Source organism: Enterococcus sp. C102(2024), assembly GCF_040888205.1.
GTDB lineage: Bacteria > Bacillota > Bacilli > Lactobacillales > Enterococcaceae > Enterococcus > Enterococcus faecalis.
In genome coordinates, this window is record NZ_JBFOHH010000002.1 from 346,028 (window position 1) to 403,698 (window position 57,671).

Annotated in this window: 52 protein-coding genes (2 of these 52 running past the window's edge); 16 read left to right on the forward strand and 36 right to left on the reverse strand. The window is 38.2% G+C overall.

What is annotated here, in order from left to right; translation table 11 throughout:
• Window positions 1-311 carry the beginning of an NAD-dependent DNA ligase LigA gene (gene ligA / locus AB3I34_RS06255; RefSeq protein WP_002375948.1) on the reverse strand. 1,720 nt of this gene lie to the left of the window's left edge, so 311 of the gene's 2,031 nt are visible here — the first part of the coding sequence; the start codon lies at window positions 309-311; its stop codon lies beyond the left edge, outside the window.
• A gap of 125 nt (window positions 312-436) precedes the next feature.
• Window positions 437-2,695: a DNA helicase PcrA gene (pcrA, locus tag AB3I34_RS06260; protein ID WP_368027838.1), complete on the reverse strand. Its 2,259-nt coding sequence runs from the start codon at window positions 2,693-2,695 to the stop codon at window positions 437-439.
• Between the two features lie 164 nt (window positions 2,696-2,859).
• Between pcrA and AB3I34_RS06265 the strand changes: the two genes are divergently transcribed.
• From AB3I34_RS06265 to AB3I34_RS06280, 4 genes are all read left to right on the forward strand, one after another.
• On the forward strand, window positions 2,860-4,419 hold the full coding sequence (locus AB3I34_RS06265; RefSeq protein WP_002368023.1) for a ClC family H(+)/Cl(-) exchange transporter: 1,560 nt from the start codon (window positions 2,860-2,862) through the stop codon (window positions 4,417-4,419).
• 138 nt (window positions 4,420-4,557) lie between these two features.
• The gene (locus AB3I34_RS06270; protein WP_002381250.1) at window positions 4,558-5,310 is read left to right on the forward strand and encodes a DeoR/GlpR family DNA-binding transcription regulator; all 753 of its coding nucleotides are present in this window, start codon (window positions 4,558-4,560) and stop codon (window positions 5,308-5,310) included.
• On the forward strand, window positions 5,307-6,224 hold the full coding sequence (gene pfkB / locus AB3I34_RS06275; protein WP_002363177.1) for a 1-phosphofructokinase: 918 nt from the start codon (window positions 5,307-5,309) through the stop codon (window positions 6,222-6,224). The genes AB3I34_RS06270 and pfkB (AB3I34_RS06275) overlap by 4 nt, the downstream gene beginning before the upstream one ends.
• Before the next feature lie 23 nt (window positions 6,225-6,247).
• On the forward strand, window positions 6,248-8,170 hold the full coding sequence (locus AB3I34_RS06280) for a fructose-specific PTS transporter subunit EIIC (RefSeq protein WP_002382993.1): 1,923 nt from the start codon (window positions 6,248-6,250) through the stop codon (window positions 8,168-8,170).
• 51 nt (window positions 8,171-8,221) lie between these two features.
• Here AB3I34_RS06280 and AB3I34_RS06285 read toward each other — a convergent pair whose 3' ends face one another.
• Window positions 8,222-8,884 carry a hypothetical protein gene (locus AB3I34_RS06285; protein ID WP_002355557.1) on the reverse strand — a complete coding sequence of 221 codons (663 nt, stop codon included), beginning with the start codon at window positions 8,882-8,884 and terminating at the stop codon, window positions 8,222-8,224.
• A 111-nt stretch (window positions 8,885-8,995) separates the two neighbouring features.
• Complete coding sequence (gene tig, locus AB3I34_RS06290) at window positions 8,996-10,279, reverse strand: trigger factor (protein ID WP_002355556.1); 1,284 nt, start codon at window positions 10,277-10,279, stop codon at window positions 8,996-8,998.
• A gap of 263 nt (window positions 10,280-10,542) precedes the next feature.
• Here tig and AB3I34_RS06295 point away from each other — a divergent pair, with 263 nt between their 5' ends.
• Genes AB3I34_RS06295 through AB3I34_RS06305 form a run of 3 tightly spaced genes read left to right on the forward strand, consistent with a single transcriptional unit; the run spans window position 10,543 to window position 14,825 of the window.
• Window positions 10,543-12,918, forward strand: a complete 2,376-nt coding sequence (locus tag AB3I34_RS06295) for a hypothetical protein (RefSeq protein ID WP_025189306.1) — start codon at window positions 10,543-10,545, stop codon at window positions 12,916-12,918.
• Window positions 12,919-12,972: 54 nt separating this feature from the next.
• Window positions 12,973-13,710, forward strand: a complete 738-nt coding sequence (locus AB3I34_RS06300; protein ID WP_002358689.1) for a WxL domain-containing protein — start codon at window positions 12,973-12,975, stop codon at window positions 13,708-13,710.
• Window positions 13,711-13,745: 35 nt separating this feature from the next.
• Complete coding sequence (locus tag AB3I34_RS06305) at window positions 13,746-14,825, forward strand: DUF916 and DUF3324 domain-containing protein (protein WP_025189305.1); 1,080 nt, start codon at window positions 13,746-13,748, stop codon at window positions 14,823-14,825.
• Window positions 14,826-14,869: 44 nt separating this feature from the next.
• Here the strand turns inward: AB3I34_RS06305 and ptsP are convergent, their stop codons facing one another.
• The 3 genes from ptsP to AB3I34_RS06320 all read right to left on the reverse strand — a co-directional run bounded on the left by ptsP (window position 14,870) and on the right by AB3I34_RS06320 (window position 17,225).
• A complete protein-coding gene (gene ptsP, locus AB3I34_RS06310; RefSeq protein ID WP_010712008.1) occupies window positions 14,870-16,597 on the reverse strand; it encodes a phosphoenolpyruvate--protein phosphotransferase in 1,728 nt (575 codons plus the stop codon).
• On the reverse strand, window positions 16,597-16,863 hold the full coding sequence (locus AB3I34_RS06315; protein ID WP_002355551.1) for a phosphocarrier protein HPr: 267 nt from the start codon (window positions 16,861-16,863) through the stop codon (window positions 16,597-16,599). The genes ptsP and AB3I34_RS06315 overlap by 1 nt, the downstream gene beginning before the upstream one ends.
• Window positions 16,864-17,033: 170 nt before the next feature.
• Window positions 17,034-17,225: a hypothetical protein gene (locus AB3I34_RS06320; protein WP_002366170.1), complete on the reverse strand. Its 192-nt coding sequence runs from the start codon at window positions 17,223-17,225 to the stop codon at window positions 17,034-17,036.
• A gap of 301 nt (window positions 17,226-17,526) precedes the next feature.
• Here AB3I34_RS06320 and AB3I34_RS06325 point away from each other — a divergent pair, with 301 nt between their 5' ends.
• Together AB3I34_RS06325 and AB3I34_RS06330 are read left to right on the forward strand one after the other, a co-directional pair.
• The gene (locus AB3I34_RS06325; RefSeq protein ID WP_002386935.1) at window positions 17,527-19,767 is read left to right on the forward strand and encodes an ATP-dependent Clp protease ATP-binding subunit; all 2,241 of its coding nucleotides are present in this window, start codon (window positions 17,527-17,529) and stop codon (window positions 19,765-19,767) included.
• Window positions 19,768-19,961: 194 nt separating this feature from the next.
• Window positions 19,962-20,276, forward strand: a complete 315-nt coding sequence (locus tag AB3I34_RS06330; protein WP_002355547.1) for a DUF1827 family protein — start codon at window positions 19,962-19,964, stop codon at window positions 20,274-20,276.
• A gap of 40 nt (window positions 20,277-20,316) precedes the next feature.
• Here the strand turns inward: AB3I34_RS06330 and AB3I34_RS06335 are convergent, their stop codons facing one another.
• From AB3I34_RS06335 to AB3I34_RS06360, 6 genes are all read right to left on the reverse strand, one after another.
• Window positions 20,317-21,387 carry a hypothetical protein gene (locus AB3I34_RS06335; RefSeq protein WP_010712007.1) on the reverse strand — a complete coding sequence of 357 codons (1,071 nt, stop codon included), beginning with the start codon at window positions 21,385-21,387 and terminating at the stop codon, window positions 20,317-20,319.
• Window positions 21,388-21,453: 66 nt separating this feature from the next.
• Window positions 21,454-22,101, reverse strand: a complete 648-nt coding sequence (locus AB3I34_RS06340) for a DUF421 domain-containing protein (RefSeq protein WP_002368017.1) — start codon at window positions 22,099-22,101, stop codon at window positions 21,454-21,456.
• Between the two features lie 15 nt (window positions 22,102-22,116).
• Window positions 22,117-22,560, reverse strand: a complete 444-nt coding sequence (locus AB3I34_RS06345; protein ID WP_002355544.1) for a DUF3290 domain-containing protein — start codon at window positions 22,558-22,560, stop codon at window positions 22,117-22,119.
• Window positions 22,561-22,735: 175 nt separating this feature from the next.
• The gene (locus tag AB3I34_RS06350) at window positions 22,736-24,310 is read right to left on the reverse strand and encodes a peptide chain release factor 3 (RefSeq protein ID WP_002355543.1); all 1,575 of its coding nucleotides are present in this window, start codon (window positions 24,308-24,310) and stop codon (window positions 22,736-22,738) included.
• 173 nt (window positions 24,311-24,483) lie between these two features.
• Window positions 24,484-25,863 carry a hemolysin family protein gene (locus AB3I34_RS06355; protein WP_002363168.1) on the reverse strand — a complete coding sequence of 460 codons (1,380 nt, stop codon included), beginning with the start codon at window positions 25,861-25,863 and terminating at the stop codon, window positions 24,484-24,486.
• A gap of 174 nt (window positions 25,864-26,037) precedes the next feature.
• Complete coding sequence (locus AB3I34_RS06360; RefSeq protein WP_002384914.1) at window positions 26,038-27,252, reverse strand: AI-2E family transporter; 1,215 nt, start codon at window positions 27,250-27,252, stop codon at window positions 26,038-26,040.
• Between the two features lie 75 nt (window positions 27,253-27,327).
• On the opposite strand from AB3I34_RS06360, the gene AB3I34_RS06365 reads away from it, so the two are divergent.
• Complete coding sequence (locus AB3I34_RS06365) at window positions 27,328-27,759, forward strand: GNAT family N-acetyltransferase (protein ID WP_085444150.1); 432 nt, start codon at window positions 27,328-27,330, stop codon at window positions 27,757-27,759.
• 87 nt (window positions 27,760-27,846) lie between these two features.
• Here the strand turns inward: AB3I34_RS06365 and bph are convergent, their stop codons facing one another.
• The 5 genes from bph to pfkB (AB3I34_RS06390) all read right to left on the reverse strand — a co-directional run bounded on the left by bph (window position 27,847) and on the right by pfkB (AB3I34_RS06390) (window position 32,380).
• Complete coding sequence (bph, locus tag AB3I34_RS06370) at window positions 27,847-28,380, reverse strand: biofilm phosphatase Bph (protein ID WP_002355538.1); 534 nt, start codon at window positions 28,378-28,380, stop codon at window positions 27,847-27,849.
• A 188-nt stretch (window positions 28,381-28,568) separates the two neighbouring features.
• Window positions 28,569-29,546, reverse strand: coding sequence for a tagatose-bisphosphate aldolase (gene lacD / locus AB3I34_RS06375; RefSeq protein ID WP_002378025.1), 978 nt, complete (start codon window positions 29,544-29,546; stop codon window positions 28,569-28,571).
• On the reverse strand, window positions 29,543-30,004 hold the full coding sequence (locus AB3I34_RS06380) for a fructose PTS transporter subunit IIA (RefSeq protein WP_002358680.1): 462 nt from the start codon (window positions 30,002-30,004) through the stop codon (window positions 29,543-29,545). Before AB3I34_RS06380 ends, lacD begins: the two co-directional genes overlap by 4 nt.
• A gap of 26 nt (window positions 30,005-30,030) precedes the next feature.
• Window positions 30,031-31,449, reverse strand: coding sequence for a PTS fructose transporter subunit IIC (locus AB3I34_RS06385; RefSeq protein ID WP_002355535.1), 1,419 nt, complete (start codon window positions 31,447-31,449; stop codon window positions 30,031-30,033).
• Window positions 31,450-31,453: 4 nt separating this feature from the next.
• Window positions 31,454-32,380, reverse strand: coding sequence for a 1-phosphofructokinase (pfkB, locus tag AB3I34_RS06390; RefSeq protein ID WP_368027839.1), 927 nt, complete (start codon window positions 32,378-32,380; stop codon window positions 31,454-31,456).
• A 178-nt stretch (window positions 32,381-32,558) separates the two neighbouring features.
• On the opposite strand from pfkB (AB3I34_RS06390), the gene AB3I34_RS06395 reads away from it, so the two are divergent.
• Window positions 32,559-33,305 (forward strand): MurR/RpiR family transcriptional regulator, encoded by a 747-nt coding sequence (locus AB3I34_RS06395; protein ID WP_002363162.1) that lies wholly within the window; start codon window positions 32,559-32,561, stop codon window positions 33,303-33,305.
• A gap of 59 nt (window positions 33,306-33,364) precedes the next feature.
• On the opposite strand, the gene trmB is transcribed toward AB3I34_RS06395, so the two are convergent.
• The 4 genes from trmB to AB3I34_RS06415 all read right to left on the reverse strand — a co-directional run bounded on the left by trmB (window position 33,365) and on the right by AB3I34_RS06415 (window position 36,940).
• The gene (gene trmB / locus AB3I34_RS06400) at window positions 33,365-34,009 is read right to left on the reverse strand and encodes a tRNA (guanosine(46)-N7)-methyltransferase TrmB (RefSeq protein WP_002355532.1); all 645 of its coding nucleotides are present in this window, start codon (window positions 34,007-34,009) and stop codon (window positions 33,365-33,367) included.
• Window positions 34,010-34,081: 72 nt separating this feature from the next.
• On the reverse strand, window positions 34,082-34,861 hold the full coding sequence (locus AB3I34_RS06405) for a phosphotransferase family protein (protein WP_002355531.1): 780 nt from the start codon (window positions 34,859-34,861) through the stop codon (window positions 34,082-34,084).
• Window positions 34,862-34,989: 128 nt separating this feature from the next.
• Complete coding sequence (locus tag AB3I34_RS06410; protein ID WP_002375927.1) at window positions 34,990-36,201, reverse strand: ABC transporter permease; 1,212 nt, start codon at window positions 36,199-36,201, stop codon at window positions 34,990-34,992.
• A 1-nt stretch (window position 36,202) separates the two neighbouring features.
• Window positions 36,203-36,940, reverse strand: coding sequence for an ABC transporter ATP-binding protein (locus AB3I34_RS06415; protein WP_002363160.1), 738 nt, complete (start codon window positions 36,938-36,940; stop codon window positions 36,203-36,205).
• Between the two features lie 215 nt (window positions 36,941-37,155).
• Between AB3I34_RS06415 and AB3I34_RS06420 the strand changes: the two genes are divergently transcribed.
• The 3 genes from AB3I34_RS06420 to AB3I34_RS06430 all read left to right on the forward strand — a co-directional run bounded on the left by AB3I34_RS06420 (window position 37,156) and on the right by AB3I34_RS06430 (window position 39,118).
• A complete protein-coding gene (locus AB3I34_RS06420) occupies window positions 37,156-37,581 on the forward strand; it encodes an HIT family protein (protein ID WP_010712005.1) in 426 nt (141 codons plus the stop codon).
• A complete protein-coding gene (locus AB3I34_RS06425; protein ID WP_002355526.1) occupies window positions 37,582-37,926 on the forward strand; it encodes a YtxH domain-containing protein in 345 nt (114 codons plus the stop codon).
• A 163-nt stretch (window positions 37,927-38,089) separates the two neighbouring features.
• Window positions 38,090-39,118 (forward strand): peptidylprolyl isomerase, encoded by a 1,029-nt coding sequence (locus AB3I34_RS06430; protein WP_010712004.1) that lies wholly within the window; start codon window positions 38,090-38,092, stop codon window positions 39,116-39,118.
• A gap of 40 nt (window positions 39,119-39,158) precedes the next feature.
• Here the strand turns inward: AB3I34_RS06430 and AB3I34_RS06435 are convergent, their stop codons facing one another.
• From AB3I34_RS06435 to AB3I34_RS06455, 5 genes are all read right to left on the reverse strand, one after another.
• The gene (locus AB3I34_RS06435; protein WP_002355522.1) at window positions 39,159-40,103 is read right to left on the reverse strand and encodes a 3'-5' exoribonuclease YhaM family protein; all 945 of its coding nucleotides are present in this window, start codon (window positions 40,101-40,103) and stop codon (window positions 39,159-39,161) included.
• Window positions 40,100-42,811: an ATP-binding protein gene (locus AB3I34_RS06440; RefSeq protein ID WP_085444152.1), complete on the reverse strand. Its 2,712-nt coding sequence runs from the start codon at window positions 42,809-42,811 to the stop codon at window positions 40,100-40,102. The genes AB3I34_RS06435 and AB3I34_RS06440 overlap by 4 nt, the downstream gene beginning before the upstream one ends.
• Window positions 42,808-44,043, reverse strand: coding sequence for a DNA repair exonuclease (locus AB3I34_RS06445; protein WP_002355519.1), 1,236 nt, complete (start codon window positions 44,041-44,043; stop codon window positions 42,808-42,810). Before AB3I34_RS06445 ends, AB3I34_RS06440 begins: the two co-directional genes overlap by 4 nt.
• A gap of 155 nt (window positions 44,044-44,198) precedes the next feature.
• Window positions 44,199-44,540 carry a YlbF family regulator gene (locus AB3I34_RS06450; protein WP_002355518.1) on the reverse strand — a complete coding sequence of 114 codons (342 nt, stop codon included), beginning with the start codon at window positions 44,538-44,540 and terminating at the stop codon, window positions 44,199-44,201.
• A 62-nt stretch (window positions 44,541-44,602) separates the two neighbouring features.
• Entirely contained in the window at window positions 44,603-46,789 is a 2,187-nt protein-coding gene (locus tag AB3I34_RS06455) for a PBP1A family penicillin-binding protein (RefSeq protein WP_002366159.1), read from the reverse strand.
• A 342-nt stretch (window positions 46,790-47,131) separates the two neighbouring features.
• Between AB3I34_RS06455 and AB3I34_RS06460 the strand changes: the two genes are divergently transcribed.
• Window positions 47,132-47,995 carry an RluA family pseudouridine synthase gene (locus AB3I34_RS06460; RefSeq protein WP_002361241.1) on the forward strand — a complete coding sequence of 288 codons (864 nt, stop codon included), beginning with the start codon at window positions 47,132-47,134 and terminating at the stop codon, window positions 47,993-47,995.
• A gap of 123 nt (window positions 47,996-48,118) precedes the next feature.
• On the opposite strand, the gene AB3I34_RS06465 is transcribed toward AB3I34_RS06460, so the two are convergent.
• From AB3I34_RS06465 to AB3I34_RS06485, 5 genes are all read right to left on the reverse strand, one after another.
• Complete coding sequence (locus tag AB3I34_RS06465) at window positions 48,119-48,673, reverse strand: GNAT family N-acetyltransferase (RefSeq protein ID WP_002361240.1); 555 nt, start codon at window positions 48,671-48,673, stop codon at window positions 48,119-48,121.
• 10 nt (window positions 48,674-48,683) lie between these two features.
• The gene (locus AB3I34_RS06470; RefSeq protein WP_010820658.1) at window positions 48,684-50,204 is read right to left on the reverse strand and encodes a phosphoglucomutase/phosphomannomutase; all 1,521 of its coding nucleotides are present in this window, start codon (window positions 50,202-50,204) and stop codon (window positions 48,684-48,686) included.
• A gap of 33 nt (window positions 50,205-50,237) precedes the next feature.
• Window positions 50,238-50,693: an arginine repressor gene (gene argR / locus AB3I34_RS06475; RefSeq protein WP_002355509.1), complete on the reverse strand. Its 456-nt coding sequence runs from the start codon at window positions 50,691-50,693 to the stop codon at window positions 50,238-50,240.
• Window positions 50,694-50,834: 141 nt separating this feature from the next.
• On the reverse strand, window positions 50,835-52,352 hold the full coding sequence (locus tag AB3I34_RS06480; protein ID WP_002363151.1) for an ABC transporter permease/substrate-binding protein: 1,518 nt from the start codon (window positions 52,350-52,352) through the stop codon (window positions 50,835-50,837).
• On the reverse strand, window positions 52,353-53,306 hold the full coding sequence (locus AB3I34_RS06485) for an ABC transporter ATP-binding protein (protein ID WP_002363150.1): 954 nt from the start codon (window positions 53,304-53,306) through the stop codon (window positions 52,353-52,355).
• A gap of 236 nt (window positions 53,307-53,542) precedes the next feature.
• Here AB3I34_RS06485 and AB3I34_RS06490 point away from each other — a divergent pair, with 236 nt between their 5' ends.
• Window positions 53,543-54,562: an acyltransferase family protein gene (locus AB3I34_RS06490; protein ID WP_002355505.1), complete on the forward strand. Its 1,020-nt coding sequence runs from the start codon at window positions 53,543-53,545 to the stop codon at window positions 54,560-54,562.
• A gap of 182 nt (window positions 54,563-54,744) precedes the next feature.
• On the opposite strand, the gene AB3I34_RS06495 is transcribed toward AB3I34_RS06490, so the two are convergent.
• The 4 genes from AB3I34_RS06495 to AB3I34_RS06510 all read right to left on the reverse strand — a co-directional run.
• Entirely contained in the window at window positions 54,745-54,978 is a 234-nt protein-coding gene (locus tag AB3I34_RS06495) for a hypothetical protein (RefSeq protein WP_002355504.1), read from the reverse strand.
• Between the two features lie 143 nt (window positions 54,979-55,121).
• The gene (pepV, locus tag AB3I34_RS06500; protein ID WP_002358655.1) at window positions 55,122-56,537 is read right to left on the reverse strand and encodes a dipeptidase PepV; all 1,416 of its coding nucleotides are present in this window, start codon (window positions 56,535-56,537) and stop codon (window positions 55,122-55,124) included.
• Between the two features lie 133 nt (window positions 56,538-56,670).
• Window positions 56,671-57,405 carry a pseudouridine synthase gene (locus AB3I34_RS06505; protein ID WP_002355501.1) on the reverse strand — a complete coding sequence of 245 codons (735 nt, stop codon included), beginning with the start codon at window positions 57,403-57,405 and terminating at the stop codon, window positions 56,671-56,673.
• A 108-nt stretch (window positions 57,406-57,513) separates the two neighbouring features.
• Window positions 57,514-57,671, reverse strand: partial view of a polysaccharide biosynthesis protein gene (locus AB3I34_RS06510; protein ID WP_085444153.1) — the end only. Its footprint extends 1,492 nt past the window's final position; only the last 158 of its 1,650 coding nucleotides appear in the window; its start codon lies off the right edge, out of view — the gene reads right to left on this strand; it ends in the stop codon at window positions 57,514-57,516.

A 57,671-nucleotide genomic window follows, 5' to 3' on the forward strand; every position in this document is an offset into this window, starting at 1 on the left:
CGTTCATCAAAAGCAAAAATATCTTCCTTGCTAAACCCATCATTTAAACTATACATTGGAATGTCATGCGGAGCTTTTTCAAAACCAGATAAAACTTTGCCACCTACACGTTGTGTCGGCGAATCTGGCGTGATTAAATCAGGAAACTCCGTTTCAATATCGACTAACTCTTTATACAAACGATCGTAAACATAATCTTCTACGGATGGTTGATCTTTGACATAATATTCATGGGAATATTGATTGAGTTGTTTTCTTAATTCTTGCGCACGAGTTGTCGCCGCCGTTAATGTTAATGGTTGTTGTTCCATCGTAGAACTCCTCCTCATAAGTGTAATGCTCTTATCGTCTTTTTAACACATTTACACTAAGATAGAAAATAAAAAGAATTTATCTAATGATGATTTCTCATTAAATCGCTGACCTATTTTGCATGTTAAATTTTTTCAATTGGTGCAAATGCCGCTAACAACCGTTTTATGCCTTTTTCTGGGAAAGCAATGTCCAACTCTAAGTCTTTGGCCGAACCGCCTACACGAACGACTGTACCAACGCCCCATGCTTTATGTTGGACCTTATCACCTGCTTGCCAAGAAACTTTTTCGCCACCACTTGCCACTTTGTTGCTAACTGATTTTGTAGCTGGCTGTGTATAAGCTGGTTTACTTGCGCTGGGCTTAAATACTTTAGGATCAAAGGTGCGCGCTGGAGCTTTCTGTAAATTGGCCGCCGCCCCTTGTTTCATTAAACGCTCCGCCTCAATTTCTTCTAAAAAGCGACTTGGTCGATTATATTGCGTGCGACCATATAATGTTCTCGAATAAGCATTCGTTAAGAACAGGGCTTCTTCCGCTCGTGTGATACCAACATAAGCCAAGCGCCGTTCTTCTTCCAGTTCACTTTCTTCTAGCATGGCACGTGATAATGGGAAAACCCCTTCTTCTAAGCCCATTAAAAAGACCACTGGAAATTCCAGCCCTTTGGCCGCATGCAACGTCATTAAGGTTACTTGTGAAGAGCTCTCTTCTAAATTATCTAAATCAGAAACCAAGGCTAAATCTGTTAAGAAATCCGCCAATTTTGTTTCTTCGCCATTTGGATCGTCGTTATTTTGCGCTTCAAAACGTTTATCAAATTCTTGTGTCACAGATAAAAATTCGTCCAAGTTTTCTAAGCGAGCTTGAGACTCTAAATTATTTTGCGCCATCAAAGCTTCCCGATAACCACTACATTGTAAAGTTTCTTTCACCAATTCTGTAATCGTTAAATATGGCACTGTTTTCGTTAAGTCTTGAATCATCATGCCAAAATTACCAAGCTCTTTACCCGCTTTTCCTGAAATATTTGCCAAATCAACATTTTGGGCAGCTTCCAGCAAAGCCCAACCATGCGTATCCGCAAATAATCGTAATTTTTCAATTGAACTTTTACCGATTCCTCGTTTTGGTTCATTGACAATTCGTTCAAAGCTGATTGAATCATCTGGATTGGCAATCAAACTTAAATAAGCCAAAATATCTTTAATTTCTTTACGGTCGTAGAATTTATGTCCGCCCACCATGGTATACGGAATATTAGATTTCAAGAGCATTTCTTCCACTACACGGGATTGAGCATTGGTCCGATATAATACCGCAAAATCACCATAAATTCGGTCATTTTCCCGCATTTCTTTTTGGATTTGGCTCACAATAAATTGTGTTTCATCCCGTTCTGTGTCCCCACGATAATAGACAATTTTTTCACCGTCTATATTTTCTGTCCACAGTTCTTTCTCGCGGCGGTTACGGTTATTTTTGATGACATCATTCGCAGCCGCCAAAATGTTTTTGGTGGATCGATAATTTTGTTCTAGCAAAATTACACTGGCATCTGGATAATCTTTTTCAAAATCCAAGATATTTTGCATATCCGCCCCGCGCCAACCATAGATACTTTGGTCGGCATCACCTACGACACACAGATTTTTGAAACGTGCAGCCAATAAATTAACTAAGGTGTATTGTGCATGATTGGTATCTTGGTATTCATCCACATGAATATAGTGAAATTTATTTTGGTAGAAAGCCAACGTATCTGGTTGTTCATTGAATAAACGAATCGTATTCATAATCAAATCATCAAAATCCATACATTGGTTTTTGCGTAATTCTTTTTGATAGGCTTCATAGCATTTTGCGACAATTTCTTCATATAAGGAACCTTGCATTTCAGCAACTTTTTCAGGCGTTTGTAATTCATTTTTGGCATTGCTAATCGTACCTAAAATTGAGCGAGGATCATATTTTTTTGAATCAATATTTAAGTCGTTTAAGATGCGTTTCATTAATGTTTTTTGTTCCGATGGGTCAATAATTGTAAAATTACGGTTGTAACCAATCTGATCCACATCACGACGTAAAATTCTTACACACATGGAGTGAAAAGTGGAGACCCATACATCTTCGCCACCCGTTTCCAGTAATTTATTTACACGCTCTTTCATTTCTTTAGCAGCTTTATTGGTAAACGTAATCGCCAAAATATTCCATGGATTTACTTCTTTTTCCTCAATTAGATAGGCAATTCGGTGTGTTAAAACCCGCGTTTTTCCACTACCAGCACCAGCCATGACTAACAGTGGTCCTTCTGTATGCAAAACGGCTTCTTCTTGTCGAGGATTCATTCCCTGAACCAAGGCATGTTTTTGTGTCATATTAAACGTCCTCTCTCTTTTTTCAATCTTATACAGTATACCAAAAATCCCTTTGAAGTTCTTTAGAAAAGAACAAAAAATCTTTTTCTTTTTATATGAAATTTTCTTGTAAATCAAGTCAAACCGCAGTACATTAGTAAGTAGTGATGGAGGCTAAAAATGAAATGAATAATGATGTACATGAAATTAAACAATTAGATGGTACCCGAATCGGCTTTATCCTTAAAGGCATCGTCGTCGGAATCCTGGTCGGCTTTGTTGTCAGCTTATTTCGCTTAGGCATTGAAAAAATTGGCGAACAAGTCGTTCATCTGTATCAAACGTTTCACGAAAAACCCTTTTGGATGATTCCTTGGTTCTTATTTTCTCTCGTACTTGCTTATTTATTAGGACGACTGATTAAGAGCGAACCAGCAATTAAAGGCAGTGGCATCCCCCAAGTGGAAGGACAACTTCAAGGTCAATTAGAAATTCATTGGTTTCCAGTGCTTTGGAAAAAATTTATCGGTGGGATCTTAGCGATTAGTCCTGGGCTATTTTTGGGACGTGAAGGCCCTTCAATTCAACTAGGTGCAGTGGTTGGACAAGGCTATAGTCAATGGCGACAAAGCACCAAGTCTGAAGAAAAAATTTTAATCAGTAGTGGTGCCAGTGCTGGTTTAGCCGCCGCTTTTAATGCACCAATCGCAGGACTTTTATTTGTTCTAGAAGAGGTTCACCATTCCTTTTCACCTTTAGTTTGGTTAACCTCTTTTTCTGCGGCCATTTCCGCTAACTTTGTTTCTTTGCATTTCTTCGGATTGCAGCCAGTTCTTTATATTGGTCCCGTTAAATCTTTGCCTTTAGAGTACTATTGGACATTAGTACTGCTGGGCGTTTTACTAGGATTATTAGGTTGGATATATCAAAAAACATTGTTGTCCTTACCAAAAGTATATGGAAAAATCAAAGGCCTTTCTTCTAATTATTATGGTTTTATTCCTTTTATTTTGATTTTACCGATTGGTTATTTCTTTCCACATTTACTTGGCGGTGGGAATCAAATTGTTTTAGCTTTAGGCAATCAACCGGCCACGATTTGGGCTTTAGTCGGCTTACTGGTTTTACGTTTTGTTTTTTCAATGGTTTCTTACGGTTCGAATCTCCCTGGTGGTATTTTCTTGCCTATTCTAACTTTAGGTGCCATTATCGGAACATTGTATGGTAGTCTACTTGTCCAATACGTAGGGATGGATCCAATTTTTGTGAAAAACTTTTTAATTTTTGCCATGGCTGGTTATTTTACTGCGATTGGTAAAGCACCGTTAACAGCGATTATTTTAGTAACAGAAATGGTCGGCAATTTTTCTCATTTAATGTCTTTAGGGGTTGTTGCTTTAGTTAGTTATATTACCATCGATAGTCTTGGCGGCAAGCCAATTTATGAAAGCTTATTAGAACGTTTGGTTCCTTCTAAAGTAAGTAATATTCGTGGCCACAAAACGATTATTGAATTACCTATCACTGCAGAAAGTTCCTTAGATGATACGATGGTACGTGATTTTGTCTGGCCTAAACAAATGTTGCTCACTTCCATTCGCCGTGGCGAATCGGAAATTTTAACACATGGTGATACTGTTATGCATGTTGGCGATGTGCTCATTATTTTGACCGATGAAAAACTCGCTTACCAAGTCAAAAAAGAGATTTATCAAAAAACTTTACCGAATGATTTAGTGAATTAAAGAAAGCTGCTGAACTCAGGTTCAGCAGCTTTCTTTTTTTCTTATGACTGTTTTTTAATTTTTTTGAATGTTTTTGACCGTTTTAGATTGATTAGCGTTTTCATTTGTGCTATTATATCCATGAAATGAGGGATGAAAATGCTTACGGAAGAACGACATCAAAAAATTTTACAATTGTTAGATCAAAAATCAGTCGTCAAATCACAAGAACTTGCTAGCTTATTCAATGCTTCAGAATCCACAATCCGCCGCGATTTACAAGAATTAGAAGACGCCAATTTGTTAGAACGCATTCACGGCGGAGCTAAGCGTATTCTTAATTTAGGCTTTGAACAAAACATGACGGAAAAATCAATCAAAAACACGCACGAAAAGCAAAAGATTGCTTCTTTAGCCGCTAGTTGTGTACAAGATGGCGATATGATCTATTTAGATGCTGGTTCAACCACGTTAGAAATGATCCCTTTTTTAGTTGGGAAACAAATCCATGTAGTGACGAATTCCGTGCATCACGCTGCAAAACTTAGCGATATGGAAATTCCCACTATTATGCTTGGTGGTACTTTGAAGCTCTCCACTAAAGCAATCATTGGTGCCACTAGTATGGAACAGCTACAACATTTTCGTTTTAACAAAGCTTTTTTAGGAACTAACGGCGCACATTTAGAGTTTGGTTTAACGACGCCTGATCCCGAAGAAGCAGCGCTAAAAGCCCTGGCTATTCATCAAGCAGAAACAGCCTATGTTTTACTGGATCATACAAAATTTAATGAAGTAACGTTTACCAAAGTGGAAGAATTAGAGTCAGTTACTTTACTAACTGACTACTGCCCTGCTGAATCACTTCAAGGATTCCAGCAAAAAACTATTTTAATGGAGGCAAACAAATGATTTACACAGTGACTTTAAACCCTTCTATCGACTTTATCGTTCATGTCGATCATCTACAAATTGGTGATTTAAATCGGATGACGAATGATTTTAAATTACCTGGCGGCAAAGGAATCAACGTTTCACGTATTTTAAAACGTATGGAGACAGAATCCACTGCCTTAGGTTTTTTAGGTGGTTTTACAGGCTCATTCATTGCTGATTGGTTGAAAAAAGAAGAGATCCAAACGAATTTCACTCCCGTGTCTGCTGATACACGAATCAACATTAAATTGAAATCAGATACTGAAACAGAAATTAACGGCTTAGGACCTGCTCTAACAAACGAAGAAATTCAAGAACTAAAACAAGCAGTTAGTCGTGTTCAGGCTGGTGATATTGTTGTTCTTTCAGGAAGTACACCTGCTTCTCTACGCAAAGGATTTTACGAAGAATTAATCCAAATTGTGAAGGAAAAAGGCGCAGAATTTGTTATTGATACGACAGGTGAAGATTTAATGAACGCTTTGTCACAAAAGCCTTTATTGGTCAAGCCAAATAATCATGAGTTGGCAGAATTATATCATACAACCTTTACAAGTGTTGAAGACATTTTACCTTATGGACATCGGTTACTAGAAGAAGGAGCGCAACACGTAATTATCTCAATGGCTGGTGATGGTGCATTACTTTTCACAACAGAAGGTGTTTATCGTTCCAACGTTTTAAAACGTCCACTGAAAAATTCTGTCGGCGCTGGCGACTCAATGATTGCTGGTTTTATTGGCAACTTTTCAAAAACACAAGATCCTTTAGAGGCTTTCAAATGGGGTGTCGCTTGCGGTAGCGCGACCGCATTTTCTGATGATTTAGCCTCAGAAGATTTTATCCAAGAACTTATTCACGAAGTAACAATTGAAAAAATTTCAGAATAAATCCACTAAGGGAGGAAAATAGAGTGAACATTAATGATTTATTAATAAAAGATGTCATGATTATGGATTTACAAGCTACTGATAAAAAAGGCGCGATTGATGAAATGGTCCAAAAATTATACGATGGTGGCCGCATCTCTGACATTGACACTTACAAAGAAGGAATTTTAAAACGCGAAGCACAAACATCGACTGGTTTAGGCGACGGCATCGCTATGCCTCACGCAAAAAATAGTGCCGTAAAAGAACCGACAGTTCTTTTCGCTAAAAGTAAAAAAGGTGTTGATTATGAAGCACTAGATGGACAACCTACTTATCTATTCTTCATGATTGCTGCTCCAGAAGGCGCTAATGATACACATCTCCAAGCGCTTGCGGCCCTTTCTCGATTACTTATCGATCCAGACTTTGTTGGCAAATTGAAAGAAGCGGAAACTCCAGAAGCAGTACAAGCTCTTTTCCAAGCAGCAGAAGATCAAAAAGAAGCGGAAGAAAAAGCAGAACAAGAACAAACAACGCCAGCACCAGAAAGCAATCGTAAATATATTATTGCTGTGACTGCTTGTCCTACAGGAATTGCTCACACTTACATGGCTGAAGATGCACTGAAGAAAAAAGCAAAAGAAATGGGCGTAGACATTAAAGTAGAAACAAACGGTTCAGAAGGAATTAAAAATCGTTTAACTGCTGAAGATATTGCTCGTGCTGATGGCGTGATTGTCGCAGCCGATAAAAAAGTAGAAATGAATCGTTTTGATGGTAAAAAATTAGTCAATCGTCCCGTCAGTGATGGAATTCGTAAAACCGAAGAACTAATTAACTTAGCCATTAGTGGTGAAGCTCCTACTTTCCATGGCAGTGACTCGGCTGCAAGCGATCAAGAGGATTCAGCGGAAGGTTCAATCGGTTCTCGTATCTATAAAGATTTAATGAATGGTGTTTCTCATATGTTACCTTTCGTTATTGGTGGCGGAATTGCCATTGCTCTTTCCTTTATGATTGATCAATTTATCGGAGTTCCTCAAGATCAATTAGCCAACTTAGGTAATTACAATGACGTAGCTAGCTGGTTTAACCAAATTGGTGGCGCAGCATTTGGCTTTATGTTACCTGTCTTAGCTGGTTTTATTGCTTCTAGTATTGGGGATCGGCCAGGCTTAGTTGCTGGTTTCGCGGCTGGTGCATTAGCAAACGCTGGCGGAGCTGGATTCCTTGGGGCCCTAATCGGTGGTTTCTTAGCTGGTTATGTAGTGGTTCTTTTACGTAAAGTCTTCAAAGGCTTGCCAAAATCATTAGATGGAATTAAAACCATTTTATTCTATCCAGTTTTTGGTTTGATTATTACGGGCTTATTAATGTTAGTCATTAACATCCCGATGAAAGCAATTAATGATGCGTTAAATCATTTCCTACTTGGCTTAGATGGCACAAATGCAGCTTTACTTGGTGCCTTATTAGCTGGTATGATGGCCATCGACTTAGGTGGACCAGTTAACAAAGCTGCTTATGTTTTCGGTACAGCTACGCTAGCAAGTACTGTTGCAGAAGGTGGCAGCGTGGTCATGGCTTCTGTAATGGCTGGCGGAATGGTTCCTCCATTAGCAATTTTCGTAGCAACACGTTTATTTAAAAATAAATTTACAAAAGATCAACAAGACGCTGGCTTAACCAATATTGTAATGGGCCTTTCTTTTGTCACTGAAGGGGCAATTCCTTTTGCAGCAGCTGACCCATTACGTGTGATTCCAAGTTTCGTGGTAGGTTCTGCCTTTACTGGTGCGTTGGTTGGTGCGTTTGGTATCAAATTATTGGCACCACATGGAGGAATCTTCGTTGTCTTCCTATTAAGTAATCCATTACTATATCTATTGTTCATCTTAATTGGTGCGATTATTTCAGGAATTGTCTACGGACTTTTGAAAAAACCTGTCGAAGTACCTGCTTAAAAAAAAACAGCAAAAAAGCGATTCAACCATGGTTGAATCGCTTTTTTATTATTATTTTCTCTTTATCGCATAATTTTCTAAATACTCAGGGTTTCCTTTGCTTCTGATATACGTGTACACGCCCATCACAAAGGCCCCAAGGGTATTGGTAAATAAATCCCCCATCGTATCCATCAAAGCAGCACGCCCAATAAATGGTTGGCCGTTGGACATATTATAGCGTTGTAAGTTCATGTTTCCTAATGAATCGCAGATAAATTCCCAGAATTCCCAGAAGACGCCACAAAGCCCTGCAAATGCAAACCCAAATAATAAAAATAACCACGGGGAAACATCGGCGTACTTCGTTTTCTTCAATAGGAAAGCAGCAATACCATAACCCACAGCAGTTAACAGCATCGGACTAACAAAGTGTAAAATTTTATCCCAGAACGAAATGATTGAGATCATATGCAACGAGGTTCCTAGGAATACTGAAATAAATAAGAAAAACCAGTAAAAATAAACGATGGTCGGTGGCATAATAATTTTTAAAAATTTATTGACAAGATCCGGTAAAAAGATCAGCCCAATTCCAAGTAAACATTCGATAACAAACGTCACACCTTGTTTTGTTGAATACTTAGCCGTAAAAAATTCCCAGAGATTGTACGTCAAGCATAAGATGCCAAACACCACTAATCCATATTTAATTTTCGAATAATTTTTATCCATTTTGACACACCCTTTCAAAAGTTATTTTATATGAAAAAAACTGTAGATGAAAGACACCTTCCATCTACAGTTTTAGAAAACTCTATCGAATGAAGAGCTTATTAAAAATGTTTATTTTTCAACAGCTGTTTCAGTAATTGTTTCAACAGCACGTTTCATACGAATATCGTGTTCTAACATGTCGTTGTTTAATACTTTACGTACTTGCGCTTCAGGCATGTTGTATTGTTCTGCTAAATCTTTCACTTCAGCATCGATGTCTTCTTGTGTTACTTCGATGTTTTCAGCTTTGGCAACTGCTTCAATCACTAAGTTTGTTTTTGTGCGTGTTTCTGCTTCGCCTTCAAATTGTTTGTGTAAATCTTCTTCTGTAGAACCAGTTAATTGGTAGTACATTTCAGGAGAAATTCCTTGGCGTTGCATGTTGTTTAAGAATTCATCCATTGAACGGTGAACTTCGTCGTGAACCATTACGTGTGGTAATTCAACGATTTCAGCATTTTCAACAGCTAAACGAATCGCTTCTTCGTCTTTTGCTTCTTCAGCTGCTGCTTCTTTTGCTTCTGTCAATTCTTTACGGAATTTTTCTTTTAATTCGTCTAATGATTCTACTGAATCGTCAACGTCTTTTGCAAATTCATCATCCAATTCTGGTAATTCTTTTGCTTTTACTTCATGAACAGTTACTTTGAAGACTGCTTCTTTACCAGCTAAATCTTCTGCTTGGTAATCTTCAGGGAAAGTAACGTTTACTTCTACTTCTTCGCCAGCTTTTTTGCCAACTAATTGGTCTTCAAAGCCTGGAATAAATGAATTAGAACCTAGTTCTAATGAGTAATTTTCGCCTTTGCCGCCTTCAAATGCTTCGTCGCCTAAGAAGCCTTCAAAGTCGATAACTACAGTGTCGCCATTTTCAGCAGCGGCATCTTCTTTGATTACTAATTCAGCTTGAGATTCTTGTTCGCGTTTCAAACGTGCTTCCACGTCTTCATCTGTTACTTCACGGTCTTGTTTAGACACTGTTAAGTTTTTGTATTCACCTAATTTTACTTCAGGTTTTACAGTTACTTCAGCAGTGATAACCCAGTCTTCCCCTTTATTCATGCTTTCAACATCAATTTTTGGTTGTGCTACTGGTTCAATTCCTGCTTCTAATACAGCCGCTTCATATGCTTCTGGTAAAACAGCGTTTAACGCATCTTCGTATAACGCTTCTTCCCCATACATACGGTTAAAAACAGTACGTGATACTTTTCCTTTACGGAAACCAGGTACGTTTAAGTTTTTTTTCACTTTATTGAACGCTTGCGTTAATCCTTTTTCGATTACTGCTTGTTCGATTGAAAAAGTTAATACACCATCATTAGTGCCTTTTTTTTCCCATTTCGCAGACATTTGTTTCCCTCCGAATAACATTTAATTTTATACATCAAACTTTATTTATGCATACCTTTAAATAGTACACTATCCCTAGGAAAATGTAAATATTTTAAGTGCTAAGAAGTGAAAGAAAGACTCGATTTTTAGCAAACTATCAGTTTTTTAATTTTTTCGGATTAAAAAAGCATAGAATTTCGAGAAATTTCCTTCTTAAAACACTAAAAGATTGTGAACAAAATATCTTGTTCACCATCGGATGTAATCGCTTTACTTTATGAATGGCCCATTATAGAATGTATGTACTCAATATTTACGCATTATATATTTTCGTCATTATACATATAATATCAAAAAAGGAGAGGATGGTTTTGAATAAGTTCGTCTGGGGAATCTTTTCTTGCATCATATCATGGCTTTTTTTATCGCTGAATCACCCTTTGTTAGCTCATTCTGAAACACTGAACCCTACAACTCACGCCTCTACTTTTAGTGAAACATTTACCTCAGTTTCAACAGAACAACAAACAACTCAAGCAACCGATATCGTGGAACAAGAAACCGAGCAAACCCATGCTTCCTCTGAAAACGATGAACCTATGGCACCTACGCCAGCTAGTGTTTCTGTTGGTAATAGCACCTTAAAAAGTACCTTAAGCACGGGAACGTATAACCAAGATATTATCACACTTTCGTATGAATACAGTGTGACACTTATCGGCTTAGCAATTAATGATCGACCGATTATTGCTATTCAACTTCCTACAGAAATTTCAAGCCAGTTAGATAACGACACTCTAAAGCAACAAGATTTTCTGACTCTTTTAACAGGGACTGTCAGTTATCCAGGAACAACCACTCAAGATATTCACAGTTCAACTAACGGCGTCAGCCTCTCTTATAGTAGCACTTATCATTCTGTATATCTGACTTTTCCAAGTAGCACCTTGGTGTTACTTCCCGGAACCAAATGGTCTGCCGCCATTTCGTTTGATGTGGGCGCACTTTATAAACGAGGAATTTCAATCCCTCCTGCTCTTAACGGCAAAGACTATCCGATTCGAGGAACCTTTACAGATGTCGGCACTGGATTAGGCGCAATTAATATTATTATTGGGAATAATACAAAAACAGGCGTAATTAGCAAAGCTCAACTTAGTTTAGGGAATTATCCCGTTCCTCAAGTCACACCAGCCAAACTAACTCAATCAAATCATCTGGACACTACTGTAACAGGGACCATTCAACAAGTACAAGACCCAAACTATAACTACTCTGTTCAATTAACCTTGAACCGCCATGATGGCACCACTACCCCCATTGTGGTGAAAGGGATTTCTGTCGATGCAGCCGGAAATTTCTCGACATCGTTAGCTTCACCATTAGAATATGGCGACACGCTCTCTACAATTGTCTTTGCTCGTTCAAAAACGTCAACCGACTATATTCAAAGCAGCCCCTCAGCTGACCAAAGTGTCAATTGGTCAATCCAACCAGTCACAAACGTAGTCGCTAATGCCGGCTCAACTCAACTTTCAGGTAAAGCTTCTCAAGCATCTAACGGAACCTATCAAGTTAAAGTACAAATAAATGGTGGTTCTATTTACACAACGTCCTTAGATTCCAATGGCCATTTTCAATTTGCTAATTTACCCACTTTCCAAGGAGGAGAAACGGTCAGCTTGTGGGTCCAAGGGGTCAGCAATCGCACTGGCCTGCCTTTGTTAACCAGTTCTACTGTTTCTCAAACAGTTGCTTATCCTGTGCCTCAACTAACAGTCACGCAAATCATTGAGCGGAAAAATGCACAAGGACTCTGGGAAGCTGCAAACTCTGTCGTAAGTGGTCAAATCATTCGTTTTACGTTAACCACACGTTTAACCAATCAACCAGCAACGTGGATGAATCAGCAATTACGAGCAACGGTGCCTAAAGGACTGTCCCAACTTTCAGCTGCTACATTAACAAAACAATCAGCAGCAGGTTTAAGTACGCCAATAGCTGGGCTTCAACTTTTAACTGATAGTTCCACTGGTTTGCCGTATTGGAGTTATCATAATTCGCTGCCAGCAGATAATTTTACGGAAGCCAATACACAATTCACCTTACAATATACAGCAACGGTTACAGAAGAATGGATAAACCAATTTCTTTTATTTTCTAGCACGGTTACTGGCAATGATGGTGGCGGAACGCCAATTACGCCAATCACTAAAGAACAGTCTTTACCCATCAAAAACGGTACCCTCCGTTTTGTGCAGATGCCAACTACAGTTTCCTTTAAAAATTTACCTTTCCCCAGCAAACGAACCATATACTCACCATCGACCATCAGCGCTCCTTTCCTCATTGCCGATGGTCGAGTTGCAAAAACACCCTGGCATTTGTTGGTAAGAGAGAGTCAGCCCATGCATTCAACTTCTACAAATAAAACGATCCAGCAAGCTTTCATTTATCGAAAAAATGGCAGTGATTTTCCTCTCTCCTCTTTAGCAACCGAAGTTTATCAATACACCGCAACGGACGATAACAATGTAGAAATTCCTTGGAACCAACAAAATGGACTTTTTTTAAGCGTCGCTCCTGACCTTAATTTAACGGTCAAAGAATCTTACACTGCCGAATTACAATGGATTCTTTCTGATACACCCCTCTAATTAGGATTTAGCTTTTTTAAAAGTTAAAAATAAACAAGAAAGAAGGAATAAAAAATGAAAAAGATCGTGCGCATTTCAAGCATTTTGTTCGTTGCTACGCCTCTTATGCTTTTAAATAGTCCAAAAGTTGAAGCAGCTCAAGTCGCTTCTATTCAATCCAACGCTGATATTACGTTTGCTCTTGATAATACTGTCACGCCACCTGTCAACCCGACGAACCCTTCTCAGCCTGTGACACCTAATCCTGCTGATCCTCATCAACCTGGTACAGCCGGACCCCTTAGTATTGACTATGTTTCAAATATCCATTTTGGATCAAAACAAATTCAAGCCGGTACAGCAATCTATTCGGCACAACTAGACCAAGTGCAAAATAGTACTGGCGATTTAATTAGCGTGCCAAACTATGTTCAAGTAACTGACAAACGTGGTCTAAATCTTGGCTGGAAATTATCAGTTAAACAGAGTGCGCAATTTGCTACAAGTGATTCAACACCCGCTGTTTTGGATAATGCATCCTTGACCTTTTTAGCAGCAACACCCAATTCAACACAGTTACTTTCTTTGGCGCCATTAACGGTCCCAGTAACCTTGGATCCAACTGGTGCCGCCACTTCTCCTGTGGCGACTGCCGCTCTTTCAACAGGAATGGGCACTTGGACATTAGCTTTTGGTAGCGGAGCGACCGCTGCTCAAGGCATTCAATTAACTGTTCCTGCGACAACGAAAAAAGTTGCAGCTAAACAATATAAAACAACGCTTACTTGGATTTTGGATGATACACCACTTTAAAAGAAAACAAACAAGGTATTGCATGAAACAACTTCATGCAATACCTTGTTATAAAAAATTGTCAAAAAGGAGTGCACACTATGAATCAGCAGCTTTTTAAATGGCTCCATGCTATTAGCGTCATCATTTTTTTATTTTTTATTGGCTCTTATTCTGTAGAAGCAAGCGAAATGACTTTTTCTGTAAAAGCTATTTTACCCGACAATCAACGAACCAAAGAGACAAGTTATTTTGATTTACGTGTCGCTCCAAACCAAACACAAAAGCTACAAATCGAACTAACGAATCAAACAGCCAACGACATTACCGTGCTAGCTTCAGCCAATGCAGCGATTACTAATGATAATGGCTTGGCAGATTATTCTCATGCTGAAACAAAAAAAGATCCGTCTGCACCTTTTACTTTTAATGAGATTGCGCAATTACCAAAAGAAATCCACCTACCTAAACACTCAACCAAGACTGTTGAATGTCAACTTACTTTACCGGAAAAACCATTTAATGGGTATGTTTTAGGAGGACTTTACTTTGAACAAAAGTCAGATGAACAACCTGCTCACTCAGAAAACGGCGTGGCCATCAATAATCGTTTTTCTTATGTAGTCGGCGTCTTACTTAGTGAAACAGATGAACCTGTTCAGTCAGAATTATCTTTAAATGAAGTAAAAACCGATCAAGCTAACGGTCGTAACCGCGTATTAATGAATCTCCAAAACAAACAAGCGGCTATGATTAAAAAATTACAAGTCGATGCCTCTTTATATTATGAAAAAGAAGCTAAACCTCGCTACGAAAATCACCAAGAGTCGTTAACAATGGCCCCTAATACAAATTTTAATTATCGGATTGACTTAAAGGAACAACCTTTTGTTCCTGGAAATTATACTGTAAAAATCAAAGCAAACGATGGCTATCAAGACTATTCGTGGGAAAAACACTTAGTCATCCAAGAAAAAGAAGCTAAAAAATACAATGCTACCGCCGTCAACCTCCCACCTGAAAAACACACCAATTTCCCTTGGAAACTGGTGAGTAGCATCACGCTAGTTTTTCTATTCATTTTGGGAAGCACGATTTATTATTTCAAGAAAAAAATACGTGAAGCGCAACAATAAAAAAGCACATCGACAATTGTCGATGTGCTTTCATAATCACTTAATTATTTTGTATATTCTTCAACTAATGCAACGACTTCTTCCATCGTGTCGCATTCTTTTAATGCGCGGTCAGCAAGTTCAGCCATTTTAGTTGTGTCTAGACGTTTCATCAAGCTACGTGTTTTAAGGATAGATGTAGCACTCATTGAGAACTCATCTAAGCCCATACCCAATAGTAATGGAACAGCTGTTTGATCGCCCGCCATTTCACCACACATACCAGCCCATTTACCTTCAGCGTGAGCTGCATCAATTACATTTTTAATTAAACGTAAGATTGATGGGTTGTATGGTTGGTATAAGTAAGAAACGCGTTCGTTCATACGGTCTGCCGCCATTGTGTATTGGATTAAGTCGTTGGTTCCAACACTAAAGAAGTCTACTTCTTTGGCAAATTTATCAGCTAATACGGCAGCTGCTGGAATTTCAATCATAATACCTACTTGGATATCTTTTGAAACTTCAACACCTTCATTGACTAATTTTTGTTTTTCGTCTTCAAAGATTGCTTTCGCTGCTCTAAATTCTTTCAAAGTAGCAACCATTGGGAACATGATACGTAAGTTACCATGAACAGACGCACGTAATAATGCACGCATTTGTGTACGGAACATGCCGTCACCTAGTTCTGATAAGCTAATACGTAATGCACGGTAACCTAAGAATGGGTTCATTTCGTGTGGTAATGTCAGGTAAGGAAGCTCTTTGTCCCCACCAATATCCATTGTACGAACCACAACTGGTTTTCCTTCCATTCCTTCAAGAACTGCTTTATACGCTTGGTATTGGTCCTCTTCAGTTGGAAAGTCAGATGAATCCATGTATAAGAATTCTGTACGATATAAACCAACAGCTTCGCCGCCGTTTTTGTGTACGCCTTCTAAATCTTTTGGTGTACCAATGTTTGCAGCTAACTCAACATGTTTGCCGTCAGCTGTCACTGTTTCTGCATTTTTTAGTTTATCCCATTCTGCTTTTTGATCTGCATAAGCTTTTGCTTCTGCTTCAAATTCAGATTTTTCAGCATCTGTTGGGTCAATAATAACATCCCCAATGATTCCGTTCACTGCTAAAATATCGCCTGCTTTTACTTTGTCAGTAATTTCTTTTGTACCAACGATTGCAGGGATTTCTAACGAACGAGCCATGATTGCTGAGTGAGAAGTACGTCCGCCGATGTCTGTCACAAAGGCTTTAACATACGTACGGTCTAATTGTGCAGTATCACTAGGTGTTAAGTCATGGGCAACCACGATTACTTCTTCGTTAATCATTGAAGGATTTGGAAGAGTCACACCTAATAAATGTGCTAAGATACGTTTGGCAACGTCACGAATATCTGCTGCACGCTCTTGCATGTAAGCATTGTCGTCCATTGCTTCAAACATACCAATATACATATCCGTAACTTCTTTCAAGGCAGCTTCTGCATTGACTTTGTTGTCTTGGATATTTTGTTTGATTTGACCAACCATTTCTGGGTCAGATAAAACCATTAAATGAGCATCGAAAACTTGCGCTTCTGCTTCACCAAGGCTTTGAGCTGCTTTGTCGCGAATTGCTTGCAACTCTTCAGTAGATTTTGCTAAAGCATCGTCTAAGCGAGTTGCTTCTGCATCAGTATCTTCTACGGAAGTTTTGTTGAAAGACAAGTCAGGTTGAACTAGCAGGTAAGCTTTAGCAACAGCAACGCCATCACTTGCGGCAATCCCTTTTAGCATCTCAGACATTATTCAGCCAATCCTTCTTTTTGTAATGTTTCAACGATTGCTGCCATTCCTTCAGCTTCGTCAGCACCATCAACAGTGATTGTTACGTCAGAACCTTGACCAACGCCTAAAGACATAACGCCCATGATTGATTTTAAGTTAACAGATTTACCTTTGTATTCTAAGTTAATATCTGAGTTAAATTTGCTTGCAGTTTGTACTAATAAAGTAGCTGGACGTGCGTGAATTCCTGTTTCTGCTACAATGTGAAATTCTTTCTTTTCCATATAAATCGGTCTCCTTCGTAAATAAAAAATTTTTATGTTAGGGTTTTCCTTTCTTGATACGCTAAAATCAAACGTCTACTCGAAAAAAGACCCTTTCAGTTTCTAAGATTACCATTTTTTTCTATCTTACACAACACTTTTTGCTTAAATTTCGTGATGTTTTGCACTGACTATTCTTCCTCTTTTTGGTAACGATAAATGATTCGTCCATTTAACCCCGCTTCTCCAACAATTTCCGCGCGGTCAGGTAAAGAAATCCAAGCATCACGGAATTGGAAAAATTCATTTTGCTCCACGATTAATTCAGAGATTTCTCCAGCTTTTAATGAAGCAATTTTTTCTACAAAAGGATTTTCAGCCATTGATTTCACCACTCTTTCTCTTAAATATCAACTCTTATAGTTTACTTGAAAATGGCGCAATTGTCTGTAAAAAAATCGAATCTTTGCCTTTTTTTAAACAAGGTCTTTTACTTGATTCTCTTACAAAAAATGCTATAATAACCTCAAAGGTCAAAAATGGTCAAGTGGTTTTATAGACAGAATTTATTCCTGCTATCTAGCACTTGGCTGGTTTGAGGAAAAATGGTCTGTTTACTAGAAATAATAGAGCAAACAACTATTTTTCTGGCCTCAGTTATTTTGAAAGGATGTGTTTCATTCAATGATTTGTCAAAATTGTCAACAAAATGAAGCAACAATTCATTTATATGCAAATGTGAATGGTCAAAGAAAACAACTGGACTATTGCCAAAGCTGCTATCAAAAATTAAAAAATCAAGCAAATAATTCCCCTCAAAATATGGGACAAGACCCTTTTGGCTTTGGGAGTTTAGACGATTTATATCGCTCTCTTTCTCGCCAAATGCAACAAGGGAATCCTTATGAACAACAAACACCACCCACTCAATTTGGTGATGGTGGTAATGGAGGTCAACCCCCTCGCGGAGGCGCTGGCGCTGGTCAAGGTTTGCTAGGCGAGTATGGGATTAACATCACCGAAGCGGCACGCCAAGGAGATATCGATCCTGTGGTAGGACGTGACCAAGAAATTAAGCGTGTCATTGAAATCTTAAATCGCCGTACAAAAAACAACCCCGTTTTAATCGGTGAACCAGGTGTTGGTAAAACAGCCGTTGTCGAAGGTTTAGCCCAAAAAATTGTCGATGGCGATGTGCCACAAAAATTATTGGACAAAGAAGTCATTCGTTTAGATGTGGTTTCACTTGTTCAAGGAACTGGTATTCGCGGACAATTTGAAGAACGGATGCAAAAATTGATTGAAGAAATCACTGAAGCTGAAAATGTCATTTTATTTATTGATGAAGTCCATGAAATTGTGGGTGCTGGTGCTGCTGGTGATGGCAATATGGATGCTGGCAATATTTTAAAACCAGCCTTAGCACGTGGTGAATTACAATTAGTCGGTGCCACAACTTTAAATGAGTACCGTATTATTGAAAAAGATGCTGCCTTAGAACGTCGGATGCAACCAGTCCAAGTAGATGAGCCAACCGTTGCCGAAACCATAACGATTTTACATGGTCTGCAAAAACGTTATGAAGATTATCATCATGTTAAATATACAGATGAAGCGATTAACGCAGCAGCAAACTTATCCAACCGTTACATTCAAGATCGCTTTTTACCAGATAAAGCGATTGACTTGTTAGATGAATCCGGTTCAAAAATGAATCTAACTATTCAACTCGTCGATCCAAAAACAATTGATAAAAAATTAGCAGAAGCGGAACAACAAAAACAACAAGCTTCCGCAGAAGAAGATTTTGAAAAAGCGGCTTACTATCGTGATCAAATCAATAAATTACAAGCAATGAAAGAAAAACAAATCAGCGATGAAGAAACACCCGTCATCACTGAAAAAGATATTGAAGCCATTGTGGAACAAAAAACTGGCATTCCTGTCGGTGACTTAAAAGAAAAAGAACAAACCCAATTGAAAAATTTAGCTGTTGACTTAAAAGCTCACGTTGTCGGACAAGATGATGCTGTCGATAAAGTAGCTAAAGCGATTCGTCGCAATCGTGTAGGCCTAGGCAAACAAAACCGCCCAATTGGTTCCTTCTTATTTGTTGGGCCAACAGGCGTTGGTAAAACAGAATTAGCAAAACAATTAGCCTTTGAGCTATTCGGTTCAGAAGATTCGATGGTTCGTTTTGATATGAGTGAGTACATGGAAAAACACAGTGTCTCTAAACTGATTGGTTCTCCTCCAGGCTATGTTGGGTATGACGAAGCTGGACAACTCACAGAAAAAGTCCGTCGTAATCCTTATAGTTTAATTTTATTGGATGAAATTGAAAAAGCGCATCCTGATGTTTTACACATGTTTTTACAAATTCTCGACGATGGCCGTTTAACAGATGCACAAGGTCGTACAGTCAGCTTTAAAGACACCATCATTATCATGACAAGTAATGCTGGAACAGGAGCTGTGGAAGCCAACGTTGGCTTTGGCGCTGCCCGTGAAGGTGTGACTAAATCTGTTTTAGGTCAATTGAACAACTTCTTCACCCCCGAATTCCTTAACCGTTTCGATGGTATTATCGAATTCAAAGCATTAAGCAAAGAAAACCTGATGAACATTGTCAGCTTGATGTTAGAAGAAGTAAATGGCTTATTAGCTAAACAAAAATTACACATTGAGGTTCCAACAGAAGTCAAAGAGAAACTCGTTGATTTAGGTTATGATCCTGCAATGGGCGCTCGTCCTTTACGTCGAACAATTCAAGAACAAATTGAAGACGGCATTGCTGAATACTATCTAGATCACCCTGAAAATCATCAATTAGTCGCAGCGTTAGATAACGAAGGTAAAATTATCGTAACTGGCGCACAAGAAGTGACTAAAACAGAAACTTCAACATCTGACCAAGCAGAATAATCAAAAATCCACACGCATTAATAACAATGCGTGCGGATTTTTTTATGCTTTTCACTTTTTATTTTCATCAAAAAAAACTATAATAGAAGAAAGATATTCGTATACTTGTTCCTCATAGAAAAAATTCAATCTGGAACTCCTGTACATAATTGGAAACGCTCTTTTGCAGCACACAACTATAATGAGGTGATAAAATGAAATTAGTGAATGTGACCAATAGCTACAAACAATTAGTAAATAAACAATTGGAAAACACGGATGCTTACTTTGTAAAAGTCTACTCAGCAGGAAACACGACCGCTGTCTATTCAGAAGCAGCTCACCATGTGGAAGTTCTGATTATGAATAAAAATCGTCGCATTCGTCCGACAGAAGTAAAAGAAATTTTAGCAAAACTGTTAAAACGATTACCTAAAGAGGCTTATGACCCAGATGAAATTTCTATCATTGAGTTAAACCATGTGACCGAAGTGTCTGTTCCATTAAAAGTTTCCCTCATGGAAAACTAGAAAAACTGCCGAAGTTTCCCCACTTCGGCAGTTTTTTAATTTATTGTGACGTTATTTTTTTTACAAGCCTTTGATAATTTTCCGACCAGGCTTCCTCATTTGTCGGACTGACTAATTTGTTTTCCTCGATTGCTTTTTTTCTTAAGTCATCCACTTCTTTTTTGAAATTTTCTCCCGATTTTTGAGCATAATCTTTAGAAAAATATTTTGACTGGCGAGAATAAGCCTTCAGTTTTGCGTCTTTAATCTCTTCTTCTGTATCTGCAAAATATTCATCATAACGAAGATCGGTTATTTTCCCTGAATCTTTTAACGTAATAACAGTTAATCGTCCAGAAAGCCCCTCCCCAAAATCTTCTGTTAGACTTGTATAATGTTCTTTTGAGGGTTCTTTGATTTCCTTGGCTAAAGCCCTAGCAGCAGGAAGATAGCCATTATTAGCGCTATTGGATTGACCTTTGGCTGTCTGGAAGGCGCCATCTAGACGATTTTCAGCAACCATTTGATTTTCTAAAAAAGTCATCGTATTAACAACGGTCACTAACGATTGATCGGTTCGGGCGTTGTTCGCTTGAAAATTTGCATAGCCGGATAAACGTTTTGTCACTCCTGCCCATTCTTCAGAATAATAGTTTTTAGGTCCACGTTCATCAAATTCCACTAACTGAATTTGTTGATCCTTAACAACGACATCAATTAAAGCCGTATAGCCGCCATCAAACACGACTTCATGATGATAATAATCCCCTTGAACTTCCCCGATTTCTGGACGACCTGACCAATACATCTTCTGGGCTTTTTCTTCTGGACTAATTCCTGATTGTCCATTATTAGATTCTACTGTAGCGCCAGAAACAGCATCAACTTCAAAGGTATGTCCATTACGCTCATAACTCACTTTGGCAGCACTCTCTTTTGGTTGATTATTCGTGTTTGCCTGCTCCTCCTGCTTTACAGAAGTGGCATTAGTGGCTTCCGAGACACCACTCGTTACTTGGCCTGCTTCTGCTTCAGTACTTTCTTTCATTTTTTCAGTTCGTTGATCTGGTTGGCACCCCATTAAAACAATCATTGAACAAAATAACCCGACAACTATCTTTTTAGTTTTCATTTTTCCTCCTTTTAAAACTCATTGAATTACCATTCAATTCTAATATAAGTAGGATAAAAAGTATAGCTAAGCAATCGTTTTTTCTTCATATGGCGATAAACTTAACTGCCCAGATAAATACTCACCTAGATAAATTTCCTGTAATCTTTGGAAGCCTTGTTCTTGGATTTGCGTTAATAGCCAGTGCTCATCCTTTTTGATTAACTCTAGGACATCCATATTGGCTTGACCGTCCACAATAATCGGGTAACGAATACTTTCATCGCCATATTCGACGATTGTTAATTGACCATTTTGTTCTAAAACCGCCCGTTTAACAAGCTGGACTTCATAAATACCATTTGCTCGTAATTTAAACATTAGATCATTTGCAGAAATACCATTTTTCAAACATTCCTTCACCACAACCTGTCCATCCTTGATTAAAGTAATGGGTTTACCATCCACAATTTGCTTCACATAGCGATTGTGTTCTTTTGCAAATTTTAAAATTAAGACTAATAATGTCCACAAAATTAACACTAATACAAATTGAAGCACCGTAATTGAATCATTATAAATAACACCACCAATAATGCCCCCCAATACATAGTTTTGCACTTGGTCCATGGCCGATGTGGGCGCCAAATTGCCTTTTCCCATCAAATTAATTTGGACAATTAAACAAATAATACCTAAAGCAAATTTAATAATAATTGGACTATAAAACTGCATTAATTTTCCCTCACTTTACTTTATGATTTCAATCGTTGGTGTTAATAAATACGTTTCTTGTAACGTATAAGACTGCTGATCCGTACTTAAGCTCATTTTGTAAAAGACTTCGTCAATTTTAACTATGGTTCCGTCAGCCAGTTGTGTACCATTGACATAAACTTTTTCTGGAGAAACCTTTTTTTCCTGTGCCACTTGTTCGACAAAATGTACCATTTGTGAAGATTGTGAATGCTGATTTTGGTTCAGTTGATAATTGGAATATTGAACTCCTAAAACAAATAATAATGATAAAAAAATAATAATACTTAATTCACGATATTTCGTTTGAATTTGATGTCGCACATAAAAACTAAACACAATGACTAGCCCGATTAACAAAGCAAAAATAAAAAAATACTTTAAGTAATCATTTAAATTAGATTGGCTTTTTAAATACTCGATGCCATAAAAATTCATGTTCTTGTCCACTCCTTGATAGGTTCGTTATAGTAAGTATTCTATCTCAAAAAAAACAATCACGCCTGCTTTAGTGCCTTATAAGAAGAAAAAGCTCAGCGCAATCATCTTGAGAATGATTGCGCCGAGCTTCAATCTTCTAAAGATTCAGCTACTGATTGATTACAAATTAATTTTACATCAAACTTTTCAGTTCAACATCTGGATATTTATCCGCAAACCAGCGTTCCGCAAATTGGTTTTCAAATAAGAACAATGGTTGGTCGAAACGGTCCCGTGCCAAAATGTTTCGGCTAGAGCTCATGCGTTCATCTAAATCTTCTGGATTAATCCAGCGGGCAATTTTAGAACCCATTGGCGTCATTACCACTTCAGCATTGTATTCATTAGACATTCGGTATTGGAAAACTTCAAACTGCAATTGACCTACTGCGCCAATGATATATTCTTCTGTTAAATATGTTTTGTATAATTGAATGGCTCCTTCTTGAACCAGTTGGTAAATTCCTTTATGGAAAGATTTTTGTTTCATCACGTTTTTGGCAGTCACTTTCATGAATAATTCAGGGGTAAATGACGGCAACTCTTCATATTGAACATTCATTTTCCCTTCATATAAAGTATCGCCAATTTGGTAATTTCCTGTGTCGTACACACCGATAATATCGCCTGCAACAGCTTCTGTGACGTTTTCGCGGGCATCCGCCATAAATTGCGTCACGTTACTTAATTTGACTTTTTTGCCTGTTCTACCTAAGGTCACGTCCATGCCTCTTTCAAAAACACCTGAACAAATTCGAACAAAGGCAATTCGATCACGATGGGCTGGGTTCATATTCGCTTGAATTTTAAAGACAAAGCCTGAAAATTCTTTTTCATAAGGACTTACTTCGCCACCCTCTTCTGTTTTATGCGCATGTGGCGCAGGCGCAAATTGTAAGAAGGTTTCTAAAAATGTTTGAACCCCAAAGTTTGTCAAAGCAGAACCGAAGAAGACTGGCGTTTGATCACCACGAGCGATTTTTTCCTCGCTAAATTCATCGCCTGCTTCTACCAATAACTCAACATCTTCCAACACTTGTTGATAAACGCTGTTATTGTGCAATGGTAAATCGCTTGGGATATCGCCATCTTTTAAGGGAATAAAACGCTCCCCACCATTATTTTCTGGACGATATAATTCCACACGTTCATTATAAATATCGTATAGACCTTCTAGGCCTTTCCCCATACCAATTGGCCAGTTCATTGGATAAGATTCAATATCCAAAAGTTCTTCCAATTCTTCTAAAAGTTCCAATGGTTCCCGTCCGTCACGATCCAATTTGTTAATAAAGGTAAAAATTGGAATACCACGTTTTTTAACAACTTGGAAAAGTTTTTTCGTTTGTGCTTCAATCCCTTTGGCACTGTCAATAACCATCACAGCACTATCTACGGCCATCAATGTCCGATACGTATCCTCTGAGAAATCCTCATGCCCTGGGGTATCCAAGATATTAATCCGTTTGTCTTGATAGTCAAACTGCATCACAGAACTCGTTACCGAAATTCCCCGTTGTTTTTCAATTTCCATCCAGTCAGATTTGGCAAAGTTCCCTGTTTTTTTCCCTTTGACTGTTCCAGCTTGGCGGATGGCGCCCCCAAATAATAGTAATTGTTCAGTAATCGTTGTTTTCCCAGCATCCGGATGGGAAATAATCGCAAACGTACGGCGACTATCGACTGCTTCTTTTTGATTGATCGTCATAAAAATCTCCTTATCACTTGTGATGTTTATTTATTTATTTTCTTCAGCATAATTTTTGATTAACCTTTGCTAGTATATCATGTCAAGCCTTGAGAATAAAGAGCTGCTGTTAGCTGTTTTTTAAAAGGAAAACCTGCGACATTAGTCAAAACGACTGATGTCACAGGTTATTTTTAACGTCTTGGTTCGTCATCTTCCATTTCTTTACGGAAAAAACGACGATTTTCTTCTGGTTCTTCATCGACAGTTTCTTCATCGTAGAAATGAACGCGTAAGACTAGCAAACGTGTGCCTTCCATTTCTTCAGCAGTTAACTTAATATTGCCCACTTCAAAAGAAGGTTTTTCCCCTTCATCAGGAATGGTTCCTAATGCTGTAATTAAGTAACCTGCCATTGTATCAACATCGCTCATGTGTAAATCTGTTTCAAATACTTCATTAAATTCGTCAATTAACATGCGTCCTTGAACCAAATATTCATTGTCAGCCACTTGTGTATATAAATTTTCTACTTCATCTGTTTCATCGTCAATTTCACCAACGATTTCTTCTAGTAAATCTTCCAGTGTTGCTAAACCGACAACACCGCCATATTCATCTAGTAAAATCGCCATTTGGTTTTGTGTTCGTTTTAACTCATAAAGTAAATCATCAATAAAAATGGTTTCTGGGACAAATAATGGTTCTTGGATAATCGCGCCTAATTCAATGTTTTCAAAGCCTAAATTACGTGCAGCTTTTAGTAACGTTTTGGTATGTAAAATACCAACAATTTTATCTTTGTCTTCACTATAAACAGGAATCCGAGAATAATTTTCTCCTAAAATTAAATTGATGTTTTCTTGGACATCATCTTGGATGTCAACCATGAATGCGTCTGTCCGAGGAACCATTACTTCTCGTGCCACTTTTGTATCTAATGAAAAGACACCTTGTAGCATTTCTAGTTCTTCGTTTTCCAAAACACCTTCTGTTTCAAGCATATAGCGCATTTCATCTCGTGTCATCTTCGAATCAGCATCATCGAAAGTCATTGGTGTGATTTTGGATAATAAATCGGTCGAAGCCGATAGCAACCAAACGAAGGGACGCGCGATAACTCCTAAAAAGCGGACTGCACCAGAAGTCAATTGAGCGACTTCTTCTGATTTATTCATGGCAATTCGTTTAGGATATAATTCACCAAATACAATAGAAACGTACGTTAACAACGCTAAGATAATGATACTGGCAAGACTCTTAGCTGCGGCGCCGCCACCTAATACAGGGGCCAAACGACTAGATAAAGTCTCTGCTAATGAAGCACCAGATAGGATATTAACCAAAGTAATCCCTACTTGGATTGTGGATAAAAAGTTATTGGGGTCTTGCAATACCTTAAGCAATTTTTGAGCTTTTGCGTCGCCGTCTTCCGCTTTTTGTTCCACACGATTCTTGTTAACAGATACGACTGCAATTTCCGCCGCTGCCAAAAAGGCATTGATAAACGTCAACACGACTAATAATAGAAGTTGCGCAATTAGCGACTGACTCTCAGGGTCAGCATTATTCATAATGTTCTCTCTCTCCTTAATTGTTGATAATTCCGAGGCTGTACTTTCGTACTCTTTTAACGTTCTTCCTCTTTTTATGGTTAGGCTTAGAAACAGACACAATCAGTATTATGACAGGTTATTTTCTATCCTAATCCATAAAATCATAGCACGAAAGATTAGCGGATTCAATCATTAACCGTTATTTTCTTTCGTATTTGTTTCATTCCCTAAAAGAACGGCATTGGTAACTTTTTCACTACGACCCGCTTTGACCATATCAATAACATAGTAGATAATGGTCCGGCAGATTGCGTAAAATGGGACGCCGAGGAAAATACCTAGCAAACCTGCTAAATTTCCTGCTACCAATAAAATTAAAATAATCGTTAATGGATGGATTTTTAGAGATTTTCCGATAACGTTTGGATAAATAATATTTCCGTCCAATTGTTGAACCACTAGCACCACTAAACAACATAAGGCTGCTTTGACGGGTTCATTAAAGATAGTCACTAAGACAGCGGGCGCTAATCCTAGATAAGGTCCTAGATAGGGAATCAAATTCGTAAAGCCGGCAATGACACCAAATAAAAAGGCATAACGAACGCCAAGCAATGAATACCCAATAATCGTAAATGTACCGACAAATAAACATTCAATCGCTTGTCCACTAATATAACTGGATAAGGTTTGGTTCAATTGTCCTAAAAGATCCACAATATCATCTTTTCTTTTCTCAGGTAAAAAGCGTTGAATCGCTGGTACTAGCTTATCTCCATCTTTTAACATATAAAATAAAATAAATGGCGCAGTGACCAAAACAATGGTGGTTGACGCCACCGTTGATACGATTGAACCTAAGCTACTTGATAAACTACTTAAAAATTGTTGGATAATATTGGCATAAGAAATATCCATTTTTTCAATATAGCTTGTTAAATCAATTTGTTTAAAAATAGGTAACTCCGCAATCTCATAAATCCAGGTCTCCACTTGTTTAAAGAAATCTGGCATACTTGATGCTAAACTAGCTAGCTGATCTGCCAACTTAGGGATAATTGTTAATAAGATCAGAACTAATGCGATGATTAGTAATAAAAATACCAGTAAGACGGCATAAATTCGTTTCATTTTCGTCTTCATTAGTAGATTGACCACAGGATTTAGTAAATAATACAAAAAGCCTGCTACTAAGACTGGGGCAAACAACGTTGAAAAGAATGTCCCAATCGGTGCAAATAAGAAATTAATTTTCGAAGCAATAAATAATAGCATGGCCACGACAAGTAATTCAACTGACCAGAAAAATAATTTCGATTCTTTAAATCGATTAATCACAGCGGCTCCTCCTTTATTTTTATTCAATTGTTGCTGTTTTATTTTATCACACCTTCCCCCCTCAGTCATTGAGAATACTTCATTGCTAGAACTTTTTCGTGGTATAATAAAATAGAAACAGATTCTGAACTTGGGGGTTTTTCTATGCATGTAGCTCAAACAAAAGATACCATGAGTGATCTTTATTTAGATGCTGTCCGGCTTCGTCAACGCGTATTCGTAGCGGAACAAGGGGTACCAGAAGAGATGGAAATCGATGAATATGAAGCACATTGTATTCACTTTGTTTTGTACACGAACCATGTAGCTGTCGCAACTTGTCGCTTGCTTCCACTAGAAAATGGCGTTATGAAATTACAACGAATGGCCGTTGAAAAAGCTTATCGTGGCGCCGACTATGGACGAGTGATTATGGAAGCGGCGGAAAATTTTTCCAAAGAACAAGGCTACCACAAGATTACTCTAGGAGCACAAGTCACCGCTGTAGGCTTCTATGAACGTTTAGGTTATCAAAAAACAGGCGCACCTTTTATGGATGCTGGCATTGAACACTACGAAATGAATAAAGAACTATAACACCAATTAAATCGGAAAATTTAGAGCTTGGAGCATTAGCCATTTTGGCTAATGCTCCAAGCTCCTTTTGTGGGCTGTTTACATCGGCTATTTTTTTGATAGCTGTTGATAACGTTGATACCAGATATCTACATACTCGGGCGAGAAGGGGCCTTTTTCGTTATTAATCCAATCCACTAAAGTCTTGACATTTTCTTTTAAAATGAAGTCAATATCTTCTGGATAATCCATTAGTTTGCTATGAAATTCATATTCATCAACGTCTAGTAAACGTTTTTCACCATCTGGAAAAACCTTGATATCTAAATCATAATCAATATACTTCAACGCTTCGTCATCTAAAACATATGGCGAAGCCAGATTGCAGTAATACGAAACCCCCTTTTCTCTAATCATTGCTATTATATTGAACCAATATTTCTTGTGAAAATAAACAATGGCTGGTTCACGAGTCACCCACCGACGTCCGTCGGATTCCGTTACTAACGTGTGATCGTTCACACCAATTAAAGAATACTCGCTCGTTTTTAGTACCATCGTATCACGCCACGTTCGATGTAAATGTCCGTCATGTTTATAACTCTGAATGGTTACAAACTCGCCTTCTTTAGGAATTCCCATAATACCCCAACTTTCCCCAAATAAAGTAAAGCAATGTTACTTTTTGGGTGTTCATACATCGATATCGAAATAATTATATCATATCTTTTGAGTTTGCGTACATTGAGTTCACTTAAAGAAGACGATTTCTGAAAAAATTTAATTCAGATGACCAATTAGTTCAAATTCAGTAAATATTTTCAGCTTAATTACTGTATTTTTTCAAAGACTGATACTGCGCTCTCTCTTAAAACCTGATTTAATTCGTCAACATTTTTTTTACCAGTTGTTTCAAGCCACGCAACGGCTGCTTCAGCACCTTGTTGAACAAATGGAAGCACGCCGTCTGCCCAAGTTGCCCGACCACATAAGACTCCATTAAACGAGGAACCTGCTTTTTTTGCAAATTTCAATGTTTCCTGAAACATCGCAGCACTAACCCCTGCACTCAAGAAAATAAATGGAAGTTGTGTTGCTTCACTTTGCATGTTGAAAAAGGCCTGCGCTTCATCTTGGCTATAAAGACTTTCAGTGCCAAAACCTTCTACAAAATTCATATTCACAGGGACTTCTACTTTTAAAACATCAACATTATAGCGATCCTTTGAAAATTCCTTCATCGCTTCAATTACTTTGTGCGGTTTTACTTTAGCGTATTCTTTTGAAGCACTATCCGAATTGTTTGCATCATAAGAGACAATTTCTAAAAAGAATGGAATTTCTTCGGCTAAACACTCTGAACCAATCCGTTCTATATAAGCTTTCTTTTGTTCATTGATTGCTTCACTTTCGTCAACATCGTAGTAAAGTAAAAATTTACACGCGTCTGCGCCAGCTTCTTTTAAACGCTTAACCGACCAAACATCAAGACTATCGGGTAACCGTCCTGGTGTCGAAGCATCGTAGCCCGTTTTTTCATACGCAAGTAACAAACCTGAAGTCTGTGCTCGATTTTCAGCAGCAGCTAGGCCATATTCTGGATCCAACAAAATTGCTGAAGTCTCTGGTGTTAAGCAACGAGATACTAATACTTTAAAGTCACTGATTTCTTGCGCAGTCACCTCTTTGTATTTTCCCATCATGCGTTTTAAGGCCCCACGTTGATCAATGGCTAGTGCGCCAATAATCCCTTGATCATCTACCAGATTTTCTAAATGTTTACGTTTTTGTTCACTAATTTTTTTCATTCTGTTCCCTCTCCTAATTGATTATTTAGTAACGTAGCAATTTCAGCTGGCGAACTTGCTTGTTTCAGTCCAGAAGTAACTTCTTCTCTTAATAGGAGGCGCGCAACGGAAGAGAGTAATTTCAAATGTGTCGTGCCAGCTTCGGCATCTGGAATAAACAGCGCAATCACAAACTCCGTTAATTGGTTGTCAAGGCTCTGCCACTCAACACCTTGGTCCAAGGTAACGATGATAATGGCCGCTTGTTGAATCGTTGCTGCTTTTGCATGAGGTATCGCAAATCCATTCATCATCCCCGTTGTTCCTTCTTGTTCTCGCTCGTTCAGTTTATCGAAAACTTCCTGTGCGTCCTGAGCAACTTCCAATTCTGTTGATTTTTTTGCTAAAAAGTGAAAAACATCCTCTTGCGTTTGTAACTGTTGATTTAAAAAAATATGATTTTCTTTAATAAAAGCCATTCCATCCACTCCTAATTCCTGTTATTTCATTTTTTTGATAACGATTGCTCTTGTTTGGCGATTCTACTTTTTTGTACAAAACCTAGCAATAAGCCACCTACCAATGAACCAGCTAAAATTGCCAAAACCCATTGAACAGCGTGAGTAACAACCGGTAAAACAAGAAAGCCTCCATGAGGTGCTGGCACTTGTACCCCAAACATATACGTTAGGACTGCCGCAATTGAAGATCCGAGCATCATAATTGGTAAAACCTTCAAGGGGTCTTTTGCCGCAAACGGAATAGCGCCTTCTGTAATATGTGTGGAGCCTAAAATAAAGTTCACTAGCCCCGCATTGCGTTCATTTGTGTCAAAGTATTTTCCAAAGAATAATGTAGCAAAGCCTGTAATTAAAGGTGGCGCTATGCAGGCAGCAGAAACTCCTGCCATAAAAGAAGTATTTCCTTGAGCTAAGAGTGCCGTTCCAGTAACATAGGCCGCTTTATTAACTGGACCTCCCATATCAAAGGCACACATACAACCCACAATAATTCCTAAAACCAACGGACTGGAGTTTTGGAAACTAGCTAAAAAGCTCATCATTCCTTCGTTAACAGCTTTCATCGGATCTGCTAGTAAAGACATAGTGATACCAATAACTGCAACGCCAATGACTGGATAAAGGAAAATTGCTTTTAAACCATCTAATGATTTAGGCAAACCTTTAAATACTCTTTGTAATAAAAGAATGAAATACCCAGCAAGGAAACCAGATAATATCCCTCCTAAAAAGCCAGTACCACCAGTGTTAGCAATCAAACCACCGACAAAGCCCACAACCAAACCAGGTCGTTTGGCAATCCCCTCTGCGATATACGCAGATAAGATTGGCACCATCATGCCCATTGAGGCATCACCAATACTTTTTAACATAGCAGCGGTAGCATTATACTGACTACTTTCTGGATCAAATGAATAAATGCCCCAAATAGCAAAAGAAAGAGCAATTAAAACGCCGCCTGCTACTACAAACGGCAACATGTGAGAGACGCCATTCATTAAGTTTTTATAAATACTATGTCCAACATTTCCTGAAGAAATTTGTGTCTCCTGTTCAAGTTCGTCCACTGCTTGGTTTTCGGCCGCAATCGATCCTTTGCCTGCGAGTGCTTCTTCAATTAAGCGATCTGCTTCTTTAATCCCCACACTGACAGGGACATCAATGATTCGTTTCCCAGCAAAACGTTCTGCTTGAACGTCTTTGTCGGCGGCAATAATGACTGCCTCCGCTCCTTGGATTTCTGCAGGTGTTAACTCGTTTTCTATACCAATCTGACCATGTGTTTCAACCTTAATCGTAATACCTTTACGTTTCGCCGCTTGTTCCAATGCCTCCTGTGCCATATACGTGTGCGCTATTCCCGTCGGACAACCTGTAGCAGCTATTAATTGATACGTAGCCATCTGTTTATTCCTCCTCTTGAATCTTTATTTGTTGCTCTAACTCCTGAACATCTGAAAAATCTGTCAATCCTTTGCGAAATGCTGTTGAACTACCTGCTGCAATACTTCTTTTTAAATTTTTTTCCAATGATAGTCCTTGATGCCAGCCAGCTAAAAAGGTACCTAACATTGCATCCCCTGAACAAGCTGTATTCACAACCATTCCAGTTGGTGAATTACCTGAAAGAACCTTTTCATTATTTATAAATAAAGCCCCTTCACTACCTAAAGAAAGTAAAATATTTTTGGCTCCCCGCTTCAGTAATTCTTGTCCGTAAAAAATGTAATCGTCCTTAGTCTGCACTTCTGTATGAAACCACTCTTGAAGTTCTTCTTCATTTGGTTTCAATAAAAATGGTTGATAAGGCAAACAATCTAAAATTTCTTCATAACTACTGTCTAAAATTAAGAACACCTGCTTTTCAAAACAAATTCGGCTAATTTCAATCAAAATACTTGGCGAAACCCCTTGTGGTAAACTTCCTGATACGCACAAATAATCCCCTTTACGTAACTCTGAAATTTTTTTCAAAAAACGTTGTACATATTCTTCAGATAATTTTGGTCCTTTATTGACTAATTTGTATTCCTTTTGATCTTGGGTAACTTTTGTAAACACATTGATTCTCGTTGTGCCAGCGACTTCGATAAAATCAGTGGTTATCTCTTTTTCTTTTAAATAATCCTCGACATAGTTCCCAGTGAAACCAGCTTTGACTCCCAAAGCGGTATTATCAATCCCTAACATCTTTAAAATTAGGGAAACATTGACTCCTTTCCCGTTTGCTTGAATATCATCTTCCTTCGTGCGATTCACGACAAAAGGAACTAGCTCTTCTGTTTCGATAAATAAATCAATGGCTAAATTTAATGTACATGTATAAATGGTCACTGTAGTTCCTCCTTTCTCCTCTTTATTATGTCTCAAAATACCATGTAAAGGTTTTCATTCTTTCGCAAAAATATAGAAAACATTTACAATTTCATAATTTCTCTAGCTTTTTTAATTTTTTTCATTAAAAATAGGCTTATAAATGTTTTTTTAGTGAAAGAAAGAAGGGCTAGCCATTATGGAACAAAAATTGAGTGAGTCAGAGCAATATCTCTGGCATTTTATCGAAACACATATTTTAGAAATCCCTGATTATTCCATTGTAAAATTAAGCGAACGAGCCAACGTATCAACTGCGACGATTGTAAGAACCATGAAAAAGAAAGGCTATGAAGGTTTCACATCTTTCAAGCATCACTTGAAAGATAAAGAAAACCAAAATATAAATTTTTCAGCATTAGAAAAAGTAGATCGAGGAATTCGGACGGCCATTTTAAAGAATGAAGAAGAAGTAACTCGCACGATTAACATGATTGAAATTGGTAATATCGAAGATGCGATCCAAAAAATCAAAGCTTCTCGACGGATTATTATCTTTGCTAGAGGTTTTTCAGAATTAATTGCTCAGGAAATGATGGTTAAGTTTCAATTGGCTGGCAAATACTGTGAACTGCATACGGACCCAGAAATTATTAAAAATATTAGTAAAAAGTTATCAAAAAAAGATGTGGCTCTTTTTGTTTCTTTAAACGGAGAAACCCAAGAATTAGTTGTCGCTGGTAAAAACTGTTACGACTCAGAAATTGGGACTATCCTTTTAACTGCAAGCAAACACTCTAGTTTAATGAAATATATTGAAATTCCGTTCGTAGGCTTCAAATCAGAAGGCTCCTTTTTCCCCGATTATGAAGTGCGTTCACGGTTACCATTATCCATTCTGGCAAGAATTTTATTGGACGCCTATGCTTTAAGAACGACAACTTAGGCTTTCTTAAATAATAAAAAACAAGCATTCCTTCACTTAAAATAAAGGAATGCTTGTTTTTATTTTGCAACAAAACGTGCTTCTACTCGATAAATTCGTTGACCACGACTAGAAAATTTTTCTTCGTATTCTGTCATAATGTTGCCTTCAAACTCGCTATTATGCAAATCTAGCCACACACGTTCAATAATCATGCCATATTTAGAAAAGCTACTTAATGAGTATTCGAAGAGACCTTGATTATCCGTTTTAAAATGAATTTCTCCATTTGGTTTTAAAATAATTTCATCTGTCGCTAAAAAGTTTTTATACGTTAAACGACGTTTCTCATGTTTTTTCTTTGGCCAAGGATCTGAAAAATTTAAATAGATTAAATCTACTTCATTTTCAGCAAAATATTCTGTTAATGCTTCGCCGTCTACTCGCAATAATTGTAGATTAGGTAACGGCTCGGCCACTAGTTTATCTAATGCAATCGATAAAATACTTAATTGCATATCGATACCAATATAATTAATTTCAGGATGTGCTTTAGCCATTTCATAAATAAAACGACCTTTACCTGAACCAATTTCAATGTGGATGGGATGATTATTGCCAAAACGTTCTTGCCATTTCCCTTGCCATTTTTCAGGACCTTCTACCACATATTGTGGATATTTTGCCATATATTCTGCTGCTCCGGGTCTATTTCTTACACGCATATTTAAAATTCCTTTCTTTTAAAAACAGACTGGTGAAATTCGCCAGCCTGTGTGGATGTTAAATGAATTAGTTTAACTACTAAACATTCGTTTTAATTGTAAAATTTCTGCAGTCATTGCTCTTCTTTCGCCCTCTTGGTGATGACGAACAATCTCTTGTAAAAAGCTAAATAAACCATACCAATAAATTCGTTGAACCGTACTTTCATTCGGGATTAAACCATAAGATAGTAACCATTGATTCCAACCGGAACGAGGGACATAATGACTCAAAATCATTCCTAAATCTACCGCTGGGTCCGCGACCATCACAGAATCCCAATCTACTAAATAGAGATAATTATTCGAGACTAACCAATTCCGATGATTCACATCGCCGTGAACAGCTACATAACTAGTTTCTGGATATTCTGGTAAATGATTATATAAATAAGTGATTACTTCTTTTAAATAACTGTTTCGTTTTAATTCTTTAGGTAGTTGACGCTTATACTCTTTCAACATTGTTAGCGGGGTACAAACTTCGCCACCAATTTTTTTCAACATGTCTTTCAGCAAATTGGAATGATGCAATTGGTATAACACGTCAATCACGTCATTGCGTTTGCCAATTTCGTCCGCATGTAATAAACGTCCTTCCAGCCATTCTTGGGCTGTTAGTACGTCGCCATTCGCTGTCCGCTTTGTCCAAATCATCTTCGGGGCTAACCCTTCTTTAGACAATGCTGCAAGAAGTGGAGAAGTGTTTCGTTTAATGAACACTTTCTCTGTTTCTTTTATTCCCATGTATGTTTGACCAGTTGCGCCCTTTATCGGCTGCAGACGCCAGTCTTTATCCAACTGAAATTCCATGGAAATTATCTCCTATCTCAACACAATTTTATTGCAATTTTTACAGCAATTACCATTTTAGTCGCCAAACCTTGCTTCGTCAAGCTTCTATGTGGTTCTTTTGTAAATTTTGCTGGGTTTTCTCATCTTTATAACTTATTCAAGCGCATTGGAACATACATTTTAGTGAAAATCACAACTTCTACAATTAAGGCACCCAGAATGAGCAAGCTATTTTGCAAACTGCCTAAACGAAGGCAGACAATCCCACCAAAAATAATGGCCGCAACAGATAATGCGCCGCTAATTAACCGGCGAATCGCTGCTTGTTTTTTTTCTATTGAAATTGGATATAGCTGTGTCATCACCATATAATCAAATTGCGTGTACATGGGAATCAACTGGAACCCGATTAAATAGACAAACAATAAAGCAACTACCAACGCAATCCAGAATTCTTGTAAAAAGAAGAGTAGCACACCACCAACCAAAATCAAACGAAACAATAAGCCGCTATATTCGCTACCTCGTAAAAAGCTCCGAATGAATAAGTAAGCATACGTGTTCTCAGATGTTTTTTTGACTACTCCGAGGAGAGGATCTAAGTATTTACGACGTTTTACTGTACTACTCACTTCAGGAATATCTGTAAACAGCTGAATGAATTTATAAATTCTATGCATTCTGTTTTGTTCGTTTTGGATCATTTTTTCCCAATCCAAGAAACTCTGTTTCATCTTATTTTGCCAAATACTCGATAAACCAACGGCCAGAATGATGCCACCAACCACACCAACCCAAGGCGTCCAGTAAATGGCTCCCGTCATAATCAAGAGACTACTGATCAACCAAACGAACCACCAACTACGATAAGTGGTTGACGAAAGATGATAGAGCCCATAGCTTTGTAAACTAAGATGTGTATAAATCATACAAACTAGCATAACCAAAAATAAAAAGAAGGTTTGAAACGACCAACCCGTTGTGACTACAATCAACGGCATCAATAGGCCACTTCCTAGAAAGCTGACCACAATCGGTAAAAGTAAAGAGTAGCGCAGCGCTCGTTTCAGATAAGCAGCGAATTGTTTTTCTTTTGGTAATAAAAAAACCTTGTCTGGCTCTTCTGTCAAAGTAGCCAACTTACCAACTTGAATGAGTAGCAGCCAGCCCAACAGAATTAACGGTCTGCCCCAAACAAAATCACGAGGTAATTCTTTTAACAACTGGGAATAGTACAGACCTAATCCGCCTAATAAAAACATACAGACTAAAACAAAATGATCATTTAAAATATAGCGCAAGTACTTGGACATTTTTTTGAAATGCCGTGACAAACGTTGACTAAAAAATTCGCCCATGTTACCCCACCTTTTCTTCCTTCGTCAAGGCAAGATAAATATCATCTAAAGAAGACTCTGGTAAATTAAATTCTGCACGTAATTCAGCCATTGTACCATTTGCCCGTAATTTCCCTTCGTGTAGCACCACAAAGCGATCACAATATTTTTCAGCTGTTGCTAAAATATGCGTGGACATTAAAATCGCTGCCCCTTGCTTACGCATCGTATCCATTAATTCTAATAAAGCATGAATTGCTAAAGGATCTAAGCCTAGAAACGGTTCATCAATAATATATAAACTCGGTTCAATTAAGAATGCACAAAGTACCATGACTTTTTGTTTCATGCCTTTTGAAAAATTAGCAGGAAACCATTCCAATTTATTGTCTAAACGGAACGTTTTTAGTAATGGTTCTGCTCGTTTGAATGCTTCTTCTAATGGAATATCATAAGCCAAGGCCGTTACTTCGATATGCTCTTTCAATGTTAATTCTTCATATAAAGAAGGTGTTTCCGGAATATACCCGATTTTTTTACGATATTCTTCAGGGGCTTGTTGCAATGTTTCCCCGTCAATCATAATTTTGCCTTTTTGCGGCGTAAGTAACCCAATAATATTTTTGATGGTGGTACTTTTCCCCGCACCATTCAAGCCGATTAAACCAACCATTTCACCAGACTTGACGTCAAAATTAATATCTTTTAAGACAGGAATATGGCCGTAACCTCCTGTTAAATGTTCAATTGTTAAGCTCATTTCTTTTGCCTCCAACCTTTTCTCTCTACCATTATTAAACCCTAAGCGAACCAAGAATTCAAAAATTACTCCCTTAATTAAATGGATTTTTTTCTTTCTCTTATTATACACGAAATAAAACGAACTTTTTAGCGAACTCACGTACTTTTTCATCCACAGAGAAATCAACTTGTGGTAAAGTAAAGGAAAGAACCTAGAGAAAAGAGGAATTTTTCATGAATGATTGTATTTTTTGTAAAATTATCAACGGCGAAATCCCAAGTTATAAAGTCTATGAAGACGAGAAAGTCTACGCGTTTTTAGACATTACACAAGTGACCAAAGGGCATACCTTAATGATTCCAAAACAACACGTTGCTGATATTTTTGAATATAATGACGTTTTAGCAAGCGACGTCTTTGCTCGTATTCCTAAAGTAGCACGAGCATTAGAAAAAGCTTTTCCAGAAATGGAAGGATTAAACATTTTAAATAACAATAAGGAAGTGGCTTATCAATCCGTTTTCCATTCCCACGTTCATTTGATTCCCCGTTATTCAAAAGAAGATGATTTCTCAATTCATTTTGGCAATCATCAAAAGGACTATTCCGCCGAAGCGATGCAAGAAATTGCTGAGACCATTGCAAAGCAGGTGAACTAAATGAAAAAATTTATTAAAGGTCTCTTTTTTGGCGCAGCTGCTGGTACCATTGGCGGCTTGTTGGCTGCTCCAAGAAGCGGGAAAGAAACACGCCAACATTTAATCAATGAGCTAGAGGACTATCGTTCACTGAAAAATCAAGTCACGAATGACTGGGATCAGGTGCAACGAAATTTGGCAGTTGTCGAAGAAAACGTTCCTCTGGCAACTGAATTTTCAAAAGACCTGCAACAAGAAATCACTGATTTCAAATTCCAAGCGGAACCTCGGATTGCTCAAATTAAAGAACAAATTGCCAAAATCACGGCTGAATTACCTGACACACAAACCAACAAGCAAAAGTAAAGTCTTTGATGTTAATTATTTCTTTTGTTATTAAAAAAATAAAAAGTGTGACGTAAATACGAATTTTGTTTGAAACTATGCCTGAGACTCTTTCTTTTTCAAAATGAGGTATGGTATAGTTATAACAGAAATAAAACTAAAAAAAACAGGAGTGCATAAGAGAATGAAGAAAAAACTAATCTTAGCTGCAGCGGGCGCAATGGCCGTTTTTAGTTTAGCAGCGTGTTCAAGCGGTTCAAAAGATATCGCAACAATGAAAGGTTCAACAATTACTGTTGATGATTTTTATAACCAAATTAAAGAACAAAGTACGAGCCAACAAGCGTTTAGCCAAATGGTTATTTATAAAGTCTTTGAAGAAAAATATGGCGACAAAGTAACTGACAAAGCCATTCAAAAGAAATTTGATGACGCTAAAAAACAAGTGGAAGCGCAAGGCGGAAAATTCTCTGATGCACTAACACAAGCTGGTTTAACTGAAAAATCATTCAAGAAACAATTAAAACAAGCCGAAGCAATGCAAGTAGGTTTGAAAGATCACTTGAAAATTACAGATGAAGACTTAAAAACAGCTTGGGCAAGCTTCCATCCAGAAGTAGAAGCACAAATTATCCAAGTTGCTTCAGAAGATGATGCCAAAGCTGTCAAGAAAGAAATCACTGACGGCGGCGATTTCGCAAAAATTGCCAAAGACAAATCAACCGATGCTGCAACGAAAAAAGACGGCGGTAAAATTAAATTTGATTCACAATCAACAACTGTTCCTGCCGAAGTTAAAGAAGCTGCCTTCAAACTAAAAGATGGCGAAGTATCAGAACCAATTGCTGCAACAAACGCACAAACGTACCAAACAACTTACTATGTAGTGAAAATGACGAAAAACAAAGCAAAAGGCAATGACATGAAACCTTATGAAAAAGAGATCAAGAAAATTGCTGAAGAGACAAAATTAGCCGATCAAACATTTGTTTCGAAAGTCATTAGTGACGAATTAAAAGCGGCCAATGTGAAAATTAAAGATGATGCCTTCAAGAACGCTTTAGCAGGCTACATGCAAACTGAATCTTCAAGCGCTTCTTCAGAGAAAAAAGAATCAAAATCAAGTGATTCTAAAACAAGTGATACCAAAACAAGCGACTCTGAAAAAGCAACAGATTCTTCAAGCAAAACAACAGAATCTTCTTCTAAATAAGCATAAAAAAAGGGAGTGGTCGATTGACCACTCCCTTTTTTTATTTATCTTTTGGCACATAGAAACTGCGGTTATCTAAACCAAAGATTCGTTCCGTATACTCCCCAGGTTGTGTTTGCCGAATGGCCCCTAGCATCATTTGAATGGACGCATCCATGGTATCAATTTGATGTAAGATTTCCGCTTCCATAATTCTTGGTCGCACAGGTGAGCCATATTCCAACAATCCATGGTGGGCTAAGACCATGTGCCGAAGAACGACAACATCTTCTTCTCGATCATCAATTTTCAAAGCCAAACACGCCTTGGTAATTTCCTCATCCACCAAAACTAAATGACCAATTAAGTTCCCTGCCACCGTATATTCTGTCGTAATAGCACCAGATAATTCTAAAACTTTTCCTAAGTCATGTAAAATAATCCCCGCGTATAATAGTGACGTGTTAATTTCAGGATATTCCTTAGCAATTGCTTTGCCTAGGCGCAACATTGAGACAGTGTGGTAAGCTAAGCCATTCGCAAAAGCATGATGATTCCGTTTGGCTGCAGGAAATTCATAAAATTCTTGTTGGTATTTCGTCATGAGATAGCGCACAATACGATTCCAATGAGCATTGGTAATTTCAAAAATTACTTGATTGATTTCCTCGACCATCTCTTCTTTTTTCAAAGGCGCTCGTTCCATATATAAACTTGGCTGGCTTGGTTCCTCTGCTGTCGCTAAACGCATGTGTAAAATTTTTACTTGGGGTTTATTTTGATAAACTTCTCGTTTCCCATTCAGTAAAACAACGTTCCCCGCAGTAAATCGTGTAATTTCATCCTCAGAGGCGTCCCAATATTTTCCGTCAATCGTGCCAGATGTGTCTTGAAAGGTAAAGGCAATAAACTTTTTCCCATTTTTAGCTACACGTACATCGGCATTTTTAATTAGAACAAATGATTCAAAAAGTTCTTCTACTGTTAATTCACGTAATTTTTTCACTTGACGCTTCCTCCTTCTAACGCAATTACTCTTTGTTGTAAGTCCTGATAATAGCTTACCATTTCTTGGTCAGAAGAAAAACAAATGACTTGCTGTTTTTGACCAAATTTAGTAAATAATTCAGCTAATTGGGCTTTTCTTTGATGATCATAGTGTAACCAGCCATCATCAATGATAATTGGACAAATCAGTTGCTCGCCTTGGACTGCTAAAAAGGCAAAACGAACAGCCATCATCAATTGATCTTTAGTGCCAGTTGATAATTCATGTAAATAAAACATTTCTTGTTCTTTCGTCACCGCAACTAGTTGACCTTCGGCTACTTGGATTGATTGATAACGCTGATTTGTTAAAAGTGCAAAGTAGCTTGATGCATACTGTAATAAGCTGGGCAATTGTTGTTCCGAAAGCTCTGTTAATAGGTCCATTAGCAGTTGTCCCGCTAGTTGATACCCAGACCAACGTTGAGCTAGTTCTTTGATTTCCGCTTTTAAAATTGCTTGTCGTTGATACAACTCATCTAAGGTACCATCCGTCATTAATTGTTGTTTTTCATAAATCAGCGCTTGATACTGTTCTTGTATTTTATCTAACTGGCTTTCTTCCAATGCTTGTTGCTGCGCCAGTTGTAAAGAACGGTCTTTTAACGTTGCTTCTGTTACCGCTTCTGGAAACAGATTGCCTAATTGTGTCGCTAATTCTTGCCCACGACCAACTTGGGCTTGCTGAGTGGTCAGCTGTTGAATCCTCATTGGAACATCAGCGATTGATAGAATCCGATAACGAATTAGTAAAGGCTGAATTCGTGTTAATGCTTCTTGCTGTTTAGTTTTCAACTCTCGTAACTGCTGTTTGAGATAGCCATCTGCTTGATACTCTTGAGCAAAGCGAACCTTCTCCATTTCTTCAGCAAATCCTTCTAAAAAGTGTAACTTTTCGGAAAGGCTCTTTCCTTGCAAGGGTAAATGCGTCATCAATGGGAAGATTTGTTCTTCAAATACTTGGCGTTTTTGTTGATTTTCCTTCAATTGACTCATGAGTTCTTCATTTGTTTGAACAAGCAATAAATAGCGCGTAATCAATTCCCGCTGATTCATTAAAGTATCAATTTGTTGCATTTTTCCTAATTGATGGACTTGGGCTTGCTCCGCTACTGCTTGTTCAAGTTGTTCCACTTGCAGTTGTGCCTCACGTTCTTGATTCAGCGCCTGTTGGAACTGTTCATTTAAATAATCTAGTTGCGAAAGTTTCGTCTGCCATTCTTCTTTCACTTCATCAGAGGAAGCTTCTTTTCTAGTGGCGTAGCTAAGCACTTCTTTCGCGATAAAACTAACTCCCACGAGAACTAGGCCCCATTTTAAAGGGCTTGGCAAAAAGAAACCGAGTAATGCAAGGATACTTCCTAGCAATAACCAAAGTGGTTGACTTGTTTTCTGCGCTTTTTGGGCACGCGTCGCTTCACCAAAAAATGCGGCATGCGCTTTTTCAAAATCCGTTAACTGGTCTTCCAGATTTTCAATTTGAGAAGCCAAGAATGCTTTCTGTTCTTGTCCTTTTTGAAGAGCTTGCGTATACGCAACTTGTTGTTGGCGCCACTTTTGAACGGTTTCGTTGTCATAGAAAAGCTGTGGTGGTCGTTCAGGCGACCATGACCATTCGTTCTCTAAAAGGACCATTTCTTGACGATTTTGATCAAAGGTTTGGGTCATCCATTCCGATTCCGTCATCAATTGTTGCATATCATAGCGTTGATTCAACAATTGTTGAATCAATGCTTCTTGTTCTAGGTAAAAAGCATAGCCTTCTGGAACATCGAGCGCTTCTGACTGAAGAGATAACTCTTTGGTCAAACGTTGTCGTTCTTTGTCTAGGTACATATATTCTTGAAAGGTTTCTTCTAATTGAACTTGGTCTTCTTTTCCTAAAACAACGTTCTCTGTTTCTTCAGGTAGCGACTGCCATTCTTCGTACAAGGGAAAGTGACGTTGCTGTTCCGCAACCTGTAACAAGTCCTGTTGCGTTTCTTTTAATTGCTGTTGCAGTGTCACTCGCTGTTGTTCTGTTTCGCGAATCGTTTCTTCTAATTGTTGAAAAGTTTGTTGCTGCGCTTCTTTCTCTTGAATTTGCTCTTTTAGTTCTTGATAAACCGCCAACTTCTGATTGAGTAATGGCTGCTGTCCTTTACCTTTAAAGATTTTTTGTGCTTCTTTAAAGTACGCATTTCGGTAAGTCAAAAGTTGTTGACTACCAGAAACACCAATGGCTAACAAGGATGTTTGCAGTTCCTCTTCTGTCAACTTGTCACTCGTAATTAATTGTTCTTGTTGGAAAGTAAAAACCTCTTGAAATAACTTTTTCGTTAGCGGATGTAACATTTGCTGTAAGGTTTTTTCATCCCCCATTTGTTGTTGATAATAAATGATTGCTTGCCCTTTATTTTTTTCTTTAAAACGCTCGACTTGAACTTCCCCAAGCACAGGATGTGCCAACCACAAACGACCACCATACGAGCCACCATTTTTAGGTGCGTAATCGCGTTTTCTTTTACCCTTTGTGGGAAACCCAAACAGCATTGCTTGAATGAATTGATACAATGTGGACTTGCCAACTTCATTTGCGCCGTACAGCAATTGATTACCAGATTCAAATGTAATTTTCTGTTGTTGCCATTTTCCAAAGCCCACAATCTCTACTGCGAGTAATTTCATAGTGGGTCCTCCTGAATAGTAAAGTCTTCATTAATTTGCTCATGTGCTAGGCGCAAGCTCTCTAATCGCCACTGCTCATCCATTGAAAAAATTCCAGCAAATTCTGGATAACGTAACAATTCCTTGGTGGTATCTTCAAAAATAACTGGATCTAAGTATGTTTTTTCTAATGCCGTTAATAAGTTGGGACTAGCGGCTAAATAGATCGGTTCTTTCGTTGGTTCCTCTGCTTGCAATATTAGGCGATAAACAAAAAAATCACCTTGCGTTTTTTGTAAAAGCTGCTGCTGTAAGTAGCTTAATAGTTCACCATTGACAATGGCTTGCACCACGGTCACATCCAAATGTTGCGTTTCTTTCAGTGTCAACGCCATCAATTGCTGTTGCTGATGCGCATGCCACTTCGTCAGCAAACTGGTTTCAAGATAAGACAAAACGCTTTGGGTGTCACGGCATTGCGCCAGAGATACTTCTTCATTCGTCCAATCTATTTCTGCGACTTTTTCAAATTGAACAGTCGCTTGATTTTGGGAAAGTGTGACCACTGCAACCCCTTGTAAAGACTGTTCTTTTTTCGTATGACCTTGAGGTGTTCCAGGATAAACAATTAGCGGTTGTTCACTAACAATTTGCGGCTGATGAATATGGCCCAATGCCCAATAATTATAGCCAGTGGCTTTTAAATCCTTCCATGTAAACGGAGCATAATTTTGTTGCGCTTTCCGACTGGTGTCTCCATGATAAATCCCAATATGAATGTCAGATTCTGCTTGTTTGATAGGAAATTCTAGTGCTTTATTTTCATCAATCCAGGGATGCTCATAACTAAACCCTGAAACAGCCACTTGTTCGCCCGCTTTCGTTTCAAAATACAGTGTCTCAACCATTTCTTTTTCAAATAAAAAAACATTGTCTGGAAAAGAAAACCAATAGCGGTCTTTTTTATAGTAATCATGATTCCCAAATGTTAGAATCACAGGGATTTCTGCTTGTTTCAACTGTTCTAATGCAGCCATCAATTGGGCTTGCATTGAAATAGAGGTCTGACTTTGATGAAACGTATCTCCTGCAAAAATAACCAAGTCCACCGCTTCTCGAATGGCAACTGTTACGATATTCATTAACAATTGTTGATTAGCTTCTCTTAAGCGCTTCGCTAAAGCTGTCGGGATCCCAGTTAACCCTTCAAAAGACCGATCCATGTGTAAATCAGCTGTATGCAATAGTTTCATCTTTTCCCCTCCTTTTCTCCTCCCTTTATCATATCATTTTCTGCCAGCTTGGTCAGTAAAAACATACGAAAATTTGTTCGTTTTTTTATTTTCAGTAAAAGAAAAACTCTGACAAATTGTCTTATAGACAACTTGTCAGAGTTCAATTACGTAAATTAATCGTTATACATATCACGCACAGGAGTCATGATAATTCGGTTTAAATCATTGACAACTAAGCTAAACGCTTGTTCTTTTTGCATTAATTCGTTGATAACTGCTGTTTCTTGCACTTTCGTTGCAATGCTTTGTGCTTTTTCAGCATCTTCATCTGTGAATTCTTCGCCGCGCATTTGTTTTTCTTGTAGTCCTTGTTGGAATCCTTGGAATTCTTTAAACAATGTGTAAGCTGCTTCGTCTGCTTTTACTTCTTCATACGCTGCTTGTAATGCTTTAAATTCGTCTAACTCACGTAGTTCACGTTCAATCTGATTGGCTGTATCATAAATGTTACTCAATGGAATCCCTCTTTTCTCAATAGTTTCATCTTTATTGTACCATTTCTCTTAGGTTTTCCCAACTAATTTCCTAATAAGCCTCCGAAAATTCCTTCAATCTTGTCTTTGACTTTTTTTGCGCCGTCTTTAATTTGGCCTCCAACTTCATTCAATGTATCTCCGAAATTGCTAGCGCCATCTTGAACAGAGTTTCCAAAGTCTTTTAAGTTATCCCGCCAATTAGAATTGGCACCACCGGTTAAACTATCGTTGCTATCAACAACTTTCCCACCTGTGGCATAAGCATCCGCGACAGGAAATTGTGCTTGTTTGACTTGTGGCAAGATGCCACTGGCTTGACTGTTGAACACCTGAGAGGCATATGTGGCGCTACTACCTTCCAGATAATGGGTTTTACTGGTTTCTTGGAAGCCTAACCAAGTAGCAATGACAACTTCTGGTGTATAACCAATCACCCACTGATCGTTCGTTTTACTACTATCGAAGTTGGTTTCTGTCGTACCTGTTTTACCAGCCATTACGTAGCCTGCTGGTTGTGCGTTGACCCCGCTCCCAGAACTAAAGACCCCTAGTAACATACTTGTAATCCCGTCTGCAACATCTTTGGTAATAACTTGTTCTTTCTTGACTTTAGTATTATCAACTACAATTGCGCCAGTTGAGTCGACGATTTTTGTAATTAAATGCGTTTCAGTTTTATAACCTTCATTGGCAAAGGCACTATAAGCTCCCGCCATGGTTAGTGGCGAAACACCCGTTTGTAATCCCCCAAGTGCTAAACCATAATATCGATCTTTTTCTGATAATGGAATGCCAAATTTCTCTGTTTTTTCATAGCCTTTATCTAAACCAATTTGATGTAATAACCACACCGCTGGTAAATTTAAGCTTTCTCCTAAGGCTTGGTACATAGGAACTTCTCCACTGTACGTTCGGCTATAGTTTTGCGCTGGATAATAATCTTGTGGTTTATCTTCTAAAACAGAGTCTGGTTTATAGCCAGCCTCTAAAGCTGGTGTATAGACAGAAATTGGTTTTAAGGACGAGCCTGGTGAACGTTTTGTTTGCGTTGCAAAGTTAAAGCCTCGATAAACGTGTTCTCCTCGACCGCCCACCAGTGCTTGCACGCCGCCGGTTTTCGGATCAATGGCTACAGAGCCACTTTGAACCATGGCACCATCTTCTGCATTGGGTGGAAATAGTGCATCATTTTTATAAGTTGCATCCATCGCATCTTGATACCCCTGATTTAAAGAAGTGTAAATCTTGTAGCCTTTATTTAAAATATCTTCTTCTTTAAATTTATAACGATTGACCGCTTCATCAATTACCGCATCAAAATAATATGGATATTTGTAACTATTTTCGTCGCCAACATAGGTGTCATTTAATAGACTCGCTAAGTTAACACTCGCTTCTTGATTGGCTTCTTCTTGAGACAGTTTTTTATTGTCGACCATAAGTTGTAAAACGGTATTCCGTCGCGCTGTGGCATTGTCAATGTAATCAATTGGGTTATAGATTCCTGGCCCTTTTAACATACCTGCTAGCGTTGCGGCTTCCCCCACTGTCACTTGGGACGCATCCACGCCAAAGTATTTACGAGCTGCATCTTGCACGCCCCAGACACCATTACCAAAATAAGAATTATTTAAATACATTGCCAAGATATCTTTTTTCGAATATTTCTTTTCGATTTCAATCGCTAAGAATAATTCTCTGGCTTTCCTATCTAACGTTTGCTCTTGCGTTAAGTAAGCATTTTTGGCTAATTGCTGCGTAATTGTACTTCCGCCACCACCGCCACCGATTTTCCCGAAGGTCAATTTTCCAACAACCGCACGGGCAATCCCTTTGATGGAATACCCTTTATGTTGATAAAACCCGCGATCTTCAGTTGAAATAACCGCATCTTGAATATAAGGAGAAATATTATCCAGTTCCACAAAAGTCCCTTTTTGCCCGAATAACTTTCCGACTTCTTTTCCTGATTCATCATAAACGCGTGTTGATTCACTTAGCCCTGATTTTAGGGTCTCAACGTTTGCGGACTTGGCTAAGTAAAATAAATAAATACTGGCACCTAAAGCGACTACCAAACCAATTAACAAGAAAATTTTATTGATTTGATACTTTTTCCAAATCCGCTTTCTGGCTTGATGGAATTGTATTAAATAAGGCTTTATCCACGTCCAAAAATGACGTAATCCGACACCGACTTTACTAAAAAATTGTTTAAGATTGTCCATAGTACTCCCTCTGTTTACGTTTCTTGGCTAAGTCTACCATATTCTTGTGGGTACGACCTAGGTCTAAAGCATGAAAAATTCTTGAAAAACAATTTCAATGGTCTTTTAGCTGTAGCAAAGGAAATGTGGCCTTCACTAGAGGTAAATAATTGCTTACGCTTAGAAACGAGTCTTTATTTAGCCTCTATTCTATCATGCTTTTCTTCGTTTTTTATGTAAATTTGTTTAAGAATCTCTCAAGGAACTGCCTTTCTAACAAATTTCAGCTTTTTTTCCGTTCTGACTTGACCTTTTGAGCAGCTTTGTTACACTAAATAGCGAATCAGTGAAAGGTGGGATTTGGTGGAATATTCAATGAGATTACCTGAAAATTTTTCAACAATGACTGTAAAAGAACTATTAGAAAATGAGTGGCTAGTCCCTCGAAAAGTGCGCCATTTTTTACGCACGCGAAAAAATGTCAAAATCAACGGAGAAACAGCTGCTTTTCATTTTCCAGTCCAAGCTGGCGATTGTGTCACCTTAACGTTTGAAGAAACCGATTATGTGCGTCCCACTGTTCATTTGGGGGAAGCAACGCGTGTGAAGGTTTTATATGAAGACGAACATTTAATGATTGTAAATAAACCTTATGGCATTAAAACCCATCCAAATCAGCCACAGGAAACGGACACCTTGTTAAATCATGTTGCTGCCTATTTAGCTGAGAAAAATCAGGTCCCTTATGTCGTTCATCGATTAGATAAAGAAACCAGTGGTGCGATTGTCTTTGCTAAAAATCCTTTTGTCTTACCTATTTTAGGGCGTTTATTAGAAACAAAACAAATTTACCGCCAATATCAAGCGATTGTGGCTGGTCACTTTAACCAAAAAGAACAGACAATCAATCAGCCGATTGGTCGTGATCGGCATGATCGCCGGAAACGACGGATTGATCCTCAAAAAGGGGATTCAGCGATTACACATGTCCAAGTGGTCCAAACTCTTTCTAACAATCAAACCGCAGTTACCTGTGTTTTAGAAACAGGTCGGACGCACCAAATTCGGGTCCATTTAGCTAGCGAAGGGCATCCAATTATTGGTGATCCGTTATACAACCCAAAATCGCAGGCAGCTCGTTTAATGCTCCATGCTTCACAACTTCATTTACTCCATCCGTTTACAAAAAAACAAATCGTTGTGACTGCAGCGCCTGGCCTATGGTAAAAAAACAGAAGAAATCGGACGGTAACCGCCGATTTCTTCTGCTTTTTTATTTTACCGCACATTCACTGCTGAGAACGGCATATCTGCGTTTGCTCAGTGTCTTGGTGTTAAACAGTTCCTGAGCTAACTCTCAGCCTTAATCATTTGTAGCCACTCTTTTTGTAAAATTCCGTAATTGTAGATATCCAGCCATTGGCCATCTTGAAATAACGCTTCTCTATCAATTCCTTCTTTTTTGAAGCCTACTTTTTCATAAACATGAATCGCTTTTTGATTGTTACTATTGACAGCTAATCTGATTTTGTGCAAACCCAATTCATAAAAAGCAAATTTACAAATTAAAGACACCGCCTCAAAGCCATATCCTTGACCACGTTGCTCTTTTTGTAAAATAGCAATCCCTAAATTGGCCCCTCTATTTTTCAACTGTACATCAGACAACGAGACCCAACCAATAAATTTCTCTGTCGTATTTTCTAAAATAGCAAATAGAAATCGATCATCTTCTCCTTTATTAATCGTGAAATCTTTCCATTCTTCAAGCCCCCACGGATGTAAAGCATCCCAGCTCAAATGCCGAAGCAATTCATTATCCCATTGCTGTTTTGCAATATGTTCGATATATTCTTCTCTAAAATGAGAAAAGCCAATGTGTTTTCCTTTTAAGACATTTTCCATAAGAACACCTTTAATTTCCTAAATTATTTTCTATTTGCTGACTATCTATTTCCTCGTATTTTTGTAAAAAAGTGGCAATTTTTTCGATGACACACGCATTTTTATCGCTTTGGTCATTCTCTACCTGAAGAACAAGCAACGGTTCATGCAGACTTAAGCGTAGCAAAAACCACCCACTGCCATATTGACCAGACACGTTTCCCCGAACACCTTCTTGGTTTTCACGGTCCACAGCAAAGTCTGCTTGATTTTCTACAAACAATTCAAAGTCTCGCAAGACTTGTTGCCCATAACAAGTAACATCCTCCGCAGTAATTTTGAAGCGAAATTCGTTGGTTTCTGCCGGTTGCTTCAATGTAGCAATCAGATCACCTAACGTTTGATTGTTTTGTTTCAATTCTGGTAACAACATTAAAATTTTTGCCACGACATATGCACCATCATCCAGATTGTAGTTTTCTTGAAACGCTGCATGACCACTGGTTTCAATGGCTAACGGTGTCTGAAAGCCCCCATGATTCAATTCAATCATTTTATTAATGACATTTCGGTAACCAGAAATATAACGAATCTGTTGGCCGCCTTTTTCTTCAATAAATGTTTTTAAATGACTTGAGGTTGGCGAATTTGTCACAATATAACTACCAGGCGCTTCTTTTAAAACGATTGCCGCTAAAACAGCAATTAAATTATTTCGGTTTAGTACCTCACCTGATTGGTCCACCACAGCCGAACGATCTACATCTGTATCAAAAATAATGCCCAAATCTGCCTGATTAGCTAAAACAGCTGTTTGAATACTTTTCATTGCTTCAGAATTATCTGGATTAGGTACATGATTAGGAAAATGCCCATCTGGTTCTAAAAACTGTGATCCCGTCGTATCAGCGCCCAAAACTTGAAGAACCTGCTCCGCAAAGAAGCCCCCAGCCCCATTACCCGCATCAACGATAATTCGAAAGCCCTGTAAAGGTTTCTCTTCTGGCGAATGAATTCCTTGGCGGATTTTTGCCACCAAATGCTCCGCATAAATTGGCAGTAACTCTTGCTTCATCAGTGTGCCATTTTCATTGGCTGTCAGCGGATCAGTATGAGATAAAATATACCGAATATCTTCTTTCTCTGCTCCACCTTCTGCTGTGAAGAACTTCAAGCCATTAAAGTAGTAAGGCAAATGGCTAGCTGTAATCATAATCGCTGCATCACATTGAAACGTTGGAAATTGAGTAGCCATAAACATAGCAGGCGTCGTAGCTAAACCAACGTCAATCACCTGAATACCTAATGAAAGAAACGTATCTACTAATGCTTGCTTAATCGGCTCCGCCGTTAGACGACTATCATGTCCGATTGCAATTGTCAGGCGCTGTTGTGCCTTTCGTGGCAGTTGTTTTTTATCCTGTAACCAACGAACCACGCCCACCGCAATCTCGGCTACTGCTGTTGCGGTTAATGTTGCAGTTTGCTCTTCCGTATCCAAAGCAATTCCCCGAATATCCGAACCATTTTGTAGCGCTTTCAATTCTACCAAGAAAAAAACTCCCTTCTATTGATGCTTTCAATTTTAAAAAATCATATTTTCGATGCGTTCGATAAAGTGTTCCGCATCCTCTTCTGAACGTGTAATCACAATAATTGTATCCGCACCAGCCACTGTACCAGCCACTTCTGGATAAGCTACTTCATCTAAAAAGTTACTCACCACATCGGCATTTCCCATCTCTGTATGCAAGATGACAATAAATTGTACTCGCTCCATTCGAACAACTGAATCTTTTACTGATTCTCGTAATTTCTCTTCACTGCTTGTGCCTTGTGCTTGAGAAAAAATTGCATATTTGACACGACCATCTGCACCATGTGTTTTAACAATACTCATTTCACGGATATCTCTTGAAACAGTCGCTTGAGTGGCTCGGACGCCAAGTTCTTCCAAACGAGTGATTAATTCATCTTGTGTTTCAATTTCTTGTTGCATAATTAATTGTTTAATCAAACGTTGACGTTCTGCTTTTTTCATATAGACCACTCCTCTCCATTCATTTCTTTTATTATATCCAAAAATGAGTAAAAATACAGGTACTTTTCACATTAAACTCTTTATTTATCTGAAAAAGACTGGATAAATGTTTATATACCAGTCTTTTTCAGTAAAAAATACTTATTTAAGAAGATTCTTTTCTTTTAAATAGTCTTTCGCCACTATGCTAGGATCTTGCCCTTCCACATTGACTTGATAATTCATTTCACTCATTTCTTCTTCGCTAATTTTTCCTGCCAATTCATTCAATATTTCTGCTAATTCTGGATATTTTTCCAACGTTGCTGTTTTAATAAGTGGTGCTCCTTGATAAGGCGGAAATAGCGCTTGATCATCTTCTAACGTTACTAAATCGTATTGTCTCAATTCACTATCCGTTGAATAGGCATCAATCACATTTACCTCACCATTATTAATCGCCTGGTAGCGTAATGCTGGTTCCATCGATTGGACATTCAGATTTAAATGATATTTTTCTTGTAATCCCTTATAACCATCTTGCCGATCAATAAATTCTAACGTAAAACCTGCTTTCAACTGATTGCTAATTTTCTGTAAATCACTAATCGTTTTTAATTGATGCGCTTTTGCAAATGAGCGTTTAACTGCGACGGCATACGTATTTTCATAGCGCATCGGTTTCAACAAAGTAAGGTTTTCTTGTTTTTTCAAGCCAGCGCGTGCCGCTTCATAGACTACTTGAGGTTGATTGTCTAGCTGAGGAGGATTTTTTAAAAAGGTTTCGATCACTGTTCCTGTAAATTCCGGATAAAGATCGATTTCATCTGATTTCAAGGCATTATATAAAAAAGTAGTCTTGCCAAAGTTTGGCTTTAACGTCACCTGAATGTCGCTATTTTCTTCAATTAAGGCTTTATACATATTAATAATAATATCTGGTTCCGCTCCTAATTTGCCAGCAATTGTTAGCTGTTTTTCCTTTGAAGAAGTTTGTTGATTCCAGAAAAATGAACCACCTAACAAAAGGCCTAAAATAGTACCGCCAATGATTAGTCGCCGTCCATTCGCTTTTTCCAACCAATGAATTCCATAATTAAATAAGACTGCTAGTGCAGCTGATGAAAGAGCTCCAATAAAAATCAACGATAAATTATTTCGATCAATTCCTAATAAAATGAAGGTCCCTAAACCGCCTGCTCCAATTAACGCCGCCAACGTGGCCGTACCAATAATTAAAACGGTAGCCGTTCGAATCCCAGAAATAATAAATGGTAATGCCATTTGTAACTCAAACTTAAACAGTTTTTCTTTTTTACTCATCCCAAATGCTTCTGCGGCTTCTTCTAACGAAGGATCAATTTCCGTCAAACCAGTATAGGTGTTTTGTAAAATTGGGAATAAGGCATAAATCACTAGCGCAACAATTGCCGGTGGTCGACCAATACCAATTAACGGAATCAGTAAGCCTAGCAAGGCTAAAGAAGGGATGGTTTGGAAAATCCCAGTCACTTGTAACAGACTTTCCGCTAACTTACTATGACTCGTTAAATAAATGGCTAAAGGAATTGCAATCAACGCAGCGAATAATAACGAAATAAAGGACAATTGCATATGCTCGATTAACGCTTGCAGATATTCTTCTTTTCGAGCGAAAAAAGTTTCAATCAGTGCTTGCATCTACTGTCCCTCGCTTTCTAACAGTTGTTCCATAAAACGAGTAATCGTTTTTGAGGTGATACACCCTAAAACTTGTTGTTTTTCTACTAAATTTGCTTTCTCTTGCGCATTAATGAGTTGGACAATCTCTTTTAAATTGGTTTCCATGAAAACAGTTGGCACTGGCTCAATCGTCTCATCTGCGGCTTCTAAAAATGCAGTCAAGTCAGCGCCACAATAGTTCGCTAGTTCTGGCGAAGATTGTTTGAAAAATTGACCGACAAAATTATTTTTCGGATGTTTTTGAATGGCTTCTGGCGTATCGACTTGAATAATTTTGCCAGCGTCCATAATACAGATGCGCTCTCCTAACAGTAAAGCTTCATTCATATCATGGGTCACAAAAACAATGGTACTCGCTAATTCCTGATGAAGTTCTTTCACCAAACGTTGAAGATGATGTCTTGAAATCGGATCTAGCGCGCTAAAAGGTTCATCCATTAAAATCACTTCTGGTTCGGCTGCAATGGCGCGTAAAATCCCGATACGTTGTTGCTCGCCTCCTGAAAGCGCTGCTGGCTTACGATGCAGATATTCCTCAGGATCCAGCTGAACTTTTTTCAATAGTTCAATGGTTCGCTCTCTGCGTTGCTCTTTGGGCCATTTTTTCATTTCAGGAATCAACTCAATATTTTCCGCCACGGTTAAGTTAGGAAATAAGGCAATTTGCTGAAGAACATAGCCAATTTTTAGTCGTAATTCACGTAAAGGGTAGTTGGTTACCGCTTGCTCATTGAGAGCCACTTCACCTGTCGTTGGCTCAATGAGCCGATTAATCATTTTCAAAGTCGTCGTTTTTCCACTACCACTCGGCCCTACTAATACAAAAAATTCGCCTTGTTGGATTGTTAAATTCACATCGGACAAAACGGCATTTTCTTGATATACTTTTGAAACATTTTGAAATTTTATCATTTATTTTCACCGCATCTTTCACTTCTTAATAAACAAAATCTTTGGAGGATCGTCACTCTTTCAGTATAATTTAAGACTAACATCCTGCCTAATTTTTTGTTTTAAGCGCAAGTATGTGGGGGCTCATTTAACGGCTGCCGGTTCGTATCTACAATTATCTACTCAATGAATGGAAAAATTGTCCTCTTCTGCCTTAAACAAAAGTGAACTGTTTTCTACTAAAAGGAGTGATCGTTATGGAAAACGACAAGCGAATTTATAAATGGGACAACGTGAAACTTTTTTTAATTTTCTTAGTGATTTTTGGGCATATTTTAGATCGTGAAGCTTCTCCTTCACGACTCATGGAAACAATCAACTTTTGGATCTATTCATTCCATATGCCAGCCTTTATTTTTGTCTCTGGACTCTTTAGTAAACATGCCATTAAACAACGTAAATATCTCCGTTTACTTTCCTTTGTTTGGCTTTATCTCTTAGCGAAGTTGTTGATTACGCTTGCTAATTTCGCCTTTGCAAATAAAATGAATTTTGATTTACTGAACGAAACGGGCGTTCCTTGGTACTTACTTTCCTTAGCAAGTTTCTACTTAATTACCATCTTTCTTCAGCGCGTTCAGCCGAAAATCATGTTGCCAATCATCATTGTTATCGGCTGCGCCTCAGGCTATTTGCCTGTGGAAGGTTTCTTGTCTTTAGGACGGACTCTGGGCTTCTTCCCTTTCTTTTATTGTGGCTACTTAATGGATATTCAAAAGCTGCAAACCTTTTTAGATCATCGCAAAGTCAAATGGGCAGCGATAGGCGTAATTTTAAGCTCCTTTTTATTTGTAAATAGTCAATGGTCATTGGCAACGAAATTTTGGGGTTTCTTAACTGGTTGGGCTTCCTACGCTGAAATTAGTCCGGCCTTTGAATATAGTAGTTTCATTCAGCTGTTCTTTTACGTTGCTGCAGCATTGGTGTCTCTTTCTTGGTTTGCATTATTGCCGAAACGAAAGTTACCTTTAAGCGCCCTCGGAAAAGATACCCTCTACCCTTATCTCTTGCATATGCCCTTAATTATTCTGTTGGAAAGTGGTTTGCAATTAGACACACTCTTTAAAGAATGGTTTACTTTCCGAATCCTGGCACTTTTCTTCTTAGCCCTCTTCATTTTAGCTATTACGAATATGCCTGTGGTGAAACGGGGAGCGGATTATCTTTTTAATCCAATTGCATATGTGTTGCCAAAACAATGGTTAAAAGTTAAATAAAAAAAGAAGAGCGTGGGACAAAAATCACTTTGGATTTTTGCTCCACGCTCAAAAACTGTTAAACGGCGAGAGTTGCAATGTTTCACTGTGAAGCATGAACAGATGAAATCATCGTACCTACTTGGTTCTTGGAGCTAAACAATTTTGTCTCAGCCTCCACTTTTATCTCAGATTTTTTCCAACTATTGAAACAATCCTTTAATTTTATCAAACAAACCATCGGTCGTTGTATCAGCTAACATCGCTGTAATTTTATGATAGTGTTCGCCTAATTCATCTTTATGTTCTTCAATGAATTGTTGCGCATGTTCCACGTTGCCTTCTCCAATTAAATCTTTTGCTTTTTGAACTAGTTCTTCTACGTTCATCTTCACACGTCCTTTGATTAAATAGTTAACAATAAGTGTTTCACTCATTGCCTTTTCTCCTATTTATCGTATCGTGGGATCCTTTGATTTGCAAGAAATTTTCAGTAAATTGACGGTTCTGATTTTGGGTTTTTAAAAGGCAAAAATTGCAAAAAAAGCTGTTTTCGAAAATCGAAAACAGCTTTTTTACTTTACTTCGCTAAACGATAAATCGCATCTGCATAAATAGCAGCTGCTCGGAATAAGTCATCTAATTCCATAAATTCGTTGGCTTGGTGCATTGTGTCTGTGTAGCCAGGGAACATTGCGCCATAGGCAACACCACGTTTTAATAAGCGGCCATAAGTACCGCCACCAATGATTTGTTCTTGGCCTTTTTCGCCTGTATGGTCTTCGTAAACTTGTAGTAACGTTGCCACCAATGGATCATCAACTGGTACATAATGCGGTTCTTGGTTGCGATCTCCTTGTGTTGCAGTGACCGTTTCACCGACTGTTGCTTGAACTTTTGCTTGTAATTCTTCTGCTGAAGTTCCTTTTGGATAGCGGAAGTTTAATGTTACTAAGCTATTTTCAGGATTTTCTGGATCAAAGTTAACAATCCCAGCGTTCATTGTCAATTTACCCATTTTTTCGTCTTCAAAAGCCACACCTAATTTTTCGCCATAAAAATCTTCATGGATAAATTCAGCAATGGTATTAATAAAGCTGTATGCGCCTTCTGCAAAGCTGTAATCATTTAAGAAAGTTGCCAAGAAAGTCGCTGCGTTAATTCCAGATTGTGGGCTAGCACCGTGAGCACCTTTACCAACTACATGGAAAGTCACTGTTTTATCTGAAAGTTCTGCGTTACCTGAAATTTTTGCTTCTTGTTTGATGAATGTTTCAAAGCTAGCAGCTAGTGAAGCCGCTTCGTCTGCTGAAGCAGCCGTTACAACAGCATCTGCTGTTCCCGGAACCATGTTTTCACGTAAGCCAGATTTGAAGCTTTCTAATTTATAATCAGCACCGTTACCGCCTCGGAAAGTTAAACGAATCGTCACATTTCCTTTTTCCCCATTAATAATTGGGAACTCAGCATCTGGTGAGAAACCAAAGTCTGGCGCTTCTTCATGTTGGAAATAGTAATCCATATCGCCCCAGCCGCTTTCTTCGTCACTTCCTACTACGAAACGGATTTTTTTAGACACGGGTAAGCCTAATTCTTTGATAATTTTCATTGCGTAATAAGCAGCCATACTTGGACCTTTATCATCGCTTGCACCACGTGCATAAATTTTGCCATCTTTAATGACTGGTTCATAAGGATCTGTTTCCCAACCATCACCAGCAGGAACAACGTCCATATGACCAAAAATCCCTAACGTTTCGTCGCCTTCACCATATTCAATGTGTCCAGCGTAATTGTCGACATTTTTCACCGTAAAGCCATCACGTTCACCATACGCTAACATGTGTTTTAAGCCAGCAACTGGTCCAGGTCCAAAGGGCGCTTCAGGTGTTGCTTGTGCATCATCACGTTCACTGTTGATCCGTAATAAGTTTTGTAAATCTTCTAATAAGTCGTCTTTACGTGCTTCGACTTCTTTTGTCCAATCAATTGTCATTTGTTGTCACTCCTATTCATAAAGTTCTACATAGTCAATCATACCATTTTATGCAGAAAAAGAAAGAAACCCGACACTATTTTTCGAGAAAATTTTTATCTTTTCCGCAGAAAGGGCTGGGTTTTTGTTTATTTTAATTGAGGTATGATTGTTTAGGTTGTAGTTGTTGCAATTCGGCTTCTGTTAAGGGCCGATATTCCCCTAGTTCTAACGTTTCATCCAACCATAGTTCGCCCATTCGTAATCGTTTTAAATACGTCACAGGTTTGCCTACAGTGGCTAACATCCGTTTGACTTGATGGAATTTTCCCTCTTGAATCACTAAACGGACTACGGAAGTCCCTTCTTCCTCATTGATCGTCTCAATGACTAAACGACTTGGTTTAACCATTTCTCCATCTTTCAAGGCAAACCCTTGCGCAAACAGTTGACAATCTTCCGCTGTCACAAGTCCCTCAACTTCAGCTAAATATTCTTTATCCACATGCTTTTTGGGGGATAATAATTGATGCGCTAACTGGCCATCATTTGTTAATAGAAGCAAGCCTTCGGTATCTTTATCCAAGCGACCAACTGGGAACAAGTCGGCACGGTAATCCTGATCAGTTAACAAGTCAATTACCGTTTCATCTCGCTGATCTTCCGTCGCAGAAATGACACCTTGTGGTTTATGCAACATGTAATAAAAGAATTTTTGATACGTAAGAATTTCTCCCATCAAGGCAATTTGATCTGTTTCTTCATTTACTTGTGTTTTGGCTTCTTTTACGACGTCACCATTCACCGTAACGACTTTTTTCTTTAACAATTGTTTGATTTCTTTACGACTACCGATACCAACATCGGCTAAAAATTTATCTAAACGCATCGTCATTCCTCTTTCCTTTAAAAAAATAGCTTGGGACATAAATCGAATCGATCGATGTCTCAAGCCTTGTCTCTTAAGAGAATCTGCTGAAAGGAGTTCAATCAGCTATTATTTAATATTGAATTTTGCACGTAATTTTGCGGCATTTTTCCCTAATAAACGATCAGCTAAGCGAATCTTCAAGACCGAATAGCCATAAAAAGCGCCTCCTGCAGCAGCCACAATTACAACGATAATGAAGGCTTGGAAACGTCTAGTTGGATCTA

Coding starts and splice junctions, on each gene's coding strand:
- lacD (WP_002378025.1), bottom strand. CDS start 29,546: ATGAAAAAAATTAGTGAACAAAAACGTAAACATTTAGAAAATCTGGTA.
- AB3I34_RS06505 (WP_002355501.1), bottom strand. CDS start 57,405: ATGCGTTTAGATAAATTTTTAGCCGATGTTGGTATCGGTAGTCGTAAA.
- AB3I34_RS06385 (WP_002355535.1), bottom strand. CDS start 31,449: ATGGCTACGTATCAATTAATAGCTGCTACAGGTTGTCCGACGGGAATA.
- AB3I34_RS06360 (WP_002384914.1), bottom strand. CDS start 27,252: ATGACTGAGGGGGGAAGGTGTGATAAAATAAAACAGCAACAATTGAAT.
- pepV (WP_002358655.1), bottom strand. CDS start 56,537: ATGACAATTGATTGGACAAAAGAAGTCGAAGCACGTAAAGACGACTTA.
- AB3I34_RS06325 (WP_002386935.1), top strand. CDS start 17,527: ATGATTTGTCAAAATTGTCAACAAAATGAAGCAACAATTCATTTATAT.
- AB3I34_RS06415 (WP_002363160.1), bottom strand. CDS start 36,940: ATGAGCTTAACAATTGAACATTTAACAGGAGGTTACGGCCATATTCCT.
- AB3I34_RS06340 (WP_002368017.1), bottom strand. CDS start 22,101: ATGCAGTTTTATAGTCCAATTATTATTAAATTTGCTTTAGGTATTATT.
- AB3I34_RS06490 (WP_002355505.1), top strand. CDS start 53,543: ATGGAAAACGACAAGCGAATTTATAAATGGGACAACGTGAAACTTTTT.
- AB3I34_RS06265 (WP_002368023.1), top strand. CDS start 2,860: ATGAATAATGATGTACATGAAATTAAACAATTAGATGGTACCCGAATC.
- AB3I34_RS06270 (WP_002381250.1), top strand. CDS start 4,558: ATGCTTACGGAAGAACGACATCAAAAAATTTTACAATTGTTAGATCAA.
- ptsP (WP_010712008.1), bottom strand. CDS start 16,597: ATGTCTGAGATGCTAAAAGGGATTGCCGCAAGTGATGGCGTTGCTGTT.
- AB3I34_RS06380 (WP_002358680.1), bottom strand. CDS start 30,004: ATGGCTTTTATTAAAGAAAATCATATTTTTTTAAATCAACAGTTACAA.
- AB3I34_RS06395 (WP_002363162.1), top strand. CDS start 32,559: ATGGAACAAAAATTGAGTGAGTCAGAGCAATATCTCTGGCATTTTATC.
- AB3I34_RS06425 (WP_002355526.1), top strand. CDS start 37,582: ATGAAAAAATTTATTAAAGGTCTCTTTTTTGGCGCAGCTGCTGGTACC.
- AB3I34_RS06365 (WP_085444150.1), top strand. CDS start 27,328: ATGCATGTAGCTCAAACAAAAGATACCATGAGTGATCTTTATTTAGAT.
- trmB (WP_002355532.1), bottom strand. CDS start 34,009: ATGCGTGTAAGAAATAGACCCGGAGCAGCAGAATATATGGCAAAATAT.
- AB3I34_RS06295 (WP_025189306.1), top strand. CDS start 10,543: ATGGCCCATTATAGAATGTATGTACTCAATATTTACGCATTATATATT.
- AB3I34_RS06480 (WP_002363151.1), bottom strand. CDS start 52,352: ATGCAAGCACTGATTGAAACTTTTTTCGCTCGAAAAGAAGAATATCTG.
- AB3I34_RS06355 (WP_002363168.1), bottom strand. CDS start 25,863: ATGAATAATGCTGACCCTGAGAGTCAGTCGCTAATTGCGCAACTTCTA.
- pcrA (WP_368027838.1), bottom strand. CDS start 2,695: ATGACACAAAAACATGCCTTGGTTCAGGGAATGAATCCTCGACAAGAA.
- AB3I34_RS06345 (WP_002355544.1), bottom strand. CDS start 22,560: ATGAATTTTTATGGCATCGAGTATTTAAAAAGCCAATCTAATTTAAAT.
- AB3I34_RS06350 (WP_002355543.1), bottom strand. CDS start 24,310: ATGACGATCAATCAAAAAGAAGCAGTCGATAGTCGCCGTACGTTTGCG.
- argR (WP_002355509.1), bottom strand. CDS start 50,693: ATGAAAAAAGCAGAACGTCAACGTTTGATTAAACAATTAATTATGCAA.
- AB3I34_RS06430 (WP_010712004.1), top strand. CDS start 38,090: ATGAAGAAAAAACTAATCTTAGCTGCAGCGGGCGCAATGGCCGTTTTT.
- pfkB (WP_002363177.1), top strand. CDS start 5,307: ATGATTTACACAGTGACTTTAAACCCTTCTATCGACTTTATCGTTCAT.
- AB3I34_RS06455 (WP_002366159.1), bottom strand. CDS start 46,789: ATGGACAATCTTAAACAATTTTTTAGTAAAGTCGGTGTCGGATTACGT.
- AB3I34_RS06420 (WP_010712005.1), top strand. CDS start 37,156: ATGAATGATTGTATTTTTTGTAAAATTATCAACGGCGAAATCCCAAGT.
- AB3I34_RS06320 (WP_002366170.1), bottom strand. CDS start 17,225: ATGGCTGAAAATCCTTTTGTAGAAAAAATTGCTTCATTAAAAGCTGGA.
- AB3I34_RS06305 (WP_025189305.1), top strand. CDS start 13,746: ATGCAATACCTTGTTATAAAAAATTGTCAAAAAGGAGTGCACACTATG.
- AB3I34_RS06445 (WP_002355519.1), bottom strand. CDS start 44,043: ATGAAACTATTGCATACAGCTGATTTACACATGGATCGGTCTTTTGAA.
- AB3I34_RS06485 (WP_002363150.1), bottom strand. CDS start 53,306: ATGATAAAATTTCAAAATGTTTCAAAAGTATATCAAGAAAATGCCGTT.
- AB3I34_RS06335 (WP_010712007.1), bottom strand. CDS start 21,387: ATGAAAACTAAAAAGATAGTTGTCGGGTTATTTTGTTCAATGATTGTT.
- AB3I34_RS06440 (WP_085444152.1), bottom strand. CDS start 42,811: ATGAAATTACTCGCAGTAGAGATTGTGGGCTTTGGAAAATGGCAACAA.
- bph (WP_002355538.1), bottom strand. CDS start 28,380: ATGGGAATTCCTAAAGAAGGCGAGTTTGTAACCATTCAGAGTTATAAA.
- AB3I34_RS06495 (WP_002355504.1), bottom strand. CDS start 54,978: ATGAGTGAAACACTTATTGTTAACTATTTAATCAAAGGACGTGTGAAG.
- AB3I34_RS06315 (WP_002355551.1), bottom strand. CDS start 16,863: ATGGAAAAGAAAGAATTTCACATTGTAGCAGAAACAGGAATTCACGCA.
- AB3I34_RS06410 (WP_002375927.1), bottom strand. CDS start 36,201: ATGGGCGAATTTTTTAGTCAACGTTTGTCACGGCATTTCAAAAAAATG.
- AB3I34_RS06285 (WP_002355557.1), bottom strand. CDS start 8,884: ATGGATAAAAATTATTCGAAAATTAAATATGGATTAGTGGTGTTTGGC.
- AB3I34_RS06300 (WP_002358689.1), top strand. CDS start 12,973: ATGAAAAAGATCGTGCGCATTTCAAGCATTTTGTTCGTTGCTACGCCT.
- AB3I34_RS06330 (WP_002355547.1), top strand. CDS start 19,962: ATGAAATTAGTGAATGTGACCAATAGCTACAAACAATTAGTAAATAAA.
- AB3I34_RS06465 (WP_002361240.1), bottom strand. CDS start 48,673: ATGGAAAATGTCTTAAAAGGAAAACACATTGGCTTTTCTCATTTTAGA.
- tig (WP_002355556.1), bottom strand. CDS start 10,279: ATGTCTGCGAAATGGGAAAAAAAAGGCACTAATGATGGTGTATTAACT.
- AB3I34_RS06405 (WP_002355531.1), bottom strand. CDS start 34,861: ATGGAATTTCAGTTGGATAAAGACTGGCGTCTGCAGCCGATAAAGGGC.